The sequence below is a fragment of the Dactylosporangium sp. NPDC051541 genome (assembly GCF_044454505.1).
Lineage (GTDB): Bacteria > Actinomycetota > Actinomycetes > Mycobacteriales > Micromonosporaceae > Dactylosporangium.
Genome location: NZ_JBITDU010000007.1, coordinates 224,944 through 280,357 on the forward strand (window position 1 = coordinate 224,944; position 55,414 = coordinate 280,357).

General features: G+C 73.6%; 54 protein-coding genes (2 of these 54 running past the window's edge). 22 read left to right on the forward strand and 32 right to left on the reverse strand.

Annotation, left to right across the window (positions count from 1 at the left end; translation table 11 throughout):
* Positions 1 to 617 carry the final stretch of an FtsX-like permease family protein gene (locus tag ACIA8L_RS30215; protein WP_395909965.1) on the forward strand. It extends 688 nt beyond the left edge of the window, so 617 of the gene's 1,305 nt are visible here — the last part of the coding sequence; its start codon lies off the left edge, out of view; the stop codon is at positions 615 to 617.
* Entirely contained in the window at positions 614 to 1,537 is a 924-nt protein-coding gene (locus ACIA8L_RS30220; RefSeq protein ID WP_395909966.1) for an aldo/keto reductase, read from the forward strand. Before ACIA8L_RS30215 ends, ACIA8L_RS30220 begins: the two co-directional genes overlap by 4 nt.
* Here ACIA8L_RS30220 and ACIA8L_RS30225 read toward each other — a convergent pair.
* A complete protein-coding gene (locus ACIA8L_RS30225) occupies positions 1,522 to 1,746 on the reverse strand; it encodes a hypothetical protein (protein WP_395909967.1) in 225 nt (74 codons plus the stop codon). The genes ACIA8L_RS30220 and ACIA8L_RS30225 overlap by 16 nt on opposite strands.
* A gap of 144 nt (positions 1,747 to 1,890) precedes the next feature.
* On the opposite strand from ACIA8L_RS30225, the gene ACIA8L_RS30230 reads away from it, so the two are divergent.
* From ACIA8L_RS30230 to ACIA8L_RS30255, 6 genes are all read left to right on the forward strand, one after another.
* Entirely contained in the window at positions 1,891 to 2,100 is a 210-nt protein-coding gene (locus ACIA8L_RS30230; protein WP_395909968.1) for a hypothetical protein, read from the forward strand.
* An 84-nt stretch (positions 2,101 to 2,184) separates the two neighbouring features.
* Positions 2,185 to 3,270, forward strand: a complete 1,086-nt coding sequence (locus tag ACIA8L_RS30235; RefSeq protein WP_395909969.1) for a hypothetical protein — start codon at positions 2,185 to 2,187, stop codon at positions 3,268 to 3,270.
* On the forward strand, positions 3,267 to 3,920 hold the full coding sequence (tmk, locus tag ACIA8L_RS30240) for a dTMP kinase (RefSeq protein WP_395909970.1): 654 nt from the start codon (positions 3,267 to 3,269) through the stop codon (positions 3,918 to 3,920). The genes ACIA8L_RS30235 and tmk overlap by 4 nt, the downstream gene beginning before the upstream one ends.
* 27 nt (positions 3,921 to 3,947) lie before the next feature.
* Positions 3,948 to 5,087, forward strand: coding sequence for a M20 family metallopeptidase (locus ACIA8L_RS30245; protein ID WP_395909971.1), 1,140 nt, complete (start codon positions 3,948 to 3,950; stop codon positions 5,085 to 5,087).
* Between the two features lie 35 nt (positions 5,088 to 5,122).
* The gene (gene pyrF, locus ACIA8L_RS30250) at positions 5,123 to 5,860 is read left to right on the forward strand and encodes an orotidine-5'-phosphate decarboxylase (protein WP_395909972.1); all 738 of its coding nucleotides are present in this window, start codon (positions 5,123 to 5,125) and stop codon (positions 5,858 to 5,860) included.
* A complete protein-coding gene (locus ACIA8L_RS30255; RefSeq protein ID WP_395909973.1) occupies positions 5,861 to 6,673 on the forward strand; it encodes a BtpA/SgcQ family protein in 813 nt (270 codons plus the stop codon).
* On the opposite strand, the gene ACIA8L_RS30260 is transcribed toward ACIA8L_RS30255, so the two are convergent.
* From ACIA8L_RS30260 to ACIA8L_RS30320, 13 genes are all read right to left on the reverse strand, one after another.
* Complete coding sequence (locus ACIA8L_RS30260; RefSeq protein ID WP_395909974.1) at positions 6,556 to 7,482, reverse strand: phosphotransferase enzyme family protein; 927 nt, start codon at positions 7,480 to 7,482, stop codon at positions 6,556 to 6,558. The genes ACIA8L_RS30255 and ACIA8L_RS30260 overlap by 118 nt on opposite strands.
* A 5-nt stretch (positions 7,483 to 7,487) precedes the next feature.
* Positions 7,488 to 7,772, reverse strand: coding sequence for a PqqD family protein (locus ACIA8L_RS30265; RefSeq protein ID WP_395909975.1), 285 nt, complete (start codon positions 7,770 to 7,772; stop codon positions 7,488 to 7,490).
* A gap of 16 nt (positions 7,773 to 7,788) precedes the next feature.
* Complete coding sequence (locus tag ACIA8L_RS30270) at positions 7,789 to 8,562, reverse strand: hypothetical protein (protein ID WP_395909976.1); 774 nt, start codon at positions 8,560 to 8,562, stop codon at positions 7,789 to 7,791.
* Complete coding sequence (locus ACIA8L_RS30275; RefSeq protein WP_395909977.1) at positions 8,559 to 9,056, reverse strand: orotate phosphoribosyltransferase; 498 nt, start codon at positions 9,054 to 9,056, stop codon at positions 8,559 to 8,561. Before ACIA8L_RS30275 ends, ACIA8L_RS30270 begins: the two co-directional genes overlap by 4 nt.
* A 34-nt stretch (positions 9,057 to 9,090) precedes the next feature.
* Positions 9,091 to 10,110, reverse strand: coding sequence for a PrpF domain-containing protein (locus ACIA8L_RS30280; protein WP_395909978.1), 1,020 nt, complete (start codon positions 10,108 to 10,110; stop codon positions 9,091 to 9,093).
* Positions 10,107 to 10,241 (reverse strand): hypothetical protein, encoded by a 135-nt coding sequence (locus ACIA8L_RS30285; RefSeq protein ID WP_395909979.1) that lies wholly within the window; start codon positions 10,239 to 10,241, stop codon positions 10,107 to 10,109. Before ACIA8L_RS30285 ends, ACIA8L_RS30280 begins: the two co-directional genes overlap by 4 nt.
* A 29-nt stretch (positions 10,242 to 10,270) precedes the next feature.
* Positions 10,271 to 11,656 (reverse strand): dihydroorotase family protein, encoded by a 1,386-nt coding sequence (locus tag ACIA8L_RS30290; protein ID WP_395909980.1) that lies wholly within the window; start codon positions 11,654 to 11,656, stop codon positions 10,271 to 10,273.
* Positions 11,649 to 12,500, reverse strand: coding sequence for a hypothetical protein (locus ACIA8L_RS30295; RefSeq protein WP_395909981.1), 852 nt, complete (start codon positions 12,498 to 12,500; stop codon positions 11,649 to 11,651). The genes ACIA8L_RS30290 and ACIA8L_RS30295 overlap by 8 nt, the downstream gene beginning before the upstream one ends.
* Complete coding sequence (locus ACIA8L_RS30300; RefSeq protein WP_395909982.1) at positions 12,497 to 13,837, reverse strand: Zn-dependent hydrolase; 1,341 nt, start codon at positions 13,835 to 13,837, stop codon at positions 12,497 to 12,499. The genes ACIA8L_RS30295 and ACIA8L_RS30300 overlap by 4 nt, the downstream gene beginning before the upstream one ends.
* Entirely contained in the window at positions 13,834 to 14,301 is a 468-nt protein-coding gene (locus ACIA8L_RS30305; protein WP_395909983.1) for a hypothetical protein, read from the reverse strand. The genes ACIA8L_RS30300 and ACIA8L_RS30305 overlap by 4 nt, the downstream gene beginning before the upstream one ends.
* A 13-nt stretch (positions 14,302 to 14,314) precedes the next feature.
* Entirely contained in the window at positions 14,315 to 14,893 is a 579-nt protein-coding gene (pyrE, locus tag ACIA8L_RS30310) for an orotate phosphoribosyltransferase (protein ID WP_395909984.1), read from the reverse strand.
* 115 nt (positions 14,894 to 15,008) lie between these two features.
* On the reverse strand, positions 15,009 to 15,752 hold the full coding sequence (locus ACIA8L_RS30315; RefSeq protein ID WP_395909985.1) for an IclR family transcriptional regulator: 744 nt from the start codon (positions 15,750 to 15,752) through the stop codon (positions 15,009 to 15,011).
* An 18-nt stretch (positions 15,753 to 15,770) separates the two neighbouring features.
* A complete protein-coding gene (locus tag ACIA8L_RS30320; RefSeq protein ID WP_395909986.1) occupies positions 15,771 to 16,706 on the reverse strand; it encodes a dihydroorotate dehydrogenase in 936 nt (311 codons plus the stop codon).
* A gap of 835 nt (positions 16,707 to 17,541) precedes the next feature.
* Between ACIA8L_RS30320 and ACIA8L_RS30325 the strand changes: the two genes are divergently transcribed.
* Complete coding sequence (locus ACIA8L_RS30325; protein ID WP_395909987.1) at positions 17,542 to 18,672, forward strand: MFS transporter; 1,131 nt, start codon at positions 17,542 to 17,544, stop codon at positions 18,670 to 18,672.
* 51 nt (positions 18,673 to 18,723) lie between these two features.
* On the opposite strand, the gene ACIA8L_RS30330 is transcribed toward ACIA8L_RS30325, so the two are convergent.
* Positions 18,724 to 19,503: a hypothetical protein gene (locus ACIA8L_RS30330; RefSeq protein ID WP_395909988.1), complete on the reverse strand. Its 780-nt coding sequence runs from the start codon at positions 19,501 to 19,503 to the stop codon at positions 18,724 to 18,726.
* A gap of 92 nt (positions 19,504 to 19,595) precedes the next feature.
* On the opposite strand from ACIA8L_RS30330, the gene ACIA8L_RS30335 reads away from it, so the two are divergent.
* The 4 genes from ACIA8L_RS30335 to ACIA8L_RS30350 are packed head-to-tail and all read left to right on the forward strand — an operon-like array spanning position 19,596 to position 23,838.
* Positions 19,596 to 20,588: a helix-turn-helix domain-containing protein gene (locus tag ACIA8L_RS30335; protein ID WP_395909989.1), complete on the forward strand. Its 993-nt coding sequence runs from the start codon at positions 19,596 to 19,598 to the stop codon at positions 20,586 to 20,588.
* Position 20,589: 1 nt separating this feature from the next.
* Positions 20,590 to 22,047, forward strand: a complete 1,458-nt coding sequence (locus ACIA8L_RS30340; RefSeq protein WP_395909990.1) for an NAD-binding protein — start codon at positions 20,590 to 20,592, stop codon at positions 22,045 to 22,047.
* Between the two features lie 10 nt (positions 22,048 to 22,057).
* Positions 22,058 to 22,348 (forward strand): Dabb family protein, encoded by a 291-nt coding sequence (locus tag ACIA8L_RS30345; protein WP_395909991.1) that lies wholly within the window; start codon positions 22,058 to 22,060, stop codon positions 22,346 to 22,348.
* Entirely contained in the window at positions 22,345 to 23,838 is a 1,494-nt protein-coding gene (locus ACIA8L_RS30350; RefSeq protein WP_395909992.1) for an AAA family ATPase, read from the forward strand. The genes ACIA8L_RS30345 and ACIA8L_RS30350 overlap by 4 nt, the downstream gene beginning before the upstream one ends.
* 9 nt (positions 23,839 to 23,847) lie before the next feature.
* Here ACIA8L_RS30350 and ACIA8L_RS30355 read toward each other — a convergent pair whose 3' ends face one another.
* Positions 23,848 to 24,555: an SDR family NAD(P)-dependent oxidoreductase gene (locus ACIA8L_RS30355; protein WP_395909993.1), complete on the reverse strand. Its 708-nt coding sequence runs from the start codon at positions 24,553 to 24,555 to the stop codon at positions 23,848 to 23,850.
* A 520-nt stretch (positions 24,556 to 25,075) separates the two neighbouring features.
* Between ACIA8L_RS30355 and asnB the strand changes: the two genes are divergently transcribed.
* Both asnB and ACIA8L_RS30365 read left to right on the forward strand, forming a co-directional pair.
* Complete coding sequence (gene asnB, locus ACIA8L_RS30360; protein WP_395909994.1) at positions 25,076 to 27,277, forward strand: asparagine synthase (glutamine-hydrolyzing); 2,202 nt, start codon at positions 25,076 to 25,078, stop codon at positions 27,275 to 27,277.
* Positions 27,256 to 28,254, forward strand: a complete 999-nt coding sequence (locus ACIA8L_RS30365) for a diiron oxygenase (RefSeq protein ID WP_395909995.1) — start codon at positions 27,256 to 27,258, stop codon at positions 28,252 to 28,254. Before asnB ends, ACIA8L_RS30365 begins: the two co-directional genes overlap by 22 nt.
* A 68-nt stretch (positions 28,255 to 28,322) precedes the next feature.
* Here ACIA8L_RS30365 and ACIA8L_RS30370 read toward each other — a convergent pair whose 3' ends face one another.
* Positions 28,323 to 29,561 (reverse strand): MFS transporter, encoded by a 1,239-nt coding sequence (locus ACIA8L_RS30370; RefSeq protein ID WP_395909996.1) that lies wholly within the window; start codon positions 29,559 to 29,561, stop codon positions 28,323 to 28,325.
* A gap of 57 nt (positions 29,562 to 29,618) precedes the next feature.
* Here ACIA8L_RS30370 and ACIA8L_RS30375 point away from each other — a divergent pair, with 57 nt between their 5' ends.
* Complete coding sequence (locus ACIA8L_RS30375; protein ID WP_395909997.1) at positions 29,619 to 30,494, forward strand: winged helix-turn-helix transcriptional regulator; 876 nt, start codon at positions 29,619 to 29,621, stop codon at positions 30,492 to 30,494.
* On the opposite strand, the gene ACIA8L_RS30380 is transcribed toward ACIA8L_RS30375, so the two are convergent.
* Positions 30,478 to 31,170, reverse strand: a complete 693-nt coding sequence (locus tag ACIA8L_RS30380) for a TetR/AcrR family transcriptional regulator (protein WP_395909998.1) — start codon at positions 31,168 to 31,170, stop codon at positions 30,478 to 30,480. The two genes, ACIA8L_RS30375 and ACIA8L_RS30380, sit on opposite strands and share 17 nt — an antisense overlap.
* A gap of 113 nt (positions 31,171 to 31,283) precedes the next feature.
* Here ACIA8L_RS30380 and ACIA8L_RS30385 point away from each other — a divergent pair, with 113 nt between their 5' ends.
* Entirely contained in the window at positions 31,284 to 32,192 is a 909-nt protein-coding gene (locus tag ACIA8L_RS30385; RefSeq protein ID WP_395909999.1) for an NmrA family NAD(P)-binding protein, read from the forward strand.
* Here the strand turns inward: ACIA8L_RS30385 and ACIA8L_RS30390 are convergent.
* The 4 genes from ACIA8L_RS30390 to ACIA8L_RS30405 are packed head-to-tail and all read right to left on the reverse strand — an operon-like array spanning position 32,113 to position 35,909.
* A complete protein-coding gene (locus ACIA8L_RS30390) occupies positions 32,113 to 33,372 on the reverse strand; it encodes a sensor histidine kinase (protein ID WP_395910000.1) in 1,260 nt (419 codons plus the stop codon). The genes ACIA8L_RS30385 and ACIA8L_RS30390 overlap by 80 nt on opposite strands.
* The gene (locus tag ACIA8L_RS30395) at positions 33,369 to 34,028 is read right to left on the reverse strand and encodes a response regulator transcription factor (protein WP_395910001.1); all 660 of its coding nucleotides are present in this window, start codon (positions 34,026 to 34,028) and stop codon (positions 33,369 to 33,371) included. Before ACIA8L_RS30395 ends, ACIA8L_RS30390 begins: the two co-directional genes overlap by 4 nt.
* Before the next feature lie 26 nt (positions 34,029 to 34,054).
* On the reverse strand, positions 34,055 to 34,543 hold the full coding sequence (locus tag ACIA8L_RS30400; RefSeq protein WP_395910002.1) for an FMN-binding protein: 489 nt from the start codon (positions 34,541 to 34,543) through the stop codon (positions 34,055 to 34,057).
* The gene (locus ACIA8L_RS30405; RefSeq protein ID WP_395910003.1) at positions 34,524 to 35,909 is read right to left on the reverse strand and encodes a ferric reductase-like transmembrane domain-containing protein; all 1,386 of its coding nucleotides are present in this window, start codon (positions 35,907 to 35,909) and stop codon (positions 34,524 to 34,526) included. Before ACIA8L_RS30405 ends, ACIA8L_RS30400 begins: the two co-directional genes overlap by 20 nt.
* 101 nt (positions 35,910 to 36,010) lie before the next feature.
* Here ACIA8L_RS30405 and ACIA8L_RS30410 point away from each other — a divergent pair, with 101 nt between their 5' ends.
* Positions 36,011 to 36,517 carry a DUF2231 domain-containing protein gene (locus ACIA8L_RS30410; protein ID WP_395910004.1) on the forward strand — a complete coding sequence of 169 codons (507 nt, stop codon included), beginning with the start codon at positions 36,011 to 36,013 and terminating at the stop codon, positions 36,515 to 36,517.
* Here ACIA8L_RS30410 and ACIA8L_RS30415 read toward each other — a convergent pair.
* Positions 36,486 to 37,613: an erythromycin esterase family protein gene (locus ACIA8L_RS30415; RefSeq protein WP_395910005.1), complete on the reverse strand. Its 1,128-nt coding sequence runs from the start codon at positions 37,611 to 37,613 to the stop codon at positions 36,486 to 36,488. The two genes, ACIA8L_RS30410 and ACIA8L_RS30415, sit on opposite strands and share 32 nt — an antisense overlap.
* Positions 37,614 to 37,649: 36 nt before the next feature.
* A complete protein-coding gene (locus ACIA8L_RS30420) occupies positions 37,650 to 38,417 on the reverse strand; it encodes a universal stress protein (RefSeq protein WP_395910006.1) in 768 nt (255 codons plus the stop codon).
* A gap of 167 nt (positions 38,418 to 38,584) precedes the next feature.
* Between ACIA8L_RS30420 and ACIA8L_RS30425 the strand changes: the two genes are divergently transcribed.
* A complete protein-coding gene (locus ACIA8L_RS30425) occupies positions 38,585 to 39,271 on the forward strand; it encodes a CBS domain-containing protein (protein WP_395910007.1) in 687 nt (228 codons plus the stop codon).
* A 56-nt stretch (positions 39,272 to 39,327) separates the two neighbouring features.
* Here ACIA8L_RS30425 and ACIA8L_RS30430 read toward each other — a convergent pair whose 3' ends face one another.
* Both ACIA8L_RS30430 and ACIA8L_RS30435 read right to left on the reverse strand, forming a co-directional pair.
* A complete protein-coding gene (locus ACIA8L_RS30430; protein ID WP_395910008.1) occupies positions 39,328 to 40,560 on the reverse strand; it encodes an acetyl-CoA hydrolase/transferase family protein in 1,233 nt (410 codons plus the stop codon).
* Positions 40,560 to 41,528, reverse strand: a complete 969-nt coding sequence (locus tag ACIA8L_RS30435; RefSeq protein WP_395910009.1) for an Acg family FMN-binding oxidoreductase — start codon at positions 41,526 to 41,528, stop codon at positions 40,560 to 40,562. The genes ACIA8L_RS30430 and ACIA8L_RS30435 overlap by 1 nt, the downstream gene beginning before the upstream one ends.
* 125 nt (positions 41,529 to 41,653) lie before the next feature.
* Here ACIA8L_RS30435 and adhE point away from each other — a divergent pair, with 125 nt between their 5' ends.
* Positions 41,654 to 44,287, forward strand: coding sequence for a bifunctional acetaldehyde-CoA/alcohol dehydrogenase (gene adhE, locus ACIA8L_RS30440; RefSeq protein WP_395910010.1), 2,634 nt, complete (start codon positions 41,654 to 41,656; stop codon positions 44,285 to 44,287).
* Positions 44,288 to 44,316: 29 nt separating this feature from the next.
* Complete coding sequence (locus tag ACIA8L_RS30445; RefSeq protein WP_395910011.1) at positions 44,317 to 45,291, forward strand: Acg family FMN-binding oxidoreductase; 975 nt, start codon at positions 44,317 to 44,319, stop codon at positions 45,289 to 45,291.
* Positions 45,292 to 45,304: 13 nt separating this feature from the next.
* On the opposite strand, the gene ACIA8L_RS30450 is transcribed toward ACIA8L_RS30445, so the two are convergent.
* The 6 genes from ACIA8L_RS30450 to ppdK form a co-directional block, all read right to left on the reverse strand.
* Entirely contained in the window at positions 45,305 to 46,180 is an 876-nt protein-coding gene (locus tag ACIA8L_RS30450; RefSeq protein WP_395910012.1) for an alpha/beta fold hydrolase, read from the reverse strand.
* 107 nt (positions 46,181 to 46,287) lie between these two features.
* Complete coding sequence (locus ACIA8L_RS30455) at positions 46,288 to 46,608, reverse strand: HPF/RaiA family ribosome-associated protein (RefSeq protein WP_395910013.1); 321 nt, start codon at positions 46,606 to 46,608, stop codon at positions 46,288 to 46,290.
* 138 nt (positions 46,609 to 46,746) lie between these two features.
* Positions 46,747 to 46,983 (reverse strand): SHOCT domain-containing protein, encoded by a 237-nt coding sequence (locus ACIA8L_RS30460; protein WP_395910014.1) that lies wholly within the window; start codon positions 46,981 to 46,983, stop codon positions 46,747 to 46,749.
* On the reverse strand, positions 46,980 to 49,694 hold the full coding sequence (locus ACIA8L_RS30465) for a cation-translocating P-type ATPase (RefSeq protein ID WP_395910015.1): 2,715 nt from the start codon (positions 49,692 to 49,694) through the stop codon (positions 46,980 to 46,982). The genes ACIA8L_RS30460 and ACIA8L_RS30465 overlap by 4 nt, the downstream gene beginning before the upstream one ends.
* A gap of 12 nt (positions 49,695 to 49,706) precedes the next feature.
* Positions 49,707 to 50,573, reverse strand: a complete 867-nt coding sequence (locus tag ACIA8L_RS30470) for a universal stress protein (protein WP_395910016.1) — start codon at positions 50,571 to 50,573, stop codon at positions 49,707 to 49,709.
* Between the two features lie 20 nt (positions 50,574 to 50,593).
* Complete coding sequence (gene ppdK, locus ACIA8L_RS30475; protein WP_395910017.1) at positions 50,594 to 53,185, reverse strand: pyruvate, phosphate dikinase; 2,592 nt, start codon at positions 53,183 to 53,185, stop codon at positions 50,594 to 50,596.
* A gap of 117 nt (positions 53,186 to 53,302) precedes the next feature.
* Between ppdK and pflB the strand changes: the two genes are divergently transcribed.
* On the forward strand, positions 53,303 to 55,414 hold the 5' portion of the coding sequence (pflB, locus tag ACIA8L_RS30480) for a formate C-acetyltransferase (RefSeq protein ID WP_395910018.1). The gene runs 150 nt beyond the window's last position; only the first 2,112 of its 2,262 coding nucleotides appear in the window; the start codon lies at positions 53,303 to 53,305; its stop codon lies off the right edge, out of view.

Genomic DNA, 55,414 nt, shown 5'->3' on the forward strand with positions numbered 1-55,414 from the left:
TGCTCGCCCCGGAGCTGCTGCGCCTGGTCACCGCGGCTCTCGGCCCGCTCGTCGGCCGGCTCGGCGCGGCCGGGGAGCTGGCCGTCATCGGCGTCCGGCAGCGCACCCGGCCGCTGGCCGGCACGGTCATGCCGGTGACCCTGTTCGCCGGGATCGCCACCGGCACCGTCTACATGCAGGACATCGAGAACACCGCGGCCGCCGGCACCGTGCAGCCCGACTACGCGCAGGACGTCAAGACCCTCAACTACGTGGTCGTCGGCATGATCACCCTGTTCGTGGCGGTCATGCTGGTCAACACCCTCATCGCGGCCACCACCCACCGGCGGCGGGAGTTCGCCCAGCAGCGGCTGGCCGGCTCGACCCGCGGCCAGCTCCTCGCGATGGTCATGCTCGAAGGGCTCCTCGCCGCGGTCACCGGGGTGCTCGCCGGGACGGCGGCGGCGATGTTCACCATCCTGCCGTTCGGCTCGGCGCGGGCCGGCCGCCTGTGGCCGGACGCCTCGCTCCTGCCCTACGCGGTCGTCGTCGCGGTCGCGGCCGGCCTGGCCGGGGCCGCCCTCCTCGGGACCGCCCGCCGGACCCTGCGCGGACCGGCGGTGACGTCACTGGCATGAAGCCCGGCGACCGCGTACCCCTGGGCCGCACGGACCTCACCGTCACCCGCCTCGGGCTCGGCCTCGCCTCCATCGGTGGCCTGCACACCGCGGTTCCCGCCGCGGCCGCGCAGGCCACCGTCGACGCGGCCTGGCGGCTCGGGGTGCGACTGTTCGACACGGCCCCGGTGTACGGCTACGGCCGCTCGGAACGCCGCACCGGCCAGGCCCTGCACAACCGGCCCCGCGCCGAATACGTGCTGTGCACCAAGGTCGGGCGGCTCATCGAAACGGGCGGCCCGGACGGGCAGCCAATCTGGGCCGACCCGCCGCCGGGCCTCGGGCCGCGGCTCGACTACACGGCCGACGGGGTCTACCGCTCGCTCGCCGACAGCCTCGACCGCCTCGGCCTCGACCGGGTCGACGTCCTGCACATCCACGACCCGGAGCTGGATTACGCGGCGGCGCTCGGCACCGCATACCCGGCCCTCGACCGGCTGCGCCGCAGCGGCCGGATTGCCGCCGTCTCCCTCGGCGTCAACCACGCGGATGTGGCCGCCCGGTTCATCCGCGACGCCCCCGAGCCCGGCGTGGACTGTGTGCTGCTGGCCGGCCGCTACACCCTGCTCGACCGGTCCGGCGCCGCGGAGCTGCTGCCGCTGTGCGCCGAGCGCGGGGTGGCGATCGTGGACGCCGGGGTGTACCAAGGCGGGCTGTTGCTCGAAAGCCAGTCGTCGCAGGCCCGCCGGGTCCGGGCCGCGTGCGCCCGCCACGACGTGCCGCTGCTCGCCGCGGCGGTGCAGTTCCCGTTCCGCCACCCGGTCGTGGCCGCGGTGTTGGTGGGCGCCCGGTCGGCGGCGGAGATCGAGCAGAGCGCGGCCCTGCTTGAGCACCCGGTCCCGGCCGCGCTGTGGGACGAGCTCGATCACCCGGCCGCGTAGTCCGGGGTCTTGATCAGCAGCTCGCGCCGCTCGACCACCTCGGGCGTCACCACGCGCTCCTGCCACTGCTCCGGCGTCACCGGCTCCAGCGCGATCGACACGACACCCGGGTCGCAGTGGAATGCCGTGCTGACCGCCAGCGCGAGCGAATCGACCAGGCTCGCCCGCTCCGCATCGGTGAGCGGCCCGGGCCAGTGCTTGATGTTCACGTGCGGCATGGTGGTGTCCTCTCCAGAACGCGAAATCGGCAAAATAAAACGTCGCCCCGGTGCCCGTCAAGCAATTCGGTAATCGCCGAATCGCGCGCTATCGGTCAGGCCTGTCAATGGCTGTCAGCTGGCATTATGCCGTGAATGGCGCGGCTGGCCAACCCCTCAAGAATTGCTTTCCATGGCGCGGAAAGCGTGCTTGACCCGTCGCTCGGGACGCTGTTAAGTATTGGAGATCGCCCAATTCTGAGCGATTCCCAAGCTCCCGATTGGAGGGGTGTCATGTCTGCGGATCTGCTGAACCAGCTCGCGAACAGCGGTGTCAAGAAGGGCTGCCAGAAGGACGCCGAGTAAGTACTCGTGAGCGCGGCGGCCGCCGGGTTTGCCGGCGGTCGCCGCCTTCGAGGCCGTTGGCCGAGCATTGTGAAGGAGAGCGCCATGGCGTTGACCGGCCACCCGGGCCTGGACGAGCTGCTCGACAAGCGGCGCGTCGCCGGCCGGCACGAGCTCGCCGGCGTGATGCGCACGCTGACCGACGGTGCCGGGCCCGCGTCCGCGCCCGAGCGGGCCTGGTTCGAGCCGCGGCTCTTCGCCCGGCTGGCCCAGGGCGGCCTCACCGGGATGGCCATCGACCAGCTGCTCTTCGATCCGGACCGGGACGCCGTGGCGATCACGGACGACGCCGGTGTGGCCGTCTTCCCGGGGATCGGGCACATCGCGACCGGGCGGCCCGCGGCCGAGTGCAAACTCCGCTACGACGCCGGCCGCCGCGTGTTCACGGTGCTGGGCGACGGTGGCGGGGAGTACCCCCTCGAGCCGAGCGCGTTCGTGCCGGGGACCCGTATCGAGCTGGCCGGCCCCGTCGACCCCGTGCTGCGCCGCTTCCTCGACGACAACGTCGAGGCGCCCGAGCGGCTGGAGCCGGTCGCACCGGAGGTCGCGGCGGGCGGGCTGGCCCGCGCGGTGGAGCTCGTGACGGTGGTGCGCCCGGAGCTCGCGGCGGCGCTCATCGAGTCCGTCCGCTCCGTGCTGGTGTTCCGCCACCCCGGTGCCGAGTCGTTCGCCGCGCTCGGGATGCACGGCATGATCTTCATCAACCTGGACGAGAACCGCCACGGCAGCGACGCCGCGTTCCTCCTGGAGCACCTGGTGCACCAGGGCGGGCACGTGCTGTTCAGCGAGGCGACCCTGGCCCGGCCCGACTTCTTCCGGGTCGACCCGGACGCGGCGCTGGCCGACTGCACCCCGGCGACCGACCGCCGGACGGTCTACGACCTCTTCCACGGCCTGTTCACCGAGCACGTGGAGACCCAGGTGTTCGCGGCCGCGCTGGCCGCCGGCCGGGTGCCCGCCGCCGACCGGCCCGCGTTCGAGGCCCACCTGGCCGCCGTGTCCGGCCGGCACACCCGAGACCTCGAACTGCTGGCCCCGCACGCCGGTACTGTCTTCACGCCCCTCGGCAACGACGTCCACACCCAGTTCGGCCAGGCCCACGAGCAGCTAAGGAACCTCGCGACCTCATGAAGACCACGTCCCGCGTCGACCTCGACGCGCTCAGCACCATGTTCCGCCCGGCCCGCACCGACGGCGGCCTGCTGGTCTCGATCGTCGGCTTCGACGGCTCCGGCAAGACCACCCAGGTCGAGCAGGTGGCGGCGGCCCTGCGGGCGCGCGGGCGCGAGGTGGTGGAGACGCGGCAGCCCTCGGACTGGTATCGGCGGCTGGCCGAGGTCCAGGTCTTCCACGACCAGGGCGGCTCGGTGGAGACGGCGCACATCCTGGCGCTGCTGGCCGCGGCCGACCGGCGGCGGCACGTCATGGAGGTCATCGACCCGGCTTTGCAACGGGGGGCCGTGGTCCTGTGCGACCGCTACGTCTACGCGACGTTCGGCGTGTTCGTGCACCGGGGCGTGGACTTCCGGCTGCTGGCCGCGATCAACGCCGGGATTCCGCGCCCGGACCACGCCTTCTACCTGCGGGTGCCGACCGGGCAGCTGCTGAGCCGGCTGCGGCAGCGCGACGGGGCCGACCTGAAGTACGAGGAGAAGGCGGCCGACCGGATCGAGTCGATCACGGGGGTCTACGAGGAGCTCGGGTCCGAGCTGGTGACCGTCGACGGCACGGCCCCGGCGGACGAGGTGACCGCGGCGCTCCTCGCGCACATCGACGGATAGCTGTTCATCACGGGGGAGGAGCGGCCGATGCTGGATTCGGCGCAGTTGCTCGCGGAGCTGGTGGCGGTGCGCAGCGTGAATCCGCTGCTGTCCACCGGCGGCCCGGACGACGAGCGGCAGCTGGGCGAGCACGTCGCCGGGTTGCTGCGGTCCTGGGGGGTCGAGACGGAGCTGCAGGAGGTCAAGGACGGGCGGTGCAACGTCATCGGGCACCTGCCCCGGCGCGGCGCCGGCGACGACGCGGTGGTGCTGCTGACCGCGCACATGGACACCTACCCGCAGGGCGGGCCGTCCGCGGCCTATCAGCCGGTGCGGGACGGGACCATGCTGTACGGCCGGGGCAGCGCCGACGCCAAGGGCTCCCTGGCCTCGATGCTGGCCGCGTTCCACCGGGCCGCGCGGGCGCCCGACCGGCGCGAGTCGTTCCTGGCCGCGACCATCGACGAGGAGTGCCTGCTGCTCGGGGCCAACGCCCTGGCCCAGCACCACATGCGCCCGACCCTCGCGGTCACCGGGGAGCCGACCGGCCTGGTGCCGATCGTCGCGCAGAAGGGCATCATCCGCGGCTCGATGCGGGTCCGCGGGCCCAAGGCGCACGCGGCCTATCCGAAGCCGCGCACCGCCATCACGGCGGCGACGGACCTCGTCGAAGGGGTGCGCCGGATCAACGCCGACTACGCGGCCACGGCCACGGCCGGTGACCTCAGCGCGCCGACGCTGACCCTGACCCGGATCGACAGCGACGGCGGCATGAATCTGGCGGCCGAGGAGGTGACGGTCTGGTTCGACGGCCGATTCCTGCCCGGCGTCAGCGGCGAGGAGTTCGCGGCCGAGATCGTCGGGCGGCTGCGCACCGCTGTCCCGGCCGATCTGGACTTCGCCATGAATGAACTGTCGTTCATTTCGCCGCCGAATCGGTGCCCGACCGGCAATCCCATTCTGGCCGAATTTTTCACGGCTGTGAAGGATGTCACCGGAAGGTGTGAACCGGAGACCTTCGCCTACGGCAGTGAGGCCGGTGTGCTGGCCGGTTTCAGCGCCGCCAGCCTGGTCTTCGGGCCCGGCGACGCGCGTTTCTCACATGGTGAAATCGAGGGCATCGATCTTACCGAAGTCAATGCCGCCGTTCAAATCTTCGAGCGTTTGCTCATCGGTGGCGTGTGTTAGTCTGGCGCGACCTTTCCAGCTGAATGGAGCGCGCAGTGGGCATTGTCAACGACATTTCCAGCAAGGACCGGATCTGCCTTGCTCTCGATATGTCCGATCGGGCGCAGATCGTCGACCTGGTCGACGAGCTGCGCGATGTCGTGGGCTATTTCAAGCTCAACTCCGCATTCACCATGCACGGTCCGGACCTGGTGCGCGACCTGCTCGCCCGCGGCGTCAAGATCTTCCTGGACCTCAAGGTGCACGACATCCCCAACACGGTCGCCGGCTACGGCGAGGCGGTCACCGAGCTCGGCGTCCACATCGTCACCATGCACACGGCCGGCGGCGTCGAGATGATGCGCACGTTCGTGGCCAGCGCCGAGCGGACCGCCGAGCGGATCGGCCGGCCGCGCCCGAAGCTCATCGGCGTGACCCTGCTGACCAGCATCGACCAGCAGCAGCTCAACGACGAGCTCAACATCCCGGGCGGGGTCGAGGACGAGATCCGCCGGCGGGCGCAGCTGGCGGCCAAGGCCGGCCTCGACGGCATCGTCTGCGCCCCGACCGAGATCGACCTGGTCAAGGCCGACCTGCCGGCCGACTTCTTCTACGTGACCCCCGGCACCCGCTCGCCCGGCGGCAGCGGCCACGACCACAAGCGGATCGGCACCCACGCCGAGGCCATCACCGCCGGTTCGTCGCTGCTCGTCGTGGGACGCCGAATCCTCACCGCCGGTGACCGCCGGCAGGCCGCCCGCGAGGTCATCGCGGAGATCGAAGGAGCGTCGTAGATGCCAGCAGCCCTCCCGGAGAAGGCCGTCATCGCGTGTGTCCACCTCCTGCCGACGCCCGGTTCGCCGCGGTACGACGGCGACGTCGAGCGCATCTACACGGCCGCGCTCGCCGAGACCGAGGTGTTCCTGCGCCACGGCGTCGACGCGCTCATCGTCGAGAACTTCCGGGACGGGCCGTTCCACCCGGGCCCGGTGCCACCGGAGACGACGGCCACCCTCGCCGCGGTCGCGCGGGAGGTCGTGCGGATGGCGCCGGTCCCGGTCGGGGTCGCGGTCCTGCGCAACGACGCGGCCGCGGCCCTGGCGATCGCCACCGCCACCGGCGCCTCCTTCATCCGCGTCAACGTGCACCTGGGCGCGGTCCTGGCCGCGCAGGGCATTGTCACCGGCTCCGGCCACGAGACCCTGCGCCGCCGCCGCGACCTCGGCTGCGACGTGGCCGTCTACGCCGACGTCCGGGTCAAGCACTCGCGGCCCTTCGCCCATCCGGACCTGCAGGACGAGGTGCGGGAGCTCTCGGTGTACTCCGACGGCGTCATCGTCTCCGGCGACCTGACCGGCCTGGAGACCGCACCCGAGGACCTGCGCACCGCCCGCCGGGCGACGAGCGGCCCGATCCTCGTGGGCAGCGGCGTCACGCCCGACAGCCTGCCGGACATCTACGACGCCGCCGACGCGTTCATCGTCGGCAGCTACTTCAAGGTCGATGGCCGCGCCGCCAACCCGATCGACGAGGCCCGGGTCGAGCTGCTCATGAAGACGGTCCGGGCCTGCAGCTCCGCCACCGCCGCGGCGACCACTGCCGCATAGGGGCTCCCGGCGGCCAGCACGTCGCGCAGCACCAGCAGGTAGTGCGCCAGGGCCGCGGCCGGCAGCAGCCGCAGCTCGTCCGGGCCGAGCGGCTCGGCCGCGGCCGCCTGGTAGCCGGCCACGATCCGCGCGATCAGGGCCGGGCCCGCGGTCCGGAACGACCCGTCCGGGCGCCGCTTCGGCGCGAGCAGCGTCGCCAGGTCCAGGACCCGCACGTCGCGGCGGGTGAACTCCCAGTCGATGAGGACCAGCCGCCCGCCGCGGCCCAGGATCGCGTTGTCGAAGTTGACGTCGCCGTGCACCCGGCCCCGCGGCAGCCCGGTCAGCTCGGCCCGCCGGTCGAGCACGTGGCGCAGCGCCGCCGCGACCGCCGGGGCGTGCCCGGCCGGGACGGCGGCGAGGTCGAGGCCGGCGAGGTCGTCGATCCGCGACCGGTCCCCGGGCCGCGGGTCCGGCTCGGTGGCGTGCAGCCGCGCGAGGACCGCACCGATCCGGGCCGCCGCCGTCCCCGCCGGGCGTCCCGGGACGGGCTCGACATACTCCTGCGCGGTCCAAAGAACATCGCGGTGGTACTCCCACCACCCGCCACGCCCGGCGACCGGGGCCGGAGCGGAGGCGAACCCGGCCGCGCGCAACGACCGCAGCTGCGCCGTCTCGACCAGGCCCCGCTCCCGCCGCGGCCCCCGCCAGCACTTCAGCACGACGGCCCCGGCCCGGAACACGCCGCTGTGCCCCCACGGCCCGGCCAGGGGTGTGATCGGGGGCGACCCGCCGAAGCGGGCCGCGATCCGCCCGACGTCACCGTCCACTGTGCTCAGGCCCGGCCCGGTACGTCCACGAACGACTGCTCGGCCAGGCCCAGCAGCACCTCACCGGTGTCGGCGACGGCCTCGCCGGCGTCGATGCCGTATTCGGCCGCGAGCAGCCGGCCGATGTCGCCGACCGTGCGCCGGCCGTCGACCTTCTTCCAGATGAACCGCGCGCTGTCGGAGAGCTCCAGGGCGACGTCGCCCAGGGCCACGTGCATGACGCCGCGGACGGTCCGGGTCCGCACCTCCAGCCGGGGCACCGGCACCGCATCGGGATCGAGCTGGTCCATGGTCACCTCCTCCGGTCTAGATCTCGACCTCGAGCGACAGCTCCCGGCAGCGCAGCAGCACCGACTCGACCCACGCCCGGGGCCGGTCGGGGTCGAGGCCGCGCATCGTGACGACGTCCCAGAAGGCGTCGGCCGGCAGCACCGGGGAGCCGAGCTCGGCGATGCGGCGGGCCCGCCACTTCACCTCGAACCCCACGTCGCCGTGGTACGCGGTGAACGCGTCGACCAGGGCCAGGAACGCGGCCTGGGCGGCCAGGACGGCGGCCCGGTCGTCGCCGGACTCCAGCAGGCCGAGGGCGTCCTCCACGCCGCTCTCGGCGGTGGACAGCAGGCGGGTGATGACGATCGCGCGGAACGCCGACTTCGCCAGCTCCTCCTGCCGCCGCTCCAGCCAGCCGGAGCCGGCGATCGGATGCGCGTAGGGCAGCCGGGCCAGCAGGATCGACTCCGGCACGGTCAGGTTCGACAGCACCGCACCGCCCTCGAACGCCGCCCAGGAAACCTTGGCCAGCAGCTCGTCGACCTGGCCCGCCTGCCAGTACCGCACCTCCCACCGCCGGTCGTCCAGGTCGAACACGTTCGCCGGCACCTTGGGCGGGTTCAGCCGCACCGAGATGTCGGCGTTGGACGGCCCGGCCCACGGCTCGTCGACGATCAGGTAGGCGTCGGCGTCGCTGCGGGCGTGGCCCCAGCCGCGGACCAGCGACCCGGCCAGGAACAGCGACTGGAACGCGGGCGGGGCCAGCTCGCGGCGGCGCAGCTCGGCCACGACGTGGTCGGTGGGGATCATGCGGCCCGCACCTCCAGGTCGTGGCGGCGGTAGGCGGCCCGGTACTCGACGCCTTCGGCCTCGATCTTCTCCCGCGCGCCGGTGCCCCGGTCGGCGACGACGGCCACCGCGACCGGGATCGCGCCCGCGGCCCGCACCGCGTGCAGCGCCGCCCGGACCGAGTCCCCGGTGGTGCACGTGTCGGCGACGAGCAGGACCCGGCGACCGGCGATCTCCGGCCCCTCGATCGGCTGCTGCATCCCGTGTGCGGTGCCGGCCTCGCGGACGACGAACGCGTCGAGGTTGTCCCCGCGCGCCCCGGCGACGTGCATCATCGCGGTCGCGATCGGGTCCGCGCGGATCGTCAGCCCGCCGGCCGCGGCGTAGTCGAGGTCCTGCGTCAGCTCGAGCATGACCTGCCCGATCAGCCCGGCCGCGCGGGCCGAGAGCGCGACCCGGCGCAGGTCCGCGTCGTAGTCGCGGATCACCGCCAGCAGTTCGTCCCGGTGGCTCATCGTGCTCACTGTCCTTTCAGGGGGTGGACGTCGGTCAGGTGTGCGGGGCGAGCGGCGGCGTGGCGCGGGCCGCCGGTGACAGGACGAGCACCTCCGTCCCGCCGATCGACACCGACTGGAGCGCGTCCGGACGGTGCGGGGCCATGAAGGTCGCCACCGCGGCCCGGCCGCCCGGCGTGTCGACGTCGAGCGGCGCCTGCGACCCGCTGTGCCGCCCGCGCGCCGCCAGGGCGTGCGGGATGGTGCCCGGGATCGTCACCGCGGCCGCGAGGCAGCCCGCCCCGGTGAGGGGGAGGGTCGGGTGCCAGCCCGCGACCGCTGACGCCCGCAGGAACAGCCGCCCGTCCTCGGCCACGCCCACCGCCGCCACCTTCGGCGCGGCGCCGTCCGCCGGCCGCCCGGCGAACGCGGCGGCGCTGCGGCGGATGCCTTCCAGGTGCAGGCGGACCCGCTCGTCGGCCGCGAACAGGCTCGCCGGGTGGTCCAGGCCGAGCGCGCGGGCCGCGACGAAGACATACGGGCGGCCCATGGACACGATCGACACCTGGTACGCGGCGCCGGCGTGTCCGACGGTGTCCACCGGTCGCCCGGTGGTCAGCAGGCTGTCGAGGGACCGGGGTGGGTGGTTGACGAACTCCGCGTCGAACCGCCAGAGCGACGGCCCGGCCGCGCGGGCGGTGCACACGACGAGCCCGCCGTTGTCGAGGGTCCGGACGCGGACCGGCCGGATCGGGTCCAGCGGGGCGATCCAGCCGGCCCGGGCGGCGACGGTGACGGCGGCCAGGACGGAGTGCCCGCCGGCGCCGCCGAACTCGAACCGGTTGAGGCCGTCCGGCAGCGCCTGCACGAACCGGAGCTCGAGGTCGGCGTCCGGGCCGGCGGCCGGCTGGACCAGCGCGATCTTCGAGACGTTGCCCAGACCGGCCGCGCTCAGCCGGGCCCGCACCTCGGCCAGCGCGGCGGCCAGGCCGGGCCCGTGCTTCGGCAGCGTGGCGAGGTCGAGCACGGCGGTGGGGCCGGCCGCGCCGATGGCGTGCGCGATACCGGTGATCACGCCGGCCCCCGCCCGCCCCGGTGCGTGAACGCCTCGTGCTCGCCGCCGCGGGCCGCGTCCGGGTCCGGCGGCATCGGGTCGGGCTGCGGCCGCCGGCCGGCCCGTCGCCCGGTGCTGATCATCGTGCCCATGTCGTCCCCCGTGGTCGTCGTCGGTGTGCTCAGTCCGGCCGTTCGGCGCCCAGCCAGATGCCGTCGGGGTCGCCGAAGGACGGCTCGCCGGTGGCGTCCCAGATGACCGCGCCCCGCCGGATCGTCGTGGTGACCCGGCCGGCGAAGGTCCAGCCCTCGTACGCCGACCACCCGGCCTTGCTCTGCACGTCGCGCCCGGCGAACATCCAGGTGTCGGCCGGGTCGAACACGGCGAGGTCGGCGTCGCGGCCCACGGCGATCGCCCCCTTGCGCCCGCTGAGCCCGAACAGCTGGGCCGGCCGCAGCGAGTAGTGGTGCGCGATCCGCGCGAGGTGGGACTCGACCGGTGCGGCCGGTTCGCGCCGCCGCAGGCCGGTGAAGACCGCGGTCGCGAGCTCCTGCACCCCCGGGATGCCCGGCGGTGCGTCCGGCAGCGGCCGCGCCTTCTCGGCGATCGTGTGCGGGGCGTGGTCGCTGCCGAGCGTGTCGAGCTCGCCGTCGAGGAGCGTGCGCCACAGGGCGTCGCGGTCGGCGGCGGTGCGGATCGCCGGGCTGATGCGGATGCGGGCGCCGAGCCGGTCCGCGTCCGCCGCGGTGAAGGACAGGTGGTGCCCGGTCACCTCGAAGCTGACCGGCAGGCCGATCCGGCGGGCGGCGACCAGCAGCGCGACCTCCTCCAGCGAGGACACGTGCAGGACGTGGGCCTTCGTGCCGTACCGGCGGACCAGTTCGATGATCCGGGCGACGGCGACGATGCCGGCCGAGCGGGGCCGGGCCGGCTCCAGCGCCGCGTACGTCGACGGGGCCGGGTTCGCGGCGTCGAGCAGTGCGAACACCGCCTCGTCCTCGGCGTGCAGGACGAGGCGCAGACCGGCCGCGGCGGCGGTGGCGAAGGCCCGCTCCAGAGTCTGGGCGTCGCGGATGACGTCGGGCGCGGTGTGGTGGCCGGCCATGAAGATCTTCACGCTGACCGCGTCGCGCGGGTCGAGCTCGCCCAGGGCGGCCAGCCGCTGCGGGCTCGCGCCGAGATGGAACCGGTAGTCGACCAGGGACTCGCCGGCGACCAGCGCGGCCCGGGCGGCGATTTCGGCTGGGTCGGTCAGGGCCGGGCGGGTGTTCGGCATGTCGATGACCGTGGTGACGCCGCCGGCGGCCGCGGCCCGGCTGCCGTGCCGCCAGTCCTCCTTCTCGGTCAGCCCGGGGGTGCGGAAGTGCACGTGCGAGTCGATGAGCCCGGGCAGCACGTATCGACCGGCGACGTCGACGCGGCGGGCCGCGGTGGCCCCGTCGGCCCGGTCGAGCAGGGCCGTCACGGTGCCGCCGTCGACCGCCACGGCCACGTCCCGCACGCCGTCCGGGGTCACCACGCGGCCGCCGGTGACGAGCAGGTCGTGCCGGGCGGGGGTGTCAGGCATGGCCGCCGCCCAGCCGGAACACGGGGCCGTCGCGGCAGATGAGCGGCGCCTCCACGTGCGCGGAGCGGGTGCCGGTCGAGCAGCCGTGGCAGTACCCGATGCCGCACGCCATGTGCGCCTCCAGGGAGACCTGGACGTCGGCGCCCCACGCGGCGCCGAGCTCGGTGGCGAGGGCGGTGAGCCGCCGGGAGCCGCAGACCGCGATGAGGCCGGCGACGGTCCCGCTCGCGGCCAGCGCGGCCCGGATCGCGCCGGGGTCACTGCTGCCGTCGGTGTCGTACACCTCGCCCGGTTTGATGCCCACGGCGCGGTAGAAGTCGCCGGTGACCGTCGCCTCGGGGCTGCGGCCGCTGGAGACCACGGTGACGTCCATCCCGGCCCGGTGCGCGGCCGCGGCCAGCATCGTGAGCGAGCACGAGCCGATGCCGCGGCCGAGCAGCAGCAAGGAGCGGGTCGTGGGCGCCACCGCGAACGGCCGGCCGAGGGGCCCGACGGTGACCAGCGACTCGCCCGGCGCGAACCCGCACAGGTGGCGGGTGCCGGCGCCGACCACCCCGTAGACGATCACGACCGTGCCGGCCGCCGGGTCGGTGTCGTAGACCGCCATCGGGCGGGGCAGCACCGGCCAGGTCTCGGTCCGCCGGGCCGGTGTGATCATCACGAACTGGCCGGCCTGCGCGGTGCGGGCGATGTCCGGCGCGAGCAGTTCGAGGCGCCAATAGCGGTCCGAGAGGTGCTGGTGAGAGACGATGAGCGCTTCGGTGGTACCGGCACGGGCCCGCGAGTCCGATTCGGCCGGCAGCACCACGAGCCGCTCGGTGTCCGGGATGGCGTCCGCGCTCATCGGCTTTCCTCTCCGGTCCGGGCCCGTTCGCCGGCCGCGTCACTGTCCAGTGCGGACAGCCGGTCCAGCTCGCCGTCGGCGCGCAGCAGGCAGTCCAGCAGCACGCCGGTGCCGCGGGCCAGGTCGGCGGCGTTCGTCCACTCCTCCGGCACGTGGCTGAGCCCGCCCCGGCTCGGCGCGAACAGGATCGCCGCGGGCGTGAGGTGCCCGATGATCTGCGCGTCGTGGCTCGCCCCGCTGGTCATCACCCGGTAGGACGTGCCGGTCCCGGCGCAGCTGCGCGCGGCCAGCAGCCGCAGCCACATCGGCAGCACGACCGGCGAGGTGTCGCCGAGCACCTCGACCTCCAGCCGCAGCCGGCGGCGGGCGCAGGCCTCGGCGGCCCGGCGGACGATCTCCGTCGCGGTGGCCCGCTGCCGGTCGCTGTCGATGTCGCGGACGTCGAGGCTCAGCGTCGCCTCGCCCGGGATGGTGGTGATGGAGCCGGGTGCCACGTCGAGCCGGCCGACGGTGGCCCGGGTGCCGCGGTGGCGGGCGTCGGTGGCCAGCGACTCGGCGATCAGCACGACCTCGGCCGCGGCCGTGAGCGCGTCCTGGCGCAGGTGCATCGGCGTGGCCCCGGTGTGCGAGGCCTGCCCGGCGATCCGCAGCCGCAGCCGGGTGCTGCCGGAGACGAGGTCGACGACGCCGATCTGGGCGCCGCACTCCTCCAGCACCGCACCCTGCTCGACGTGGAACTCCACGAACGCCGACCATTCCCGGGCCGGCCAGGGCGACGCCACGGCGTGGCCGGGGTCGAGCCCGACCGCGCGCATCGCCGCGCCCAGCGTCACGCCGTCGCCGTCGCGCACCGTCGCCAGCTGCTCCTCCCGCATGAGCCCGGCGGCGAACCGGCTGCCCAGGCAGGCGAGGCCGAACCGGGCCCCCTCCTCGGCCGCGAACGCGACGAACCGCAGCGTCCGCCGGTGCGGCAGGTCGTGCTCGACGACGAGGCGGGCGACCTCGAGCGCGGCCGCGACCCCGGCGATGCCGTCGAAGCGGCCGGCGCCGGGCACGCTGTCGAGGTGCGAGCCGGTGCCGATGGCGCCCTGGTCGCGGTCCCGGCCCTCGCGCTCGGCGATGCTGTTGCCGGCCGGGTCGGTCCACACCTTCAGGCCCAGGTCCCGCATCTGCTCGGCGAAGACCTCGTGGGCCGCGCGCTCCTGGGGTGAGTAGGCCAGCCGGGTGATGCCGCCGGGGTCGGCGGTCAGCTCGGCGAAGCGCTCGATGTGCTCCATCAGCCGCTCGGGGTCGGCGGTCCCACCCGGTGGCAGCGCGACCGCGGCCCGGCCCGTCACGCCGTCCCCCCGTGCGACGGCGTGACGACCGGATACCGGCCGGCCGCGGCGATCACGTCGAGCGACTCGCTGCCGGTCGCGGCGGCCACCGCGGCGACCGCCAGGCCGCGGCTCTCCACGACGCTGAGCAGCGCGGTGAGGGAGTCCATGGTGGCGAACCGGTCCGCGACGAGCACGGCCCGGCCGCGGCCCGGCGCGTCCGGCAGGTCGACGAGGCCCTCGCTCTCGACCGCGAGCACGACGGTGCCGCCCAGAGCCCGGGCGACGACGTAGGCCAGCACGGCGGACTGCGGTTCGTCCCAGGTGACGACGTGGTCGGGGGCGCCCGAGCGGACCTGATCGGCGATCCAGAGGCCGACGACCTCGGTCGCGGGCGGGTCGAGCAGCAGGTTCAGGCGGGGCTCCGGCCCGTCGCCGGTCAACCGGGCGACCGCTGCGGACAGGCCTTCGTGGGCTGTGGTCATGGTGGTCGGCTCCCTAGACGAGCTGATCGAGACGGAACAGGGCGTCGAACGTCATGCCGGCCGCGTTGATGTTCTCGCCGCCGCCGGACTGCCGGTCGATCACGGCGAGGACACCGACGACCGTGACCCCGGCCGCGCGCAGCTTCTGGGCGGCGGCGAGGGCCTCACCGCCGCTGGAGACGACGTCCTCGATGATGAGCACCCGCTCACCGGGGTGGAGCTCGCCTTCGATCGCCGAGCCGGTCGCGTACTGCTTCACCTGTTTGCGCACGATGACGAAGGGCAGGCCGGTCTCCAGCGAGACGGCCGCGGCCAGCGCGACGGCACCGAGCTCGGGGCCGGCGAGGCGGGCGACGTCGCCGGGGACCCGGCGGGCCAGGAACTCGGCCAGCCGCCGCATGATCGTCGGTTTCGTCTCGAACAGGTACTTGTCGAAGTAGTACGAGCTGCGCGCGCCGGAGCGCAGGACGAAGTCGCCGCGCAGGTAGGCGGCGGCCATGATGTCCTGGCCGAGCTCACGGCGGCGGTCGTCGTCGTGCTGGAAGGACGCGTGTCCCGGCTGGCTGAACAGGTCGTTGGCAGGACTCGTCATCGGTTGATCGGCTCCATGGTCGGGGATGGGGTCATCGCCGGACGGCACCGGTGGGGCCGGTGCGCCGGACTGCTGTGGACCGGCCGCTGGGGCCGGGTGGCGGTTGCCGGGAAGGTCAGCGCTGCGTGGCCGCGATCTGCTGGGCGGCCGCGAGCACCAGCTCGGTGAGGCGGTTGCGGGTCGGTGCGTCGGGCGCCCGGCCGATCGGCGAGGCCAGCGACACGGCCGCGCACATCCGGCCGTCGGCCTGGCGGACCGGGGCCGCGACCGCCCACACGCCGGGGTCGAGCTCCTGGTCGCACACGTCGTAGCCGCGCTGGCGGATGACGGCGAGCCGGCGCAGCGCCTCCGCGGTCGTGCGCGGCGTGTCCGGGGTGTACGGCAGCAGCGGGCGCCGGTCGAGCAGCGCGGCCGCCTCGTCGTCATTGAGGTCGGACAGCAGCACCCGGGCGGAGGCGGCCGCGTGCAGCGGCATCTCCTGGCCGACGTGGACGAACAGCCGCAGCCGGTGCCGGCCGGTGACGAGGCTGACGCAGACCGCGCGGTGCTCGACGAACTCGGTGATGAACGCCGTCTCGCCGGTGGCCGCGCCGAGCTTGGACAGGGCCGGGTGGACGATCGTCGTCGCGGTGGCCGCGCGGCCACCGGCCGAGACGAGGTCCCGGGTGGCGGGGCCGACGAAGTAGCGCTTGCTCGCCTCCGATCTGACGATGAACTGCTCGGTCGCGAGGACCTTGAGCATCCGGTGCATGCTGCCGACCGGGATGCCCAGCTGCCGGCTGAGCTCCTGCAGCGTGATGCCGTTCGGGGCGAAGGCCACCGCTCTGAGCACGTGGAGCGTGCGGACGACCGGTTGCACGTCGGACTCCTCGTGGCGCTAGGCCGACACGAGCGTGCCGACCAGGTCGGACACGGTGCGCGCGCCCAGCCGGTCGAGGGTCGCGGGCAGCGCCGCGACGATCTCGCTCATGGTGGTGGGCTGGGTGAAGTTGGCCGTGCCGACCTGCACCGCGACCGCGCCGACGACCAGGTATTCGGCTACGTCCTCGGCCGTGCAGGCCCCGCCGCAGGCGATCACCGGGATGCCGACCTCGCGGACGGTCTGCCAGACCAGGCGCATGACCAGCGGCTTGACCGACGGCCCGGACAGCCCGCCGGTGGTGCTGCCCAGCGTGGCCCGGCGGTCGGGCAGGTCGACGCTCATGCCGAGGTAGGTGTTGGCCACCGTCAGCAGATCCGCGCCGGCGGCCTCGGCGGCCCGGGCGATCAGGCCGATCGACGACACGTTGGGCGTGAGCTTGACGATCACCGGCCGGCCGCCGGCCCGCTCCCGCACACCCCGGGTCACCCGCTCCAGCTCCCGCGGCGTCGAGCCGATCTCGAGGCCGTTGTGCTCGAGGTTGGGGCACGAGACGTTGACCTCGAACGCGGCGAACTCCTCGTCGGCCAGCTCCTCCGCGACGTCCCAGTAGTCCTGGACCGACAGGCCGCCGATGCTGACGATGACGGGCGCGCCGAGGCGGCGGTACGACGGCAGGATCTCGCGCCGGAACCGGTGCACGCCCAGGCTCGGGATGCCGACCGAGTTGAGCATCCCGCTGGCCACCTCGGCGAGGCGGTGGGCGGGGTTGCCGGAGCGCACGCCCCGGAAGACGGTCTTGGTGACGACCGCGCCGAGCGGCCCCAGCCGGGCCACGTCGGCCAGCTCCGGCCCGAAGCATCCGCTCGCCGGCATCACCGGGTTGGCCAGTCGAAGTCCCCCCGCGCTGACTTCGAGCCGGTTGTCGATGGCCGGTGTCCGGTCTCCGTTCATGAGAAGAAGCCTCTGTACATTTCCACCTCACGGAAAGATTTGCGCTGTGCTGATGGCTCATCTTGTTACCAGGTTCGCGGCCCGTCAAGACGGCGGCCGATGCCAGGCGGCCGCAACCACCTTGACCTGCGGTCGTTTCCGGCCCCGTCACCTGCGATTTCGAGCCTATTTCGGCGCTGTTTCGGTTTGATCCCGCAGGCATTGGGTGTTGACGATAGGCCATCGATCGGCTCAATATGGCCCATCGCACGAAAGTGCATCTTTCCATGACACGGAAAGAGAACGGGGGCAATAAGCGATGTGGCGTTTGAACTCAAGGCCCGGTGACCCGACCCCTGCGGCGGTCCGTCCCGTGCGGGGCCGCCCGGGCGCGGCGGCCACCTGCGAGCCATCCATGATCGAAAATACCGCACCGGTGGTGATCTCGGGAGCTGCGGCAGCGTAGCCGCGGCGCGCAGGACGCCGAGGGCGTCCGTCGCCCGATCCGCCGGACCCGGACCGCCGCCGGACCGCCGCGCACACTGTGCGCCCGGCCGCGGCGGAGCGCCGGTCCGGTCTGTCGAAGCTTGCTGAGCGGTGCCGGGAACAGTCGCGTCCGGGTCCGGGCTCAGCCGGGAAAGAGGTCGATCGGATCGCGCCCCGTAATGGGCCGCCGACGACGCCGCAGCCATGCCCGCGTCCGCGCGATCCGCGTCCCGACGCGCACCTCACAAGTCCCGGGAAGGAATGCGTCATGCAGGAAACTCACAGCGTTCCCGATGCTATCGCGGAGCCGGTGGAAAAGGTCGACAGCTACGCTCGGAAAGCGATATTCGCGTCCGCCTCGGGATATGCGATGGACGGATTCGACCTGCTGATCCTGACGTTCTCGCTGGGCGCGATCGCCGCGAGCTTCAAGATCAGCAGCACCGAGGCCGCGTCGCTGACCTCGCTGACCCTGTGGGGCGCGGTGACCGGCGGCCTGATCTTCGGTGTCCTCGCCGACCGGCTCGGCCGGGTCAAGGTGCTGAGCTGGTCCATCGCGCTGTTCGCGGTGTTCACCGGCCTGTGCGCGCTCGCATCGGACTTCACGCTGCTGGCCGTGTTCCGGTTCATCGCCGGCATGGGTCTGGGCGGCGAGTTCGGCATCGGCATGGCCCTGGCGTCGGAGGCCTGGCCGTCGCGGCTGCGGGCTCGGGCGACCGCGCTGGTCGGCCTCGGCTGGCAGTTCGGCGTGCTCGTCGCCGCGCTCGCCTCGCCCCTCGTCATCGGCGCCTGGGGCTGGCGTGGCCTGTTCGCGATCGGCGTGGTGCCGGCGATCGGCGCCTACCTGATCCGCCGCGGCGTCCCCGAGCCCGCCCGGTTCACCGCATCCGGCCCGGGCTTCCTGGCCGGGCTGCGCTCGCTGGTCGCGAACCGCAGCACGGCCGCGGCCACCATCGGCATCCTGGTGCTCTGCTCCGTGCAGAACTTCGGCTACTACGGCATCATGACGTGGCTGCCGGGCTACCTGTCCAAGCAGTTCGGCTACAGCCTCACCAAATCCGGGGTCTGGACCGCCGTCACCGTCGTGGGCATGGCCTGTGGCATCTTCCTGTTCGGCATCCTCGCCGACCGGTTCGGCCGCAAGCCGACGTTCTGGGTCTACCAGGCCGGTGCCGTCCTGAGCGTGCTGCTGTACAGCACCCTGAGCAGTTCGACGGCGCTGCTGTTCGGCGGTGCGCTGATGGGCTTCTTCGTCAACGGCATGCTCGGCGGCCTCGGCGCCCTCATCGCCGAGAACTACCCGACGGCGATCCGCGCATCGGCCGAGAACGTCCTGTTCAACATCGGCCGCGGGGTCGGCGGCTTCGGGCCGGTGGTCGTCACGTGGGTCGTGGCGCAGTACGGCTTCCACACCGCGATCGGCCTGCTCGCCAGCATCTACGTGCTGGAGATGCTGGCCATGTTCCTGGTCCCGGAGCGCAAGGGCGCCGAGCTCACGTGACCGATCCGGCCCGCACACCGGCGCCGGCGGGGCCGGCGCCGGTGTCCGTCCTCAGGCCCGCACGGCCTGGGCGATACGCCGGCACACGGCCAGGACGTCCTCCACCCACCGCCCCGGGTCAGCCGGGTCGTAGGAGCGCATCGTCTCCAGCGCCCAGTACTCGTCGAAGGAGACGACGTCCTGCGCGGTCTCGCGGAACTGCCGGGCCGTCCACTTCGGACTCTGCACGAGCTTGCCGTGCTCGGCGAGGAGGGCCTGCACCGCGCACCCGAAGGCCAGCCGGGCCGACAACACCGCGCTCTGCTCGTCGTGGGAGCGCAGCTGACCAACCGCGTCCTCGATGAACAGGTGGGAGCGATGAATCGATCGGGACACCAGAATCGACCGGAGGGCCGAACGCTGCATCTCCTGGCGGCGCCGGACCAGCCAGGCCTCCCCGGCCACGGCGACGGCGTAGTCGAGCCGCTCCAGGAAGTCCGCCTCGACGGGCGTGAGCATCGCGCCGGCGGACATGTTGGTGTCGTACTCCGTCCAGCTGACCTTCGCCAGGACCTGCTCGACCTGGCTGTCCATCCAGTAGTGGACGTCCCACTGCTCGCGGTCGACCCGGACCCGGTCGATGACGACGGTGTCCGGCTGCAGGGCGACCGGCGCGAGCCGTGCCCCGCCGCCGTCCCAGCGGTCCGCGGTGATGACGTAGAAGTCGAGGTCGCTGTTGACGTTGCCCCAGCCGCGCACGCGGGAGCCGGCGACGTACACCGCCTCGACGGGCTCCGGCAGGAGCCGCCGCTCCTGCAGGCGCCGCAGGTGTCGGGAGTAGACCGGGCGCATCGGGCTGGGTTCACACCTCGAATCGGCGAGCGGGGACGGGGCTTCGGCGGGACGGTACGGACAGGGTATACGGCACCGGGCGGGTCGCGATCGTGATCAGTATCAGGATCGGCACCGACGCGCTGGGTCAGGTCCGGCTGGCCACCAGCCCGCTGTGGGAGACGATGGCCAGCCTGCAGCTGCTGGCGCAGAACCGGTCCGTGCCGTGGCCGTACACCGGCTGGGCGCAGCGGGCCCGGCCGAGCCTGGCCGCCGGGCTGGGCGGCGACCTGGTGCGGTGGTTCCGGGCCCGGCCGGGCCCGGTGCCGGCGTTCCTGGCCCCGCTGCCGACCGAGGCGACCCCGGCGATCGCGGACGAGCTGGACGCGCTGCGCCGCACCCCGGCCGAGGTGGTGCGGGAGCAGCTGGCCGCGGCGCGGGGGCCGGACCCGTTCGGCGGGCAGCGCCCGGAGACGTGGCTGCGCTGGTGTGCCGACGCCGTCGCCGACTACTGGGACCGGGCCGTCCGACCGGCCTGGCCGTCGATCCGGGCCGCGCTGCAGGAGGACGTGCTGCACCGGGCCCACCTCCTGGCCACGCAGGGCGTGCGGGTGCTGCTGGAGCGGCTCGAGGGGCGCATCCACTGGGAGGAGCCGCGGCTGGTCATCTCCGGCACGGCCGGCACGGAGACGCTGTCGTGCCAGGGGCGGCTCGTGATCGTGCCGCTGCTGTTCGGGCGCTGGATGGCCCGCTGCGTGCCCGACGACACCGGCGCGGTGGCGGTGTCGTGCCAGGCGCGGGGCGCGGCGGTCCTGGCCAACAACCCGCCGCACGGCAACTCGGCGGCGAGCGTGCCGCAGCGGGGCGACCGGCTGACGATCCTGGTCGGCCGCGGCCGCGCGGCGGTCATCCGCGGCCTGGCCACCCCGACCACGACCTCGACGCTGGCCAGCGTGCTCGGCCTGTCCGCGAGCACGGTCTCCGAGCACCTGACGGCGCTGGTCGCGGCCAACGTGGTGCAGCGGCGGCGGATCGGCGGCCGGGTGCTCTACGAGCTCGACCGGACCGGCAGCGCGCTGCTGGGCTACCTCGACAATGGCGCTTGACGTGAGCACGACGATGTGGACGCACCGGCCGTCGCCCGGTGCCGAGACGAGCGCGCCGCGGCGGGCCGTGCAGCTGGTCACCATCCACTGCGACGACGACGAGCTGGACCGGGTGGTGACGGCGGCCCTCGCGGCGGTGCCGGGCGCGGACCCGGGCGGGCTGACGCTGCTGACGGTCGGCGAGGACGTCGACGGCCCGGCCGCCGGCACCGCCTCCGACCCGCTCTTCGGTGATCTGCCGCGGCATCAGATCATCGCATTGGTACCGTCGCGACCCGGGCCCGACGCGGAGGCGGTCCTGGGTCACGTACGGCAGCTGGTGAGCCCCTTCACAACCGCCGAACGCGACCGCATCGCCCGGCTCAACCCCCTCGTGCAGGAGACGGTCCGCCGCTACCGGGCGGCCGGCACCGACCTGTCCGCGGCCACCGTCGTGTTCCGCGACCATCTCCTGCTGGAGAAGCTGAACATCCTCGACGGCCTGGTCGCGCTCGGCCTGCGGCCGTCGGCGTGCCTCGTCGTGGGCAAGCCCGACCGCACCGTCTACCGGCGCCGGGTCACCGCCGACCTGGCCCGCTCCGGGTTCGTGGTCGCCGATCCGGACGACGCGTCGTTCCCGGTGCACCGGTGGCTGGCCGCGGCCGCCCCCGACGGCCCGATCGTCGTCGTCGACGACGGCGGCGACCTGGTCCTGGACCTGCTCGCCCGGGACGGCCTGCGCTCGCGGGTCCGGCCCATCGAGACGACTACGAAGGGCATCCGGGTGCTGCGCGCGGCCGGGCTGCTCGACACCGTCGTCAACCTGTCCGACACGTCGACGAAGAGCCTCATGAACCGCCGGATCGCGGTCAGCTGCGTGTACCGCTTCCGGGAGATCCTGCGCCACGAGGCCCTCGAGGGCCAGGGCTGCATCGTGGTCGGCTACGGCCGTCTCGGCCGCCGCATCGCCGAGCTCCTGGCCGGGCTGGGCATGGTGGTCCGGGTCGTCGAGACCGACGCCGCGGCCCGCCAGCTGGCCCGGGCGGCCGGGTTCGAGGCCGTCGCCGACGTGCGCGCGGCCACCGCCGACGGCCGCAGCCGGTTCCTGTTCGGCTGCTCGGGCCGGCCCGTCGTGCCGATGGCGGCGGTCCGGGCCATGGCCGCCAACCCGGTGCTGGTCTCGGCCTCCTCGCAGGATCTGCGGCCGGTCCTGACCCACCTGCGCCGGCACGCCGACGCCCGCCCGGTCCGCAACGCCGGCGTGCGCTACGAGCTGGACGGCGGGACCGTCACCGTCATCGCCGACGGCCACGCCGTGAACCTGTATCTGGCCGAAGGCGTCAGCGAACCCGACTACGACCCGTTCACGGCGCTCATGCTGACGGCCGTGGTGGAGACCGCGACCGGCGCGCCGGGCCGGCCCGATCCCGAGCTGTGGTGCTGCCGGGTCGCCGATCTGCAGCTGGAGCTGCGCGACTGAAAGGTGCTCCGTGTTCCGCCACATCGTGCTGATCAAGACCGCCGCCCCGGCTGAGGTGCGGGCGATCCTCGACACGCTGCCCGGGCTGCGGGGGCGGGTGCCGGGACTCGTCGCCGTCGACGTGTTCGGCAACGCTTCGCAGTACCACCGCGGCTTCGAACAATGCTTTGTCATGGACTTCACCGACGCCGGCGCGCTCGCGGCGTGGGACGACCACCCGGCGCATCCGCCGATCCGCGACGCGCTGCTGCGGCTGTCGGAGCTGGTCGTCGTGGACCATCCGGTGCCGGGCGCCGCGTGACCGCGCTGATCGTGCTGGGGCGGCCGTGCTCCGGCAAGACGACCCTGGCCGTCGCCCTCGCCGAGGCGCTCGGCCGGCACCACGTGAGCATCGGCAACCTGATCCGCGCGGCCCGGGCGGCGGACGCGGGGTTCCGGCGGCGGTCGGAGGCGGCGTACCGGGGCGCCACCGACTTCGCGGCGGACGACCTGGCCCGGCTGCTCGACGCGGCCCTCGATGGCCTCGACCCCGGGCGGGTGGTCGTCGACGCGGGCCCGCCGGTGGACCGGGTCGCGGCGCTGCTCGGCTGGACCGGCACCGGCACGCTGGTCGTGGACGTCGACGACGACACGGCCGCGCGGCGGCAGCGGCACCGCCGGCACGCGGCACCGGGGCGGGTCGACGATGTCGACGCCCTGTTCACCGCGCGGCTGGCCCGGTTCCGGGAGCGGCTCCCGGCGGTCGTGGACGGGCTCGGCCGGACCGGGTGGACCGATTCGGTCAGCGGGATGGTGGACCCACCGGCAGTACTGCGGCAGGCTCTGTCGATTGTGGAACTTCGGACGGCCCTCGCGGCGCGCGGCGAGGTGCGGACCGTCGAGACCGCGGCCGGGTTCCTCCGCAGCGCGGTGCCGGTGCTGGGCCGGGAGGTGGCCGCCGGGCCGGTCGACGTCGTCCTGCGCGGGCGGCACCGGCCGGGCACCGGCAACGCCATGGTGCTGCTGGCCAAGCCCCGGGTGCGGCTGGCCGCGGCCGCCCTGGAGACCGTCGACGGCCTGGCACAGGGGTTCGGCTACCGGGCCACCCGGATCTCGGCCTGGCCGGGCCCGGCGGTCGCCCGCACCGGGGCCGCCGCCGCCCACTTCGACCTGCACGGGCAGATCTCGCGGTGGGGGAGCCGGCTTGCGGTCGCGCTGGAGCCGCAGCTCGCGGAGTCGACGCTCCTCGGCGGCCACGAGTTCGAGGCCGCCTTCGGCCCGGACGCCCTCGCGGCGGCCTGGCAGGAGGACTCGGCCAACCCGCCGCGGCCCGTCGGCGGACGGTTCTGGTCACTCGTCCCGGCCGGCCACCCGGGCGTGCTCCTGCTCAACGGGCACATGCCGGCCGTCCTGGCCGGCTATGCGGCGCCGGACAGCGTCGTGCACGCGATGCTGCTGGAGGGCGGCCCCGATGCCGCGCCGTGGCCGGTGATGCGCCGCGACTTCCTCGGCCACACCGATCCCGCCCGAGCTGCGCCCGGCAGCCTGCGCGCGCGGGCGACGGGTCCGGGCCCGCTGCTCGCGCACGGCCGCGGGACGTTCCGCAACAACGTCTTCCACCTCTCCCGCGGACCCCTGGAGGCCATCCGGGAGGCCGGGGCCTGGTTCGGGGCCGGGGTCCTGGCCGCCGTCGCCGCGCGGCTGGGCCTGGCCCGGCCCGGGCTCGACCCGGCGACCCTCGGCGTGGACCGGCCGGCGGGGGCGGACGCGCGGGCGCCGTGGGCGTTCGAGGTCACCGCGGCCCGGCCGTGACCCCAGGGCTCACCACGGGATGTCCCGGCCGTCCTGATCGAGGAACCGGCCGGTGTCGGCCGGCCCCAGACGTTCGAGAAGGGCGCCGAGGCCGGCCGCGGCCACCGCCGCGGAGAGGGGTGCGCGGGCGCCGCCGACGCCGGTGCGGGCCCAGCCGGGGTGCACCGAGACGACCGTGACGGCCGGGCCGAGGTCGGCGGCGAGGCCGCGGGTCACCATGTTCAGGCCGGCCTTGCTCATGGCGTAGTAGTAGTCCCCGCCTCCGGTACGTTCGGTCAGCGACCCGAACCGCGACGAGACGTTGACGAGCAGCGGGCCGCCGGGCCGGTCCGTGCCGGTGAGCCGGTCGCGCCAGGCCGCGGCGACGACGAGCGGGGCGACGGTGTTGACGTGCAGGACGTCGAGCGCCTCGCGGGCGTCGACGCCGTGCAGGCTCTGCCGGTCGCTGCCGTGTTCGTGCGGGGTGCCGTCGGCGTTGTAGACCCCGGCGTTGTTGACGAGCACGTCGATCGGGCCGAGCACGGCGGTCGCGGTGACCGATCGACGCACCGACTCCTCGTCGGTCACGTCGAGGACGACGTCGTGGCGGCGGCCGCTACTCGGGTGGGCGGGCCCCGGCCGGCGCTGCCCGGCGAGGACCGTCGCGCCCCGGCGCAGATACCAGTCGGTGAGGTGGGCGCCGAGCCCGCGGCCCGCCCCGGTGATGAGCACACGCATAGCTGGGCAACATAATGCACGACCGGCCGGGGCGGAAAGCCTTGTGCGAAGCCGGTTTCTTCGGGTGATTCGGCTGGAACCGAAACCCTGGGCGGGTTGCGCGGCGGTGCCTAGCGTCGATGGTACGCCACACCGAGTGGAGGTGATTTCCATGAAGGTCTACGCCAAGCCGACCGCCAAGCCGGTCACGCAGAGCACGCTCCTCACGAACGTGCCGTGATCCAACTGCGCCGCGCCGGTCTCCGGCGCGGCGCAGCACTGTGTCCGCGGCACCGTTACCCGGCATATTCCGCGCCTTTCGGCCCCCGCCGAATCCCTGGTTCGAGGGCGGCCCCGTCCATAGCGTCGACGATACAAGTCATCCGCGGGGGAGGTGATTTTGATGAAGACCTACGCCAAGCCGACCGCCAAGCCGGTCACGCAGACCACGATCCTCAAGAACTTCCCGTAATCGGGCCGGCGCCGCCCCGGCTCGCCGGCGCGGCGCCATCCCTCGACTCGAGATGGAGCGGAGCAGACAATGTGCGGAATCGGCGGGGTCGCGCGGATCGACGGCGGGCACCTGGACGGCGCGGCCGACGGGGTGCTCGAGCGGATCGCCGCCATCCTCCAGCACCGCGGGCCCGACGACCGGGAGCTGCTCCGCGACGGGCCGGTCGGGCTCGCGTTCACCCGGCTGTCGCTGGTCGACCCCGAGCACGGCGGGCAGCCGCTGATCAGTGCCGACGGCTCCCTCGCGCTCATCGTCAACGGCGAGATCTACAACCACCGGGAGCTCGCGGCCACCCTCCCGGCCGGCGTCCAGCTGCGCACCGGCTCGGACTGCGAGGTCCTGCTGTACCTCTACCAGCAGCACGGCCCCGCGAAGTTCCTGGACAACGTCCGGGGCATGTACAGCGTGGTCCTCTACGACCGGGCCCGCCGGCGGCTCGTCCTGGCCCGCGACCGGTTCGGCATCAAGGCCCTGTACTTCCACCGCAACGCCGAGCGGATCATCTTCGGCTCCGAGCTCAAGGCCCTCTTCGCCGACACCGCCACCCCGCGCCGGCTCGACTGGGCCAAAGCCCTCGCCAGCCCGTTCGCCTCGTCCGCGCTGCACTTCACCGACGTCGAGCAGAACACCTGGTTCGAGGGTGTCGAGGTGCTGCCGCCGGGCGTGATCCGCGAGATCGACCTGCGCGACGGCGCCACCCGGGAGCACGTCTACTGGCGCTTCCCCGGCTCGGCCGACGTCGACGGCCTCTCCGCCGCCGAGTTCATCGAGCGCTACCGCGACCTGTTCGTCGAGTCGGTCCGCGAGTGCGCCACCGCCGACGCCGAGCTCGGCCTGTTCCTGTCCGGCGGCATCGACTCGGCCGCCGTCGCCGCCGTCGCGGCGCAGACGACGCCGCTGCACACGTTCACGATGCTCAGCGCCAGCACCGTGCGCAACGGCGACGCCGAGCACGGCCACCGCCTGGCCAAGGAGCTGGGCCTGCCCAACCACCAGATCCTGTTCGCGCCCGACCACGTGCCCACCCCGGCGGAGTGGAAGCGCCTGCTGTGGCTGCTGGAAAACCCGATGTGCGGCGCCGAGATCTACTACAAGCACGAGATGCACCGCTACGCCAAGGTGGCCCGGCCCGAGCTGCGTGGCATGCTGCTCGGCGCGGCCAGCGACGAGTTCAACGGCGGCTACTCGGTCGGCTACGCCGTCGGTGGCGGCTACGACGAGTTCGAGGACAACCTGCGTGGTCTCGTGCGCGCGGGCGCGCTGAGCACCCGGCCCGACCTCGCGCCGTGGTGGCTGTCGCAGGTGCGGCTGCTCAACGACGACGTCGTCGCCGCCTACACCGGGCGCTCGGTCGCGGACCCGATGCCGGCCTACCTCGCGTTCGAATACGCGAAGCTGCAGCAGTACAACGTCTGGCACGAGGACCGCACCGCGGCCGGCAGCGGCATCGAGGCCCGGGTGCCGTTCCTCGACCACCGGCTGGTCGAGCTGGTCACCGCCGTGCCCCGGCACCTGCGCCCGGAGCTGCTGTGGGACAAGCGGATCCTGCGGGCGGCGATGCGCGGGATCGTGCCGCCGATGTTCGCCGAGCGGCCCAAGGTGCCGTTCTTCTACGGTGCCGGGCTGCGGCACACCTACCGCGCGCTGGCCCGGATGCTCAGCCAGGACGGGGCGGCGCTGGTCGAGGAGGCGCTGGCCGCGCCGGGCGCGGGCGAGGTGCTCAACGGCCCGCAGATCCGCGCGGCCCTGGCCCGGCTGACCACCGACCCGGGCGAGGGCCCGGAGATCGAGCTCATGCTGCGGGTGCTCAACTTCGGGCTCCTCGCGGCCATGGTCGAGCGGCCGCCGGCCCCGACCGCGGTCACCCCGATCGGGCCGTGCCCGACCGGCATCGAGGTCAACGACTGGGACTCGGCGCTGGCCGAGATCGAGAAGCAGGTCGGGCTCGACCACGAGCTGACCCCCTCGGCCGTGCTCGGCCTGGCCGCCAACGTGCTGCTGCTGACCGGGCCGGACGGCACCGCCTACCTCACCGTCGACGGCACGATCGAGTTCGAGCTGGAGCCGGGCTCGGCCGAGCTGGCCCTGCTCGCCGCCCTCGACGGCCGCCGCGACCTCGGCGCCGTGCTGGCGGCGGCGGAGCAGGACCTCGCGGCCGCGCGGCCGGTGCTGGGCATGCTCATCGAACAGTCGCTGATCGAGGACACGTGTATCGCCGACGCGCGCTAGCGCCGCTCTTCGTCTTCGACGACGGCCTGGCCGCGACGGCCGCGACGGTCGCCGAGTACGACAGCCGGTTCCGCCGCTGGGACCGCCGCGCGAGCGTGCGCGCGAAACCGCGACGATCGCTCGACGCCCCGGGCCGGGACCAGCTCTACTTCCCTCCGGAGCTGGTCCCGGCGGCGGCCCACCCGCTCGTCGCGGCGCGCGGCCCGACCGCCGGGCATGCGCTGCTCGTGCACCGGCTGCACCAGTACCTCGGCTTCACGATCGAGCTCGAGGACCTGGCCGTCATCCCGGTCGCCGCGTCGATCAGCCGCGGCCGCTCCGGGCTGGAGCTGCCGGAGGCGATGCGGGCCGACGCGTTCAAGATCGTTACGGACGAGGCCTGGCACGCCCAGTTCTCCTACGACCTGCAGCGCCAGGTCGCGCAGGAGACCGGGGTGGCACCCCGCACGCCCGAGGTCGCCGAGTTCGTCGACCGGCTCGACGCCGTGCGCCACCGGCTCCCGCCCGCCGTCCGGGGCGTCGAGTCGCTGCTGTTCGCGGTGGTCAGCGAGACGCTCATCTCCACCATCCTGGCCGACCTGCCGCACGACCAGCGGCTGCCGGGCGCGGTACGGTCGGTCGTGGCCGACCACGCCGAGGACGAGGGCCGCCACCACGTGTACTTCCGCACGCTGCTCGGGCACCTCTGGCCGGCGCTGACCGCCGAGCAGCGCCGCCTGGTCGGCCCGCACCTGCCCGAGATGATCTTCGCGTTCCTGGAGCCGGACCGGCGCGCGCTCGCCTTCGCGCTGCGCGACCTCGGGCTGAGCACGGCCGCGATCGAGCAGGTCATCGCCGAGTCGCTGCCGCGGGCGGACGTGAATCGCGGTGTGGCGCTGGGGGCGGCCACCACGGTGCGGTACCTGCGCGAGACCGGCGTGCTCGACGACCCGGCCACCTTCGACCGGTTCGCCGAGTCCGGCCTGCTGCTCAGCTGACGGCGCGGTTTACCGCGTCCGGCCTCTGGCTCAGCTGTCGGCGCGGTTTGCCGCGTCCGGATTGCCGCTCAGCTGACCGCCGCGGCCGGCTGGGGCGGTGTCGACGCTGAGTGTTCGGCCAGGTCGCGCAGGCCGCGGACGGGGGAGAGCAGCAGGATCACCGGTGCGGCCGCGACCACGGCGATGACCAGGACCATGGTGGCGCGCGGGCCGATCACACCCGCGAGCCAGCCCGAGAGCAGGCCGCCGACCGGGATGGCGCCCCAGGTGACGAAGCGGACCGTGGCCATGACCCGGGCCAGCAGATCGGGCGGGCTGGCGGTCTGCCGGTAGGTGCGGGTGATGACGCTGAGCACGACCACCCCGGCCGCGTTGACCGCGCTGCCCACGGCGAACGCCGTGTAGCCCACGACGCCGGCGCCGAGCGGGACCAGGGCCGCCCCGGCCACGCAGATCGCGCCCGAGAGCAGCAGTGCCCGGGCATTGCCGAACCGGGCGCTGAGCTTCGACGTGAGCGTCGCGCCGAGCAGCGACCCGACCCCCTCGACGGCGAGCAGGAAGCCGACCAGCCCGGCCGGCGCGTGCAGGACCCGGACCAGATACAGCGGATACAGCGCCAGCTGCGCGCCCCCGGCCAGGCACAGCGCGGTCGCGGCCCACGTGCACGGGGCCATGATCGGGTGCCGGGACACGAACCGCCAGCCCTCGCGGATCATCGCACCCACCGGCGGCCACCGGTCCGGGGCTTCGGCGCGACGGGCCGGCAGCGAGCGCAGCAGGGCCGCGGAGATCAGGTAGCTGGCCGTGTCGACCAGCAGTGTCGGCACGGCCCCGAGCAGCTGCACCGCGACACCGCCGACCGTCGGGCCGCCGAGCTGGGTGACGGCGTAGGTGCCCGACACGAGGCTGTTGCGGGCCGTCAGTTGTTCCTTGTCGACGATGCCGACCAGGAACGTCGAGTTGGCCACGTCGAACAGCACCGCGCTGAAGCTGATGACCAAAGCCGTCACCACGAGGTGGGCGACGGTGAGGTACCCCCACCACCAGGCGAGCGGGATGGACGCCACGGCGACCGCCCGGGCGAGGTCACAGGCGATCTGCAGGCCCCGCAGCGGCAGCCGCTGGACGATGACGCCCGACGGCAGCCCGATGACCAGCCACGCGACGTAGCTCGCGGCCGCGATCACGCCCATCTCGAACGGGGTCGCGTCGAGCGCGAGCAGGGCCGTGAGTGGCAGCGCGACCGCGGTGACGGCCGTGCCGAGCGAGCTGACCGCACCGGCCGTCCACCATCGCCAGAAGACCATCGCGGCCACCTCCTCGACTCAGTGAGTTCCAAATTGGAATGTACTAGAGTGGTCAATATGCGCAAGGCCGACCTGGCCGCTCTCGACTGCGGCATCGCCCAAGCCCTCGGTGTGCTCGGCGACCATTGGGCGTTCCTGATCCTGCGTGAGGTCGCCGGGGGTACCGTCCGCTTCGACGCCCTGCAGCGCGAGCTGGACATCAGCCGCCGGGCCCTGACCGAGCGCCTCACCGGCCTGGTCGAGCACGGGGTGCTGCGCCGGGAGCTCTACTCCGACCGCCCGCCGCGGGCCGAATACCTGCTCACCGAGAAGGGCGAAGGGCTGCTGCCGGTCCTCATCGCCCTGCAGGACTGGGGCACCCGGCACTGCATCGGCGACGGGAACCTCACCGCCACCGCGGACCCGGACAGCGCCGAGGCTCGCCGGGTTCGCGACCTCACCGGCCGGCGGCTCCCCGACGTGCGGCTCGTCGGCCACGACGGCTCGGCGGCCCGGCCCGCAGAGCCGGGTACGTGGACGGTGCTGTTCCTGTTCCCGGGTGCGTTCGCGCCGGGAGAGCGGGGCTACCCGCCGGGCTGGGGCGACATTCCCGGCGCCGCCGGCTGCACAGCGGAGGCGACGACGTACGCCGCCGATCACGCCCGGTTCGCGGACCTCGGCGCGGTCGTGCGCGGGGTCAGCACGCAGCGCCCGGACCAGCTGGCCGCGTTCGTGACGCACGCTCGCCTGCCGTATCCGCTGCTGTCCGATCAGGACGGTCGGCTGGCCGCGGGGCTGCTCCTGCCGACGTTCCGGGCCGGTGGGGTGGAGCGGCTCAAGCGGCTCAGCCTGCTCGTGGACCCGCTCGGGGTGATCCGGGCGGTGCAGTTCCCGATCACCGACCCGGCGGGCTCGGTGGCGGAGATGTTCGGTCTGCTCAAGTCACTGCTGTGATTCGTCGGCGGCGGGCTCGTTGGCGGCAGGTCGCGCCGCAGTAGGCGGGTGGGCGGCCGGTGTCGCGGAGCCGCAGGCGGGCTCCGCACTCGCGGCAGTACCCGGTTTCGTGACGCGCCCGGCCGGTGTTGTCACGAAACCCGGCGTCTTTCGTGAGCAGCCCGTCGAGCAGCAGCCGGACCAGCCGCGTGCCCCGGGCCCGGCTGTGGTGGGCCGAGCGGAGGGCGGCGCCACCGGAGATGAGCGCGGTCAGGTCGTCGGGCTGGATGTCGGCGCGGACGGTACCGCTGCGCTTGGCCTTGTGCAGCAACTGTTCCAGGGCGTGCCGGAAGTGCTGGGTGGCGCCGGCGAGGTCGGCGCGGGGCCAGCTGTTGTCGGCGGTGAGGGCGTCACAGACCCGCACCCGGCCGCTGGTCTTCTCGATGGCCTCGAGGAGGAAGGCGAGCAACGCGTCGCCGGCCGAAGCGTTGCGGTGCGCCCCGGCCGACGCGGCGCGGCGTTCGGCGGCGTCGGCCAGGTCGTGGACGTGCGTGGCGAGGACCGCCTCGAGCAGGATCTCCTTGCTCGGGAAGTGCCGGTAGACGGTCCCGGCGCCCACCCCGGCGCGCTGGGCGATCCGGCTCAGCGGCACCTCGAGCCCGTCCTCGGCGAAGATCCGCATCGCCGTGCGCAACACAGCCTCCCGGTTCCGCCGCGAATCGGTCCGCTCCGCCCGTTCCGTGCGGTTGGCGGCGGGCATGTCACGAAAGCCTTGTTCGCGGGCGGCAAGCGGGTGGATCGTTCCGGTTCATGGCAGCAGCACGCACTTCTGACACGATCCTCGTCACCGGCTCCACTGGCAAGCAGGGCGGTGCCACGGCCCGGCGGCTTCTCGAGCTCGGGCGGCCGGTCCGGGCCCTGGTCCGCGATCCGCTCGCCCCGGCCGCGACTGCGCTGGCCGCGGCCGGGGCTGCGCTGGCCGTCGGTGACTTCGACGATCCGGACGGCCTGGCCCCGGCCCTCGACGGTGTGGGCGCGGTGTTCGCCATCCCGCCGATCACGTTCGAGCCGGGCGTGGAGGCGGCCCGCGGCCAGGCGCTGATCGACGCGGTCGCCAAGGCCGGCGTCGAGCAGGTCGTGTTCAGCACCGTGGCGTCGTCGTCGCGGACCGGGCAGTCGGCCGCGGCCAAGGCGCCCATCGAACGCCACCTGCACGACCGGATCCGCCTCGCCACTGTCCTGCGCCCGGTCCGGTTCATGACCAACTACATCAGCTCCGGCGTCATGGGCATCGACGGCATCGTCGACGGCCGGCACCGGCACCTGTTCGCACCCGACGACCCGATGCAGGTCATCGCGCTGGAGGACGTGGCCGAGTTCGCGGTGCTGGCGTTCGCGGACCCGCGGCGTTACGCCGGCCGCACCCTCGAACTCGCCGGTGACCAGCCGACCCCGGTCGAGGCGGCGGCCGCCATCACCGCCGCGACCGGCGTCGAGGTCCGCTACGAGCAGCTCACCGACGAGGAGGCGGACAAGCTCGGCCCGCTGGTCGCCGAGACCCGGCGCCGGCAGCGGGCGGGCGAACGCTGGCACGCCGACATCGAAGCGCTCCGCGTCATCCACCCCGGCCTGCGCACGTTCACCGACTGGCTGGCCCAGTCCGGCGCGGCCGCCCTGCGCGCGCATCTGCAGGGCGGGACACCGGCAGCCGGATCGTGAACGTCGCCCCGCCGGCCGGCCCGCGATGTGCTTCGATGGTGCCGCCGTGCCCCGTGACGACCTCCCGAGCCAGTGCGAGGCCGAGCCCGAAGCGCCGGTGGTCGTCGTGGCCGCGGGCGAACCGGTCGAAGAGTCGTTCGGCGTCGGCGGGGTCGAAGCCGGTCCCGTCGTCCCTGACAGTCAGCTGGACCCGGGGCGGGCCGTCGAGGTTGCCCAGTTCGACGGCGATGTGCCCGCCGGGTTCGGTGTGGTTGAACGCGTTGTCGAGCAGGGTGGTCAGCACCCGCCGCAGTGCCGCGGCCCGCCCGTGGACGGTGGAGGGCCGGTCCGGGTCCAGGTTGAGCGAGAGCTCGATCCGCCGGGAGCGGGAGCGCTGGCGGAACGCGGCGACGACACCGTCGGCCAGCACGCCGAGATCGACTTCGGCGCCGATCTCCGCCCGGTTCTCGAGCTGGGTGGACAGCAGCAGGTCCTCGACGATCTCGCCGAGCTGACGGGCGGCCGCCACCAGTCGCCGGGCGTCGGGTGTGAGGTCCTCGGCGGATGCGCCCGCCCGCAGCTCCTGGTCGAGGAGCTGGGCCCGGGTGTGCAGCTGCGCGATCGGGGTCCGCAGCTCGTGGCTGGCGTCGGCGACGAACCGGCGCTGCCGGGCCAGCGCGTCGCCGAGCGGTGCGGTGGCGCGCCGGGCCAGCAACAGGGCGGCCACGATCGCGGCGGCCAGGCCGAGCAGTTCGGCGCCGCCGAGGGCGGCCAGCAGGCGCCGGGTTTCGGCCTGCTGCGCGGCCAGGCTGCCGACGACCTGGACGGTGGCGTCGCCGTGCCGGCGGGTGATCATGAGGTAGCCGCCGATCTCGGTCTCCTCGGCCGGTCCGCCGGAGCGCACCCGGGTCAGGGCCGGGCGGTCCGGGAAGCCCGGTGGAGGGTCCTCGGTCGCGGTGAGGACGCCGGCGGCGTCCAGGCGGAATATCCAGCTGCCCGCGGGCGGGTCGACGACGTCCTCTTCGGTGGCCGCGGTCTGCCGGACGGACGCGGCCAGGGCGGCCCGCTCCTCGTGGGCGACCACAACCAGGGCGACGGCACCGACGCCGAGCAGGATCACGGCCATCACCAACGTGTGCCGCACGGCCAGGGTACGCCGGGCCCGGCGCAGCAGATCCCGGTCGGGGTCGGGGCGGTTCACAGCCGGCCGAGCCGGTAGCCGGCGCCACGGACGGTCGTCACCACGGCGGCGCCGAGCTTGCGGCGCAGGTAATGCACGTAGGTGTCGGCGAGGGTGTCGGCGTCCGACTCCGGGAACACGCGCGCCACGATCTCGCGGCGGCTGAACACCCGGTCCGGGTGCTCGGCGAGCAGTCGCAGCAGATCGCTCTCACGGCCCGACAGCGCCGTCGCGCCGCCGTCCGGTGCGGTGACCGTGCGGGCGATCAGATCGAACTCCGCCGCGCCGACGGCGACGACGGGCTCGGCGGGCACCGCCCGGCGCCGCAGCAGGACCCGGAGCCGGGCCAGGAGCTCCTCGATGTCGAACGGCTTGACGACGTAGTCCTCGGCGCCGCCGTCGAGCCCGGCGATGCGGTCGGCGACGGTGCCGAGCGCCGTGAGGATGAGCGCCGGCGCCTCGACGCCGCTGCGGCGAAGCCGGCCGAGCAGGTCCAGGCCCTCGATCGCCGGGAGGTTCCGGTCCAGCACCAGCACGTCGTAGTCGCGGGTGAGCGCCCGGTGCAGGCCGGCCTGGCCGTCGCGGGCCAGGTCGGTGGTGTAGCCGGCGTTGCCGAACGCCCGGATGAGCAGCTCGCCGAGTTCGCGGTCGTCCTCGACGAGGAGTACACGGGTCACACCTTCACTGTCGCAGGTGGCGGCGCTCATCCGACGTGGGCCGCGTCCAACGCGCCCTGCAGCGAGGTGAGATATCCCTTGCTGGTGTACGTCGCACCGCTGACCGTGTCGACGTGCGCACTCTGCGCGGCCAGCACTTCGCTGCGAAGCCGCGGCAGTGCGACCGCGTTGATCTCGGTGTCCCGGTCGTTGCCGTCCGGCCGGCGCAGGGCCAGCACGTCGGTGATCGTCCGGCCGCGCAGCTCGACTCGGACCTGCACCGGCCCATACCGGGTGCGGGCCACCGGGCCGTCGACCGTCACAGCGGGGCCGGTGGCTTCGACGGACGGCCCGGCGGCGGACCCGCCCACGGCCGGGCTCCCGGCGGCCGGCCCCTCGACGACCGCGGTACCACCGGCGGCACCGAAGCTGGTGCGATAGGTGAACAGCAGGATCACGGCGGCGGCGGTCGAGGCGATCCAGAGCGTCAGACGGCGCATGCTGCCGCCCAGGTGCTCACCATGCGAACTCCTCACGATGAATCCGGCCGGCGGGCAGGCCCGCGGCGCGCAGTTCGGTATGGACGGCGGCCATCCACTCCGGCGGCCCGCACAGATACGCCTCCCGGACGGCGACGTCCGGCACGAGGTGGTGGAGCATGCCCGGGACGTCCAGCCCGGCCGGCAGCCAGGACCCGCGCCGAGACCGCCGGCCCTCCAGGTAGACGAGGCCGACGCCGCGGCGCCGGCTCAGCGCGTCCAGTTCGGAGCGGAACACGGCTTCGGCCCGGCCGCGCACCCGATACAGCAGCACGGCGTCGGGTGCCGCGAGGTCGTCGAGCAGGGCTCGCATCGCCGTGATGCCCACCCCGGCGGCGACCAGCAGCGGCGGCCGGCCGGTGGACTGCGCCGCGGTCAACGCTCCGTACGGGCCCTCGAGGAGCGCGCGGGTGCCCGGCCGCAGCCGGTGCACGCGGCGGCTGCCGTCACCGAGGTCCTTGACGGTGATCCGCAGGACGTCCCCGGCCGGCCCGGCCGAGAGCGTGTACGGGTGGGCCCGCGACCAGCCGGGCCCGTCGAGAAAGCGCCACAGGAAGAACTGGCCGGCCCGGATCGGCAGCCGGTCGAGCCGGTGCCCGCGCAGGTACACCGAGACGACGCCCGGCGACTCGGCGACCACCTGCTCCACCCGCAGCCGGTGATAGACCGAACGCCAGAGGGGCAGGCCGGCCCGGAACGTGACGACCGTCAGCACCGCGGCCGCGTACAGGGTCCACCAGTAGGCCCGGGACCAGGCCGAGCCGGTGAAGTCGGTCCCGGTCCAGATCTGGTGCGGCAGGGCGAGCCCGACGCCGAGGTAGGCGTACAGGTGCAGCAGATGCCAGGACTCGTACCGCAGCCGCCGCCGGGCGGCGCGGATCGAGGTGACGACGACGAGTGCGAGCAGGAGCGTCCCGGCGGTGGCGAGGAGCATTCCGGGGTAGTCGGCGATGAGTTCCCACAGTTCGCCGAGGACGTCGGTCCGGGCGCCGCCGGCGTAGCCGATGGTGATGAACACGATGTGGGCGAGCATCAGGTGGAAGGAGCTGAACCCGGTCCAGCGGTGCCAGCGCGCGAGGCGGTCCTGGCCGAACACCCGCTCGACCAGCGGTATCCGGGCCATCAGCAGCACCTGCAGCAACAGCAGGTCGGAGGCGAGCAGCCCGGTCAGCCGCCCCAGCGCGGACAGCGGCTCGCCGTCCGCACCGCCGTTCACCGCCCAGAGCGCGACCGCCATGGCCAGGGTCGAGGCCGCGACGGCCCCGGCGGCCCCGCGCCACGCACGGCGCGGCGGCGGCAGCGGCGGGCGCCGGCGACCGGCCGGGCGTACCCGGCCGGTCGGGGGAGGGCCGACCTCGTGCATGCGGCAAGTCTGCGAGCCCGCGCATGGGAAACCTCCAAGAATCGGCTTCCTACGGTGGGCGGAAGAGATCATCGGACCGCTCGAACAGGAAGCCTGTGCACATGGATACTTTCAACGGCCTGCCCGCGCACGTGCTGCTCGTGCACGCGGTCGTGGTGCTGCTGCCGCTGTCCGCGCTGCTGCTCGCGCTGACCGCGGTGTGGCCCGCGGCCCGTCGCCGGCTCGCCGGCCCGAACGCGATCCTGGCCTGGCTGGTGGTGCTGCTGGTGCCGCTGACGACCGACGCGGGCGAGTGGCTCGAGCACCGGATGCCGGGCACGCCCCTGCTGCGCGAGCACGCCGAGCTCGGCGACACGGCGATCTTCTACGCCATCCCCATCGCGGTCCTGGCGCTGATCGTATGGTGGCGGAACCGGGAGGCGGGCGACGCCGCCGGCCGCCGGACGTTCCTGGCGCCGCTGTCCACCGCGGTGACGGCCGTGGTCGCGGCGCTCGCCCTGGTCGCCGCGGCGGCCGGCGTCTACGGCATCTACCGCATCGGCGACTCCGGGGCCAAGGCCGCGTGGACCGGCAGCTTCAGTCCGGTCGCGAAGCCTGGGCACGACTGATGTGCAGAACCGCGTCGACACCGGCGATCGTGTCCGCGTCCAGCGGCTGATAGCCCTGCTGCGGTCGCGTGTCGGCGCGGGTCCGGGCGGCCGGGACCGCTTGGGCGGGGGTGAGGCCCTCGGCCAGCCGGCCCTCGTAGGTGTCGGGGTGGGGATCGGGCAGGTCGAGGGCGGTGCTGGAGCCGAGACTGCCGGCGATCACCGTGTACCGCGGGCCGAGCATCGGGGCGACGATGGCCCCGGCGCCGGCCCAGCTGAGGTCGAGGTCGCCGATCACCCAGCGGCTGGGGCCGCGGCGCAGGTGTGAGTTGTGGCCGTGGACGAGGGCGGGGGCGGCGGTGTGGCGCAGGTCGAGGAGGTGCTCGGCCATGAGTACGTCGCGGACGGCCAGGAGGCGCGACACCCTGGCGTTGCGGTCGTCTTCGGGGACGGCACAGGCGCGGTGGTACCGCAGCAGCCCGATCCCGGCCATGAGCTGGTCCCGGGCCCGCAGCCACGCCGTCCGGGACGTGGCGGCGATGAGCTCCGGGGCCCGCCGGTGCAGCTCGGTCAGCAGATCGTCGGCGATGAGCCGGAGCTGTCCGGCCGCTTCCGTGGCCCCGGGCGACCGCGCGGGGTCGAGGACGGCTTCGGTCCGGCTCCAGCGGTCGTCGGCTCCGGCCAGTACCCCCAAATCGATTTGCAGATCCAAATATTCGCGGGTGTACTCCAAATAGCCGCGCGGGCTCGGGGCGTGCATGTTCTCGGTCGGAGCGTCGAAGCCGTAGAACGCGATCCGGTCCTGCGGCGCGCGCGTCGCGTTGTGTTCGTGCAGCCACGCGACGAGTTCGCGGTTGGCGGGGAAGGCCCCCCACTGGTGCGAGAACCCTTCCCGGAGCACGGTGTCGAGGTCGCCGATCCCCTCGCGCACGTAGTCGTCGACGATGTGCGCGGCCACCCGGTCCACCTCGAGCACGATGGACCGGAAGCCGAACTCGGCCAGCTCGGCCAGCATCGCGTTGCGGCGGCGGCCGAAGGCGGGCTCCGAATGCACCGGCTCACCGAACGCGAGCAGCTCGCAGGACGCGGGTATGAGGTTGGGCAGTTCCGTGGTCATGCAGATGTATCGTACCGCTGGAACGCGGGTTGAGGCTCAGGCCAGACGAAGAGTGCTTGCCGACGTTGCAACCTTCAAACCCTGGTGAGGGTGCTGGATCAGCAGCGGGCAGGCGGCGTGGTACAGCAGCCGGTGCCCGACCGAGTCGGCGAGCAGCCCGGCCGCCGGCCCGTGCGCCCGCCCGCCGAGCACCAGCAGCTGCGCCTCGGCGGAGGCGTCGAGCAGGACACTCGCCGGATCGCCGCCGGGCACGCGGGCCATGGCCGGCACGGTCGGATACTTGTCGTGCCAGCGCTGCACGTCGTCGGTGAGGTCGCTGAGCAGATTCGCCCGGGCCTGGACCGGATTCGGCGCCAGTGGCGGAATCCCGATGCCCCAAGGCGCGGCTTGGGGCGGCAACACATGGATCGCGACGAGCTCGCACCCACGGCGCGCCGCCGCCGCGAACGCCGTGTCGAGGAGCCGGTCGTCGTGCCGCAACCCGCTCACGCCGACGACGACCGGGCCGTCGGCCGCGTCGACCCGACCCCGCACGACCGCGACCAGTCCCGGGGCCCGCATGGCCACCCGGGTGCCGGTCGCGCTGTACACGGCCTCGGTGAGGGCGTTTCGCCCATGGCTGCCGACCACGACGAGGGCCGCCTGCGCCGCCAGCCGCACGAGCGTGTCGACCGGGTCGCTCTCGGCGTGCACGAGCCGCACCGGGCGCCCCATCCGCGCCGCCTCCGCCACAGCCCAGTGCACGGCCGCGTCGCTCGCCGCGGTGCCATCGATACCCACGATCACGTCGCCGATGCCGTTCACAGCTGCCTCCCGACGGTGGAAGTCCCATCTCGACACTCGCACGCGGGCCCGGCCGCCGGACGTGCCGCACGGCTCCTCCGTGAGGGGCCGTTGGACCCTGCCCAGCGGCACCGGCCGGTCATATGTTCGGACTGTGACGTTGAGGTGACAGGCTGAAGGAGGCCGTGATGAGCCGTTGGGACGTCGCCGACGTGATGACCGTCGGTGCGGTGTCGGTCCAGGAGGACACACCGTTCAAGGAGATCGTCGATCTGCTCGAGCTGCACGAGGTCAACGCGCTGCCGGTGGTCGACGCGTTCGACCGGGTCGTCGGCGTGGTGTCCTCGGCCGACCTGCTGGCGAAGATCGAGTTCGCCGGCGACGACGACCGGGTCCGGCTGTTCGAGAGCCGGCACACCCGCCAGGCCCGCGGCAAGGCCCACGCCACCGCCGCCGGTGAGCTGATGCACGCCCCCGCCGTGACCATCACCGGCGGCGCGTCCCTGCCGGCCGCGGCCCGGATCATGGAGTCGGCGGGGCTGAAGCGCCTGCCGGTCGTCGACGACCTGGGCCGCCTGGTCGGCATCGTCACCCGGCGCGACCTGCTCAAGGTGTTCCTGCGCGCGGACGAGGACATCCGCCGGGAGATCCAGGACGCCGCGCTGGCCGGCCTGGTCGGCGTCGACCACTCCCACCTGAGGGTCGAGGTCGACGACGGCGTGGTGACGCTGCTGGGCCAGGTCGAGCGCTCCTCGTTGATCCCGCTGGTGATCAGGCAGGTGGAGCGAACCGACGGGGTGGTCGACGTGGTCAGCCAGCTCTCCCCGATCGTCGACGACGACACCCGGCCCTACCAGGCACCGGTCATGTTCTGATGCCGGCCCGGCCGACCGGGCGGTCCCGCCGCGGCGGAACCGCCCGGTCTTGCGTTTCAGCGCAGCGGCAGGCCCAGGCGGCGGCCGGCGTCCAGGAGGCTGTCGCGGACCGACGGGTGGGCGGCGTGGTCGAGGATCTCCTGCGCCTGTTCGACGCTGTCGCGGCCCCAGATCCGGGCGGTGCCCTGCTCGGTGACGATGTAGCTGTGCTGGAACGACGTCACCGGGCCGGCCAGCAGCGGCACGACCGCGGAGACGTCGGCCTTCGGGTGCCACGAGCGCAGGGCGATGATGGCGTGGCCGTCCGGTGCGTGCATGGCCCCGACGATGAAGTCGGTCTGGCCGCCGAAGCCGGAGTGCGTGCGCCCGCCGATGCGGCTGGCGTTGGCCTGGGCGAACAGGTCGACCTGCAGGGCGCTGTTGATGCTCATGAGGGCCGGGTGGCCGGCGATCGTGCCCGGGTCGTTGGTCTTCTCGGTGCGCAGCATGCGCACGCGGGGGTTGTGGTCGATCCAGTCGTAGAGCTGCGCGGAGCCGAAGCAGAACGACGCGGTGATCGGCACCTCGGGGTCGAGCGCGCCGGCCTTCTCCAGCGCCAGGGCGCCGTCGCTGAACATCTCCGACCAGATCCGCAGGTCGCGCCGGTCCAGCAGGGCGTCGAGGGTCGCGTCGGGGATCGCGCCGATGCCCAGCTGCAGTGTGGCGTGCGGAGGCACCAGCGAAGCCACCCGCTCGCCGATCGCCCGGGAGATCTCATCCGGCGCCGCGGGCGCGTGGGCGACCAGTGGCTCGTCGGACTCGACCAGGTAGTCCACGGCCTCGAGCGGGATCCGGGCGTCGCCGAGCGTGACCGGCATGGCCGGGTTGGCCTGGGCCACGACCAGTCCGCCGCGGGCCCGGACCGCCTCGATCGCGGCCGGCAGCACATTGACCTCCACGCCCAGGCTGACCGCGCCGTCGGCCGGCGGTGAGGTGTGCAGGAGCACCACGTCCGGGGCCAGGCGCTGGCGCAGCAGGTACGGTACGAGCGAGAGACGGCACGGGAAGTACCGCAGCCGCGGCCCGCCCCGCATGCCCGGGCCCACGAACGGTGTCTCGTGCGTGACACCGTCACGGTCCGGGATGCCCGGCTGCGCGTTGAGCATCACGAGCCGAAACTCGGCGATGTTCGCGTCCGCGAGGGCCAGCAGCCGCTGCGGGGCCGCGAAGTTGCCGCTCGCCACGATCCGCGGGACGCCCGGCAGCGCCGCGAGAATAGGGCCGAGCTCGGCCTCGGTCACCGTTCGCATCAGGCAACTCCTGTTCGCTGTGGGACGAAGGTCCGCAGCGGGCGGCGCGGGCTCGCCCCGACGGGGTCACCGAAGCCGATGCGGAGGATCATCTGGGGGTACCACCGGCCACCCGGGGCGGCCAGCAGGCGGCGCAGGTGTGGCACCTCGAGGGCCTGCGTCATCGGCTGGGCCGACAGCCCGTGCACGGTGGCGGTGAGCAGCACCCGCTGCAGCGCGGTGCCCGCGTCCAGCCACGCCGCCGGCGCGTCGCCCCGGGTGTGCAGCACGACGATGGTCGGGTGCCGCTCGAACCGCGCCGCCTCCCGCGACAGGGTGGGCAGTTCGAGGCCGAAGTCGCGCAGCGGCAGGGCGGCCGTCGTGGCTTTCGCGCCGAAGAGCGCGGCCGGCACACCGTCGCGGCGGTCACCGTACTCGCTCGTCCAGCGGGCCAGTTCCCGCCGGTATTGAGGGTCGGCCCGCAGCCAGGTGTCGGCGGCGTGGGTGATGGCGAGCACGGCGCCGCGGCGCACCGGGTCGAGCACGACGAGGCGAGTGGCGCCGGTCGCGGCCGCGCGGCGCAGCGACTCCAGCATGGCCACGGGCACCGCTGCGTCGGCGTAGGGGTCCCGGTTGGTCCGGCGGCGGGCGACCGCGAGAGCCAGGGCCTGGATGTCGGGGCTCGGATCGCGCACGGCGACCGGAACGACGCGGACCGCGCCGGCCGGTTCGGCCGTCGGCGCCAGCCGCGACACCCAGCCGTCGGCGGCCAGGGCGACCCGCAGGTTGCACACGGCCGCCCCCAAGCTGATGTGCAGGGCCCGGCCGTGCGGGTCCGCGACCCGCAGCGCCCGCTCCGGGTCGGCGAGCACGTCGAAACCGGTCCCGTCGAACCGGAATCGCCACGGCTGGGTGTTGTGCATCGACGGGGCGGCCACGGCGGCGCGCACGCAGGCCGCGACCGATCGTTGCGAAAGCTGCTCGGCCATGAGCCCAGGATCGCCGACCGCGGTCCGCCCCCGGCAGGGCCGTTGGACCCGGGTCGGCGGGCCTGCGGGCTCTGGGGCCGGTGCCCGAACCGGCGTTGGATTGAACCGAACCGAGAAGGGATGTGATGACGGTGACCGGCACCCTCGCCCCACCGCCCGCCGAGCTCGCGATCAGCGTCGAGGCCACCGAAGCCGTGACCGACCGCCTGGTGCGCCGGGCGCTCACCGCGTTGGAGGAGTACTCCGGGTTCGACCAGGAGCGCATCGACCACATCGTGAAGAAGGCCTCCGTCGCGGCGCTGAGCGCGCACGGCCGGCTGGCCGAGCTGGCGATCGAGGAGACGGGCCGCGGCGTGTTCGAGGACAAGGCGGTGAAGAACGTCTTCGCCTCCGAGCACATCGCGCACAGCCTGGCCGGGCTGCGCACCGTCGGCGTCGTGGCCCGCAACGAGATCGACGGCATCGTCGAGATCGCCGACCCGGTCGGCGTCGTCTGCGCCGTCACCCCGGTCACCAACCCGACGTCGACCACGGTCTTCAAGGCCCTGATCGCACTGAAGACCCGCAACCCGGTGGTGTTCGCCTTCCACCCGTCGGCGCAGCGCTGCAGCGCCGAGGCCGCGCGCATCGTGCGGGACGCCGCCATCGCAGCCGGCGCGCCCCGGCACTGCATCCAGTGGATCGAGCAGCCCTCGATCGAGGCGACCCAGGCCCTGATGGCCCACCCGGGAGTCGCTGTCATCCTGGCCACCGGTGGTGGCGGCATGGTCCGTGCCGCCTATTCGGCCGGCAAGCCGGCGCTGGGGGTCGGCCCGGGCAACGTCCCGGCGTACATCGAGCGCAGCGCCGACGTGGTGCGCGCGGTCCACGACGTCGTGGTGTCCAAGACCTTCGACAACGGCATGATCTGCGCGTCCGAGCAGGCCGTCATCCTCGACGAGGAGATCGCCGAGGCGGCCCTCGCGCAGTTCGAGCGGCTGCACGCGCACATCGCGACGCCCGATGAGAAGGAGCGTCTGGAAAAGCTCGTCTTCGGTGGGGGTACCCGCGTGAACCCCGACGTCGTCGGGATGTCCGCGGCCTGGATCGCCGAGCGGGCCGGGTTCTCCGTCGCCGCCGACACTTCGGTGATCCTGGTGCCGGTCGCCGGTGTCGGCCCGCACGAGCCGCTGACCCGGGAGAAGCTGTGCCCGGTGCTCGCGGTGCTGCGGCCGGGCACCCAGGACGAGGGGTTCCGGCTCGCCGAGCAGATGGTGCAGTTCGACGGCCGCGGCCACAGCGCCGTCATCCACACGGCGAGTGCCGAGGTGGCCGAGGCGTACGGGCGTCGGGTGCAGGCCGTCCGCATCATCTGGAACTCGCCGTCGTCGCAGGGCGGGATCGGCGACGTGTACAACGCCTTCCTGCCGTCGCTCACCCTCGGCTGCGGCAGCTACGGGCGAAACTCGGTGTCGGGCAACGTCTCCGCGGTCAACCTGCTCAACATCAAGCGGGTCGGGCGGCGGACCAACAACCTGCAGTGGTTCAAGGTCCCGCCGAAGATCTACTTCGAGCCGAACGCGATCCGCTACCTGACCGACATGCCGGGCGTGCACCGGGTGACCATCGTGACCGACCCGACGATGACCCGGCTCGGCTACGTCGACCGGATCCGGGCCGCCCTGCGCGCCGGCGCCCACCCGGTCACCGTACAGATCCTCGACAACGTCGAGCCGGAGCCGACGATGAGCACGGTCGAGCGCGGCGCGGAGCTCATGCGGCAGTTCCGCCCCGACACGATCGTCGCGCTCGGCGGCGGTTCGCCGATGGACGCGGCGAAGGTGATGTGGCTGCTCTACGAGCACCCCGGCACCGAGTTCGCCGACATGCGCGAGAAGTTCTTCGACATCCGCAAGCGGGCCTTCACGTTCCCGACGCTCGGCACCCTGGCCCGGCTCGTGTGTATCCCGACCACCTCGGGCACCGGCGCCGAGATCACCCCGTTCGCGGTCATCACCGACACGGCGACCGGGATGAAGTACCCGCTCGCCGACTACGCGCTCACCCCGAGCGTGGCGATCGTCGACCCGGTGCTCACCGCCGACCTGCCGCCGAGCGTGACCGCCGACAGCGGGTTCGACGCGCTCACCCACGCCACGGAGGCGTACGTGTCGGTGTACGCCAGCGACTACACCGACGGCCTGGCGCTGCACGCGATCCGGCTCATCTTCGCCAACCTCGCCGCCGCCGTGCACAACGGCGCCGCCGACCCGGTCGCGCGCGAGAAGATGCACAACGCGGGCTCGATCGCGGGCATGGCGTTCGGCAACGCGTTCCTCGGCATCGTGCACGCCTGCGCGCACACGCTCGGGGCGACGTTCCACATCGCGCACGGCCGCACGAACGCGATCCTGCTGCCGCACGTGATCCGGCACAACGGCCAGGTGCCGGCGAAGCTCAACTCGTGGCCGAAGTACGAGCGGTACGTTGCCCCGGAGCGCTTCCAGGACATCGCCCGCATGCTCGGCCTCCCGGCCGCCACACCCGCGGAGGGCGTCGAGTCCTACGCCCGCGCGGTGGAGCGCCTGCGCACGGAGGTCGGTATCGAGCCGTCGTTGCGGGCCGCCGGCGTCGAGGAGGCGGCGTTCCTCGAAGCGCTGCCGCAGCAGGCGATGAACGCCTACCTGGACCAGTGCGCACCCGCCAACCCGCGCATGCCCATGCTGGCCGACCTGCGCGAAATCATGCGCACCGCGTACTACGGCACCACCGAGAGCTGACGCCGGTCAATTCGCGAAAGGAGCGGGCGATGACGAAGCCAGGACGCGCCGAGATCGACCAGATCGCCGAGGCGACGATCGCGGCGCTGCGCGCACCGTCCATCTTGAACACCCAGCCGTGGCGCTGGCAGCTGTCGTCCGCGCACGCCGAGTTGTGGGCCGACCGCACCCGGCAGCTGCCGGGCCTCGACCCCGACGGCCGCCTGCTGCTGCTCAGCTGCGGCACGGCCCTGCACCACGCGATGGTGGCGCTGCGGGCGGCCGGCTTCACGGCCCATGTCGAGCGCCGGCCCGACCCGGCCCGCCCGGACCTGGTCGCCCGGCTGCGCCGCGGCCCGTCCGCGCCGCCCGACGACGAGCTGTACCGCGCCATCTACCAGCGCCGTACCGATCGCCGCCCGTTCGCCGACGAGCCACCCACGGCGGCGGTCGTCGAGGAGCTGCGCATGGCGGTCGAACGGCACGCCGTGCACCTGTACGCGGTCCCGCCCGGCGAGCTCACCGCGTTCGCGGCCGCGGTGGCCCACGCGAGTGCGGTCGAGTACGACGACGCCGGCATGCGCGACGACGTGCTGGCCTGGACCACCCGCACCCGCGACGACCGCGACGGGGTGACGCCCCGCAGCGTCACCCCGCCCGGCCGGCGCACCATCGCACCCCGAAACCTCTCACCCGCCCGTCCGTCCGCCCTGGCCCCCGGCCCGGGCCAGGATCGGGGGACGGTGTACGCGATCCTGGTCATCGACACCGACGAGCCGCGGGACTGGCTCGCCGCCGGTGAGGCCCTGTCGGACGTCTGGCTCACGTTGACCGCCCGGGGCCTGGCCGCCTCCCCGATCAGCGAGGTGATCGAGGTCGAGCCGGTGCGTCAGGCACTGCGCCGGCACTTCGGCGGCGTCGGTTTCCCGGCGATCGCTTTGCGTATCGGCGTCCCGGTCACCGGCGCCGACCCCGTCCCACCGGCCGTGCGCCGCTCCGGCACGGACGTCATCGGTCTGCCCTGACACGGCCGGGTCGTCAATCGTCCCGCCCGGGGGGCGAGCGCAGAAAGGCGTCGATGCGTTCGGCGATCGCCGGCCAGTCGGGTGAGCACCACACGAAGTGCCCGGCCGCGCGGCTGACCACCAGGGTCGCCCCGGGCAGCGCGGCCGTGAGCGCCTCGGCGTGGGCGAACGGCACCCCGCCGTCGGTGCGCGACGCGATGACCAGCGCCGGCTGCCGCCCCGGCCGGCCCCGATCCGGCCCGGGCCGCAGGTCCTGGATGAACCCGCGGCCGGACCGCATCGCGCCGAACAACGCGAGCAGCATCTCCTCGTCGGCCGGGCCGATCCCGGCCCGCGCCGCGACCCCGCGGCCGGTCGAGACGCCGGCCAGCAGCGCATGCAGCGCCCGGCGGCCGCCGACGCGGAGGAACAGCCGGATCGCGGCCCAGGTGACCGCCTCGACGCCGGGCCGGAAGACGAGCCGGCCGCCGAGCCGGGTGAGCCGGTCCGGCCACGGCAACGGCCCGACGGCGCTCATCAACACCAGCCGCTCCACCAGGCCGGGGTGGCGGGCGGCGAGCGCGACGGCCGTCGGGCCACCGCCGGAGATGCCGACGACCGCGGCGACCCGGGCGATGCCGAGCTCGTCGCACAGCGCCCGGACCGCGTCGGCGAAGCCCGCGACGGAGTCGCCGGCGCGCGGCGCGGTGCGGCCGTAGCCGGGCCGCGAGGGTGCCAGGACCGTCCAGCCGGCCGCTGCGAATGCCTCCTCGCCGAGGGCCAGGCCGGCCCGCATGTGCCCGCCGTGCAGCACCAGCAGCACCCCGGGGCCGCGCCGTTCGAACCGGTATTCGATCGGGCCGTCCGCGAGCATCCGGACCTCGACCGGCCTTCGCAATGCAGTCGTCATGTCGGCCTCCCGCCCCGTCCGAGCCTACGACCCCGCCGCACGACCCCGGGTGCACGAGCGCGGCCCGGGCCGAGGCCCGGGCCGCCGGCTGTGCCGTCGCCCGCCTCCTATCGGTGCACGTGGGTGTGCTGGCGGTCCAGGCGGGTCTGCAGGCGGTCCTGCAGCAGGTCGAGCGCTTCGTAGGGGGTGTCGGCGCACGCCTCGGCGTGCATGACCTGGCCGTTGAGGTCGATCTCCGCGCGAGCCGTGACCGGCCGCACCGCGGCCGGGTTGCCGGTCTGGTCGAGCCGCACACGGGCGAACAGCACCGGGCGGCCGGTGTGCCCGAGGACCGCGGTGACCTTCGCGCGGGCGTACTGCTGCACCTGTGGCTCCATGCCGGGCGGCAGCTGCACGTTGACCTCGACCTCGTCGTGAGTGCGGGACATCGTCGTCGTCCTTTCGCCGGAGCGCTCGGCGGGAAGATCTCCGCCTGTCACCATTTGATCTCCGGCGGGCCGCGTCGCTGTAGGGTCTTCCGGCCCGCGCGCCCGGTCCGAGGTCCCGTCCCGGCCGGCCCGTGCGGGTCAGGGCCGGCTCAGCTGGTCGCGCCGGCGTTGGTACTCCTCGTCGTCGATCTCACCGCGCGCGTAACGCTCAGCCAGGATGGCCGCGGCGTCCCGGCGGCCGGGCGGGGAGGCCGGCCCGCGCAGCGCGAACGCCGCCGCGCCGGCCGCGGCCACGAACAGCAGGACGATCAGCAGCAGGCCGCCCAGCGGGTAGCCGGCCATACCGGAGTAGTGATGCCACATCATCGGTCTCATCTCCTCTGCCGGCGGTCCCGGCGCCGGAGCCGGGCCCGCCACAACTCGTCGGCCCCCCAGACCGCGAACGGCATCGGCAGCAGCAGCGCGAGCCGGTCCAGACCGGGCACTGCGGTGTCGAACAGCCCGCGCAGGGCCGGCACGGTGACCAGCGCTGCGGCGAAGGCGACCTCGAAGAGTACGCCCCACAGCAGCAAGTGGTTGGTGAACAGTCCGACGGCCCGCAGCGGTGCGGTCTGGGTGCGGGCCGCGAACGCGGTGCCGATCTGACAGGCCACGATGCCGAGGAACGTCATCGTGGTCGCCTCCTGCCACACCTGGTGCAGCGGCGTGCCCGGGCCGGTCGGGTCGCCGGGGTGCCAGCCGCCGGCGAGCAGCGTGGCGAAGAACCCGGCCAGCACGAGCAGCGCCGACACGCCGCCCAGGACGGCCCAGGCCCGCACCAGCAAACGCCCCTGGATGACACCCTGCCCGCGGGCTCGCGGCGGCCGGTCCATGAGCCCGGGCTCGGCCGGTTCGCGGCCCAGCGCCAGGGCCGGCAGCGTCTCGGTGCCCAGGTCGATGGCGAGGATCTGCAGCACCGTCAGCGGCAGCGGCACGGCCCCGCCCGAGAGAGCGAAGACCAGGAACGGCACCACCTCGGGGGTGGCGTGGGCGAAGATGTAGAGGATGAACTTGCGCACGTTGTCGTAGACCCGGCGGCCCGCCTGCACCGCGGTGACGACGGTGGCGAAGTTGTCGTCGGTGAGGATCATCGTCGCGGCCTCACGGGCGACGTCGGTCCCGGCGACGCCCATGGCGACGCCGATGTCGGCCCGCCGCAGCGCCGGCGCGTCGTTGACGCCGTCACCGGTCATTGCCACCACGTGGCCCTGCGCCCGCAGGGCGTCGGCGATGCGCAGCTTCGCCTCGGGGGAGCTGCGCGCGAAGATCAGCTCGCGGTGCGTGGTGAGCAGCCGGTCGAGGTCGGCCTCGGGCATGGCGTCGAGCTCGGCGCCGGTGACGACCGGGGTGTCGGCGGTGCCGATGCCGACCCGCCGGGCGATCTCGGAGGCGGTGAGCCCGTGGTCGCCGGTGACCACCATCAGCCGGATCCCCGCCGTGTGGCAGCGCTCGACGGCGGCGGCGACCTCCGGACGCGGCGGGTCGAACATCGCGATGAGGCCGAGCAGCGTGAGGTCACGCTCGGCGTCTTCCCGGCGTTCGGGCACCGGGCCCGGCGGCAGCCGCCGCACGGCGACGGCGAGCAGCCGCAGGCCGTGCGCGGCGAGCTCGCCGACCGCGGCCGCGGCCGCCGCCCGGTCGGCCTCGGTGCAGTCGTGATCGCCCGTGGCCGCGGCGATCCGCGAGCACAGCGGCATCAGCTCCTCGGGCGCGCCCTTGACGTGCAGCCACGTCTCGCCGCCGAGTTCGTCGACGGTGGACATGCGGCGCAGGGCCGGGTCGAAGTGGAACTGGCGGCGCTGTTCCCGGCGGCGCGCGACGGCGTCCACGGGGACGCCGAGGGAGACAGCTGCGTGCAGGAGCGCGGTCTCGGTGGGGTCGCCCGCCTCCGGGTCCAGGGTGGCGTTGTTGCACCGCGCGGCCGCCGCGGCCAGCCGCAGCACGACACCGAGCGGCTCGGGGTGGCCCGGTTCGAGCTCGATGCGCTGCGGGAGGGTCCACACCGCGGTGACGCGCATCCGGTTCATGGTCAGCGTGCCGGTCTTGTCGGTGCAGATGACGGTCGTGGAGCCGAGTGTCTCCACAGCGCTGAGCCGCTTGACGACGGCGCCGCCGCGGGCGAGCTCGCGCACGCCCATGCCGAGCGCCAGCGTGATGGTGGGCAGCAGTCCTTCGGGCACGTTGGCCACCAGCAGGCCGATGGCGAACGTGAACGCCGCGGCCGTGGACAGGTGCGCCGCGAACGTGCCCAGCGGCAGGAACGCCAGTCCGGCGGTGACCGCGACCAGGGCGATGAGCCAGGCGACCCGCTTCACCTGGATCTCCAGCGGGCTCTCGTCGCGCCCGACGCGCTGGGTCAGGGCCGCGATGCGGCCGAGCTCGGTGCGCATCCCGGTGGCGTAGACGAGGGCGGTGGCCTCGCCCCCGGTGCAGCTGGTGCCGCTGAAGACGAGGTCGCGGGCGTCCAGCAGCGGCCCGCCGCGGTCGGCCTGATCGGCGGAGCGGTAGGCCGGCAGGGACTCCCCGTTGAGCGTCGACAGGTCGACCTCGACGCCGCCCTCGATGAGCCGGGCGTCGGCGCAGACCCGTTCGCCCTCCTCGACCACGAGGACGTCACCGGGCACCAGCTCGACGGCCGGGATGGTGACGCGCACGCCGTCGCGCAGCACCGTCGCCCGCTGGGGCAGATAGGCGGCCAGCGCCTCCACGGCCCGCTCCGCCTGCTGCTCCTGGACGAACGCGAACACCGCGTTGACGAGCACGACGATCGCGATCGCGATCGCCAGCGCGCTGGTGCCGGCGACCAGCGCCAGCGCCGCCGCGAGCCACAGCAGGGCGGCGAGCGGGTGGACGAGCTGGCGCACGAGCTCGCGCCACCATCGCCGGCCGCCGCGCCGAGCCAGCTCGTTCGGTCCGTATACGAGCAGCCGGCGGGCGGCCTCCCGGGCCGGGAGGCCGCCGGCGCCGCAGCGCAGGTCGCGCATCAGCAGGTCGACCGGTTCCCGCGGGTCTTGCGCGGCGGGGGCCGCACTGGTCGCGATGGTCATGGCAAGGACCGCTCACATGTCGCGGCGCTGGTGAGCGATCAGCACCGGGCACTCGGCGTGATGCATCAGCTGCTGGCCGACCGAGCCCAGCAGCAACCCGGCGAAGCCGCCGTGGCCGCGGCTGCCGACGACGACGAGCTGTGCGGTGTGCGAGACACCGACGAGCACCTTGGCCGCCCGGCCCGCAGCGACCAGCGCCTCGACCTTCACGTCCGGGTACTCCGCCCGCCAGGGCTCCAGCGAGGTGTCCAGCGCCATCCGCTCGATCGCCTCGATGTCGGGCAGCGGCCGGGCCGGCTGGGCGGGCGTCACATGGGTCCGGATCGCGACCAGCTCCGTGCTGCGGCCGCGGGCCGCCTCGAAGGCCAGGCGGAGCGCGTCCGGGCTGGACGGCGAGCCGTCGACGCCGACGACGACCGGTCCGTCGGCGGCGGCGGAGCGCCCCCGCACGACGGCGACCGGGACGTGGGCGTGGGTGGCGACCTGCTGGCTCACCGAGCCCATCACCAGGTTGCTCAGGCCCCCGGCGCCGCGGCTGCCCACCACGAGCAGGCGTGCGCCGGCATCGCCGAGGTCGAGCAGCGTCGAGGCGGCCGGAGCGTCGATGCTCAGACCGATGACGTCGAGGCCGGAGCCGCGGGCGCGGATCTGGCCGGCGACGTCGGAGACGAGCTGCTCGGCCGCCTTGCGGGCGGCGTCGGTCGGCTCGAGCGCCGCAGCATAGTAGGCGCCCGGCCAGAAGACCTGGTAGGTGTTGACGATCTGCAGCTGCGTGCCGGTGCGCTCGGCCTCGTCGGCGGCCCAGTCGACCGCCTGCCGGGACGCGTCCGACCCGTCGTAGCCGACGATGATCCGGGGTGGGTTCGCGTTGGTGCTCATCGTTGCCTCCTGACGGTGGTTCAGCGGGTGTCGGAGCCGGTGGACTCCACGGCGGCGCGGCCGGCCTCCAGGCGGGCGACCGGGACGCGGAACGGGGAGCAGGACACGTAGTCCAGGCCCACCTCGTGGAAGAAGTGCACGGAGTCGGGGTCGCCGCCGTGTTCGCCGCAGACGCCGATGTGCAGGTCCGGCCGCGCGGCCCGGCCCTCGGCGACCGCGATCCGGATGAGCCGGCCGACGCCGTCACGGTCGATGGACTCGAACGGCGAGACGCCGAAGATGCCGAGCTCGAGGTACCGGCCGAAGAACGCTCCTTCGACGTCATCCCTCGAGAAGCCCCAGCCCATCTGGGTCAGGTCGTTGGTGCCGAACGAGAAGAAGTCCGCGGCGCGGGCGATCTGGCCGGCGGTCAGGGCGGCCCGGGGCACCTCGATCATGGTCCCGATCCGGGCATCGACGCCGATCTCGGCCAGCAGCCGCTGGGCCTCGTCGCGCACGGTCTCCAGCTCCTGGACTGCGCCGACCAGCGGCACCATGATCTCGGCGCGGGAGCCGGGAACGAGGGCCGCCGCCTCGGCGACGGCGCGCACCTGCATGGCGAACAGGCCGGGGATGACCAGGCCGAGCCGCACGCCGCGCAGCCCGAGCATCGGGTTGTCCTCATGCATGCGGTGCACCGCGTCGAGCAGGTCGCGGTCGTGGCCGGGGTCCTCGCCGCGCTCCTCGGCCCGGGCGACCCGCACGGCCAGGTCCTCCAGCGGGGGTAGGAACTCGTGCAGCGGCGGGTCGATCAGCCGGATGGTGACCGGCCGCCCGGTCATCTCGCGGAACAGCTCGGTGAAGTCGGCGCGCTGCCAGGGCAGCAGCTCGGCCAGGGCGGCCTCGCGCTGCTGCGGCGTGCGGGCCAGGATGAGCCGCTCGACGAGTGTGCGACGGTCACCGAGGAACATGTGCTCGGTGCGGCACAGACCGATCCCCTGCGCGCCGAAGCGCCGGGCCCGGGCGGCGTCCGCGCCGGTGTCGGCGTTGGCCCGCACGGCGAGCCGGCGGCGGTCGTCGGCGTGGCGCAGGATGCGGTCCACCGCGCGGATCAGGGGATCGGCGTCGGGGGCGATCTCGCCCTCGAAGTAGCGCACGACCGGCGACGGCTGCACCGGGACCGTGCCGAGGTAGACCGCGCCCGCCGTGCCGTCGATCGAGATGACGTCGCCCTCGCTGACGACATGACCGTTGGTCGTGAACTGGCCCTTGTCCAGGTCGACCTCGAGCTCCTCGGCGCCGCACACGCACGTCTTGCCCATGCCGCGGGCGACGACGGCGGCGTGCGAGGTCTTGCCGCCGCGGCTGGTCAGGATGCCCTGGGCGGCGATCATGCCGGGCAGATCATCGGGGTTGGTCTCCCGGCGCACCAGGATCACCGGCGTCCCCGACGCGGCGATCTCGGCGGCCCGGTGGGAGTCGAAGACCGCGGCACCGACGGCCGCGCCGGGCGACGCGGCGACCCCCGTGGCGATCCGCGGGGCGCCCCCGGACAGGTCGAAGGCCGGGAACATCAGCTGTGCGAGCTGGGTGCCGGTCACCCGGCTGAGCGCCTCGTCGAGGTCGATGACGCCCTCGTCGACCAGGTGGGTGGCGATCACGAACGCGGCGGCGGCGGTGCGCTTGCCGACGCGGGTCTGCAGCATCCAGAGTTTGCCGCGCTCGATGGTGAACTCGATGTCGCACAGGTCCTTGTAGTGCTCCTCGAGCGTGGACATGATCGACATCAGCTCGTCGTAGCTGGCCTGGTCGCGCTGTTCGAGGTCCTGCAGCGGCATCGTGTTGCGGATGCCGGCCACGACGTCCTCGCCCTGGGCGTCGGCCAGGTAGTCGCCGTAGACCCCGCGCTCACCGGTGGCCGGGTCGCGGGTGAACGCCACCCCGGTCCCGGAGTCGGCGCCGAGGTTGCCGAACACCATGGCCACCACATTCACCGCGGTGCCCAGGCTCGACGGGATGCGCTCCTGGCGCCGGTACAGCACCGCCCGGTCCGCGTTCCAGGAGTCGAATACCGCCCGGACGGCCGTGTCGAGCTGCTCGCGGGGCTCCTGCGGGAACTCGTGCCCGGTGTACTGCCGGAAGATCGCCTTGTGCCGCTGGACCGACGAGCCCGCGCTGTCGAAGGCGTCGCCGGGGATGCCGCAGACGGTCCGGCCGTACATCTGGATCAGGCGGCGGTAACAGTCCTGTGCGAAGTCCTCGTCGCCGGTGCGGGCCGCGAGCCCGGCGACGGTGGCGTCGGTCAGGCCGACGTTGAGCACGGTCTCCATCATGCCCGGCATGGAGAACTTGGCCCCGGAGCGCACCGACACCAGCAACGGGTCGTCCGGATCTCCGAACCGGCGCCCGGCCTGCTCCTCCAGGCGTTCCAGGTGCAGCTCGACCTCGTCCGCGAGGCCGTAGGGCTCCCGGCCGGTGCGCAGATAGGCCCGGCAGGCGTCGGTGGTGATCGTGAAGCCGGGTGGCACCGGCAGCCCCATCCCGGCCATCTCGGCGAGGTTGCCGCCCTTGCCGCCGAGCAGGTCGTTGAGGTCGCGGCCGCCCTCGGCGAAGTCGTACACATACTTGGTCATCGCACACCTCCATGGCAAAGCTAGGTGGGGTGCGACGACGAGCGTAGGGCCGAGTGCCCGGGCCGCGCGGGACTTCAGCCCCTGCCTGATGCGGCTGTTGCGCGGAAGGCTGGGGTCATGACCACCACGAGCATTTCCGCAGCGGCCGGCCTCGCCGCCTGGCGCGGCTTCCAGGGCGGCCGGTGGCGCGACACGATCGACGTCGCCGGCTTCATCCGGGACAACGCCCGGCCGTACACCGGTGATGGGACGTTCCTCGCCGGGCCCACCGACCGGACGACCCACATCTGGAGCCTGCTGACCGAAATGTTCCCGCAGGAGCGGGAGCGCGGGATCTACGACGTGGACGTGCACACGCCCGCCGCGATCACCGCGCACGCGCCGGGCTACATCGACCGGGACCGCGAGCTGATCGTGGGGCTGCAGACGGATGCGCCACTGCGCCGGGGCATCATGCCCACCGGCGGGCTGCGCATGGTCGTCAACGGCCTGCGCGCATACGGCTACGAGCTCGACCCGGTCGTGGAGGAGATCTTCACCCGGTACCGCAAGACCCACAACGAGGCCGTGTTCGACGCCTACACGCCGCCGATCCTGGCCGCGCGCAAAGCCGGGATCATCACCGGGCTGCCCGACGCCTACGGGCGGGGCCGGATCATCGGGGACTACCGGCGGGTGGCGCTCTACGGGGTGGACTTCCTCATCGAGGCCAAGCGGCAGGAGAAGGCGTCGCTGGACCACCACGCGGCGACGGCCGACGTCGTGCGGGACCGGGAGGAGCTGGCCGAGCAGCTGCGGGCCCTCGGGGAACTCAAGGTGATGGCCGGCTCGTACGGGTACGACATCTCGGGTCCCGCTCGTAATGCCCGCGAGGCCATCCAGTGGCTGTACTTCGGCTACCTGGCCGCGACCAAGGAGCAGAACGGCGCCGCGATGTCACTCGGGCGGACCTCGACGTTCCTCGACGTGTACCTCGAACGCGACCTCGACGAGGGGACGTTGACCGAGACCGGGGCGCAGGAGCTCGTCGACGACTTCGTCATCAAGCTGCGAATCATCCGCTTCCTGCGCACGCCCGAATACGACCAGCTGTTCTCCGGCGACCCGACGTGGGTGACCGAGTCGATCGGCGGGATGTCTTCCCATTCCCGAACGACGCTGGTCAGCCGCACCTCGTTCCGGTATCTGCAGACGCTGTACAACCTCGGCCCGGCGCCGGAGCCGAACCTGACGGTGCTGTGGTCGCCGGCGCTGCCGGAGCCGTTCAAGCGGTTCTGCGCGCAGGTCTCCCTCGACACCAGCGCGATCCAGTACGAGAACGACGAACTGCTGCGGCAGTACAGCGACGACGACACCGCGATCGCGTGCTGCGTCTCGGCGATGCGGGTCGGCAAGGACATGCAGTTCTTCGGCGCCCGCGTGAACGTCGCCAAGGCGCTGCTCTACGCCATCAACGGCGGCCGCGACGAGATGACCGGTGCCCAGGTGGCGCCGGCGACCGAACCGGTCACCGGTGAAGTCCTGGACTACGGCACGGTGCTCGCGGCCTTCGACCGGACGCTCGACTGGCTGGCCCGCACCTACGTGGACGCGCTCAACATCATCCACTACATGCACGACAAGTACGCCTACGAGCGGCTCGAGATGGCCCTGCACGACTACCCGGTGCGCCGCTTCCTGGCGTGCGGCATCGCGGGCCTCTCGGTGGCCGTGGACAGCCTCGCGGCGATCCGCTACGCGACCGTGCGGCCGGTGCGCGACGAGACCGGGCTCGCCGTTGACTACACGATCGAGGGGGAGTACCCCGCGTACGGCAACGGCGACGACCGCGCCGACGACATCGCGGTGTGGCTGGTCGAGGCGTTCATGGACAAGGTGCGCGGCAACCCGAGCTACCGCGACGCCATCCACACCCAGTCGGTCCTGACGATCACGTCCAACGTGGTGTACGGCAAGCACACGGGCAACACCCCCGACGGTCGCCGCGCCGGTGAGCCGTTCGCACCCGGCGCCAACCCGATGAACGGCCGCGATGTGCACGGCATGGCCGCCTCGGCGCTGTCGGTGGCGAAGCTGCCCTTCGCCTCGGCCCGCGACGGCATCTCGCTCACCAGCACCGTCACCCCGGACGGCCTCGGCCGCGACGACGGGGAGCGCGCCGCGAACCTGGCCGGCCTGCTCGACGCCTACACGGGCGCGGGCGGTTTCCACCTGAACGTCAATGTGCTC

Bases quoted from the DNA above. Each gene is read 5' to 3' on its own strand.
- ACIA8L_RS30220 (WP_395909966.1), top strand. From the start codon at position 614: ATGAAGCCCGGCGACCGCGTACCCCTGGGCCGCACGGACCTCACCGTC.
- ACIA8L_RS30230 (WP_395909968.1), top strand. From the start codon at position 1,891: ATGGCGCGGCTGGCCAACCCCTCAAGAATTGCTTTCCATGGCGCGGAA.
- ACIA8L_RS30235 (WP_395909969.1), top strand. From the start codon at position 2,185: ATGGCGTTGACCGGCCACCCGGGCCTGGACGAGCTGCTCGACAAGCGG.
- tmk (WP_395909970.1), top strand. From the start codon at position 3,267: ATGAAGACCACGTCCCGCGTCGACCTCGACGCGCTCAGCACCATGTTC.
- ACIA8L_RS30245 (WP_395909971.1), top strand. From the start codon at position 3,948: ATGCTGGATTCGGCGCAGTTGCTCGCGGAGCTGGTGGCGGTGCGCAGC.
- ACIA8L_RS30255 (WP_395909973.1), top strand. From the start codon at position 5,861: ATGCCAGCAGCCCTCCCGGAGAAGGCCGTCATCGCGTGTGTCCACCTC.
- ACIA8L_RS30265 (WP_395909975.1), bottom strand. From the start codon at position 7,772: ATGGACCAGCTCGATCCCGATGCGGTGCCGGTGCCCCGGCTGGAGGTG.
- ACIA8L_RS30270 (WP_395909976.1), bottom strand. From the start codon at position 8,562: ATGATCCCCACCGACCACGTCGTGGCCGAGCTGCGCCGCCGCGAGCTG.
- ACIA8L_RS30275 (WP_395909977.1), bottom strand. From the start codon at position 9,056: ATGAGCCACCGGGACGAACTGCTGGCGGTGATCCGCGACTACGACGCG.
- ACIA8L_RS30285 (WP_395909979.1), bottom strand. From the start codon at position 10,241: ATGGGCACGATGATCAGCACCGGGCGACGGGCCGGCCGGCGGCCGCAG.
- ACIA8L_RS30290 (WP_395909980.1), bottom strand. From the start codon at position 11,656: ATGCCTGACACCCCCGCCCGGCACGACCTGCTCGTCACCGGCGGCCGC.
- ACIA8L_RS30295 (WP_395909981.1), bottom strand. From the start codon at position 12,500: ATGAGCGCGGACGCCATCCCGGACACCGAGCGGCTCGTGGTGCTGCCG.
- ACIA8L_RS30305 (WP_395909983.1), bottom strand. From the start codon at position 14,301: ATGACCACAGCCCACGAAGGCCTGTCCGCAGCGGTCGCCCGGTTGACC.
- pyrE (WP_395909984.1), bottom strand. From the start codon at position 14,893: ATGACGAGTCCTGCCAACGACCTGTTCAGCCAGCCGGGACACGCGTCC.
- ACIA8L_RS30320 (WP_395909986.1), bottom strand. From the start codon at position 16,706: ATGAACGGAGACCGGACACCGGCCATCGACAACCGGCTCGAAGTCAGC.
- ACIA8L_RS30325 (WP_395909987.1), top strand. From the start codon at position 17,542: ATGGACGGATTCGACCTGCTGATCCTGACGTTCTCGCTGGGCGCGATC.
- ACIA8L_RS30330 (WP_395909988.1), bottom strand. From the start codon at position 19,503: ATGCGCCCGGTCTACTCCCGACACCTGCGGCGCCTGCAGGAGCGGCGG.
- ACIA8L_RS30355 (WP_395909993.1), bottom strand. From the start codon at position 24,555: ATGCGTGTGCTCATCACCGGGGCGGGCCGCGGGCTCGGCGCCCACCTC.
- asnB (WP_395909994.1), top strand. From the start codon at position 25,076: ATGTGCGGAATCGGCGGGGTCGCGCGGATCGACGGCGGGCACCTGGAC.
- ACIA8L_RS30370 (WP_395909996.1), bottom strand. From the start codon at position 29,561: ATGGTCTTCTGGCGATGGTGGACGGCCGGTGCGGTCAGCTCGCTCGGC.
- ACIA8L_RS30375 (WP_395909997.1), top strand. From the start codon at position 29,619: ATGCGCAAGGCCGACCTGGCCGCTCTCGACTGCGGCATCGCCCAAGCC.
- ACIA8L_RS30385 (WP_395909999.1), top strand. From the start codon at position 31,284: ATGGCAGCAGCACGCACTTCTGACACGATCCTCGTCACCGGCTCCACT.
- ACIA8L_RS30405 (WP_395910003.1), bottom strand. From the start codon at position 35,909: ATGCACGAGGTCGGCCCTCCCCCGACCGGCCGGGTACGCCCGGCCGGT.
- ACIA8L_RS30410 (WP_395910004.1), top strand. From the start codon at position 36,011: ATGGATACTTTCAACGGCCTGCCCGCGCACGTGCTGCTCGTGCACGCG.
- ACIA8L_RS30415 (WP_395910005.1), bottom strand. From the start codon at position 37,613: ATGACCACGGAACTGCCCAACCTCATACCCGCGTCCTGCGAGCTGCTC.
- ACIA8L_RS30425 (WP_395910007.1), top strand. From the start codon at position 38,585: ATGAGCCGTTGGGACGTCGCCGACGTGATGACCGTCGGTGCGGTGTCG.
- ACIA8L_RS30430 (WP_395910008.1), bottom strand. From the start codon at position 40,560: ATGCGAACGGTGACCGAGGCCGAGCTCGGCCCTATTCTCGCGGCGCTG.
- ACIA8L_RS30435 (WP_395910009.1), bottom strand. From the start codon at position 41,528: ATGGCCGAGCAGCTTTCGCAACGATCGGTCGCGGCCTGCGTGCGCGCC.
- adhE (WP_395910010.1), top strand. From the start codon at position 41,654: ATGACGGTGACCGGCACCCTCGCCCCACCGCCCGCCGAGCTCGCGATC.
- ACIA8L_RS30445 (WP_395910011.1), top strand. From the start codon at position 44,317: ATGACGAAGCCAGGACGCGCCGAGATCGACCAGATCGCCGAGGCGACG.
- ACIA8L_RS30450 (WP_395910012.1), bottom strand. From the start codon at position 46,180: ATGACGACTGCATTGCGAAGGCCGGTCGAGGTCCGGATGCTCGCGGAC.
- ACIA8L_RS30455 (WP_395910013.1), bottom strand. From the start codon at position 46,608: ATGTCCCGCACTCACGACGAGGTCGAGGTCAACGTGCAGCTGCCGCCC.
- ACIA8L_RS30460 (WP_395910014.1), bottom strand. From the start codon at position 46,983: ATGAGACCGATGATGTGGCATCACTACTCCGGTATGGCCGGCTACCCG.
- ACIA8L_RS30465 (WP_395910015.1), bottom strand. From the start codon at position 49,694: ATGACCATCGCGACCAGTGCGGCCCCCGCCGCGCAAGACCCGCGGGAA.
- ACIA8L_RS30470 (WP_395910016.1), bottom strand. From the start codon at position 50,573: ATGAGCACCAACGCGAACCCACCCCGGATCATCGTCGGCTACGACGGG.
- ppdK (WP_395910017.1), bottom strand. From the start codon at position 53,185: ATGACCAAGTATGTGTACGACTTCGCCGAGGGCGGCCGCGACCTCAAC.